This window comes from Deinococcus radiopugnans ATCC 19172, from assembly GCF_006335125.1.
Taxonomy (GTDB): Bacteria; Deinococcota; Deinococci; order Deinococcales; family Deinococcaceae; genus Deinococcus; species Deinococcus radiopugnans.
Map to the genome: position 1 here is coordinate 57,672 of NZ_VDMO01000013.1, position 54,936 is coordinate 112,607.

Sequence of the window (54,936 nt, forward strand, 5' to 3'; positions counted from 1 at the left end):
CTGGCCTTGCTCGCCAGCATCGCGCTGCGGGTGGGGCTGATCTGTCCTGCCATTTTGTTCACCTCCTTTGTCGGTGAAGTGCGCGGTGTGCGGTACGCAGGGCGCGGGTTTAATCTTACCCCGCGTACTGCGCACCGCCTCCCGCATCCCTCATCTACATGCTCATGCTGCGGCCGCCGCGCCACATCTCGTCCATCTTCTCGCCATAGAACTTGTCGATGGAGTCCTTGGACAGACGGGTCAGCTGGCTCTGCGGCAACTTGGACAGGATGCCCCAGGCGACGGTCAGGCTGTCGTCAATGCTGCGGTCCTGATCGCCCTGGCCGATGAAGTACTGCTCGAAGTCGTCGGCGAAGCGCAGGTACAGCTTGTCGGTGTCGGTCAGCGCGTCTTCACCGGTAATGGCAACGAGCTTGCGCAAATCCAGGCCGTTGGCGTAGGCCGCGAACAGCTGATCCGAGACGTTCTTGTGGTCGGCGCGGGTCTTGCCCTTGCCGATGCCGTTGCCCTGCAGGCGGCTCAGGCTGGGCAGCGGGTTGATGGGGGGGAACACGCCCTTGGAGTTCAGGGTGCGGTCCACCACGATCTGCCCTTCCGTGATGTAGCCGGTCAGGTCGGGGATGGGGTGGGTGATGTCGTCGTCGGGCATGGACAGAATCGGAATCTGCGTGACCGAGCCGGGCTTGCCCTGCACCACGCCGGCGCGTTCGTAGAGCGAGGCAAGGTCGGTGTACATGTAGCCGGGGAAGCCACGGCGTCCGGGGATTTCCTCGCGCGCCCCGCCGATTTCACGCAGCGCCTCGCAGTAGTTGGTCAAATCGGTCAGGATCACCAGGACGTGGTAGCCGTGCTCGAAGGCCAGGTATTCGGCGGTGGTCAGCGCCATGCGCGGGGTCAGCAGACGTTCCACGGCGGGGTCGTCGGCGCGGTTCAGGAACAGCACCGAACGGGCCAGCGCCCCGGTGCGCTCGAACTCCTGCGTGAAGAAGGAGACCTCGCGCTGGGTCAGGCCCATCGCCGCGAAGACCACCGCGAAGTCGCCCTCGTGGCCCGGCACCTTGGCCTGACGCGCGATCTGGGCGGCCAGCTCGTTGTGCGGCAGACCGCTGCCCGAGAAGATCGGGAGCTTCTGCCCACGAATCAGGCTGGTGTTCACGTCGATGGTGGAAATCCCGGTCTGGATGAACTCCTCGGGCTTGGCGCGGGCGGTGGGGTTCATCGCCTGACCGTTGATCGAGAGCCGCTTCTCGGCCACCACGGCGGGCAGCCCGTCGATGGGGCGGCCCAGGCCGTCGAAACGGCGGCCGATCATTTCCTTGCTGACGCCCAATCTAGCCACGTCTTCCACCAGGCTCACCGAGGCGGTGGCGAGGTCGAGGCCGCGCGTTTCCTCGAACACCTGAATCACGGCGTTCTGGTCGGTCACCGAGATGACCTGACCGCCGCGCAGCTTGCCGGTGCCGTCCTTGATGTTCACGATGGCGCCGTAGGCCAGATCGCTGGCGGCGTTCACGAACAGCAGCGGCCCGGAGATGTAGGCGACGTCGTTGTATTCCTTCTGGAGAAGGGTCATGCGGTCACTCCCTTGAAGGTCTGGTCGAGTTCGTCCATGACGCCCTCGCCGTAGGCCATGAATTCGTTCTCGGCCACGTAGCGGGCGCGGGCCAGCTTCTCGATGACCGGGTTCTGGATGATGTCGTCGATGGTGGCGCCGCTCTTGAGAGCGCTGTCGGCTTCCTCGTAGAACTTCAGGAACATCTTCATCAGGCCGTAGTTCTTGGGCATGGAGCTGGAGGCGTCCACGGCGTCGAAGCCGTTCTGCTGCAAGAAGTCCTGACGCAGCATGCGCCCGGCCTCAATAATCAGCCGCTCGTTGTCCTGGAGGGCGTCGGGGCCGACGAGCTGCACCACTTCCTGGAGGGCCGCTTCCTCCTGCAAGATGTTGCTGATGCGCTGGCGCAGTTCGGGGAAGTCGGGGCCGACGTTCTCGCGGTACCACCGGTCCAGGATCGGCGTGAACAGGCTGTAGCTGCCGTTCCAGTTGATGGCGGGGAAGTGGCGGCGGCGGGCCAGACCCGCGTCCAGACGCCAGAACGCGCCGGTGATGCGCAGCGTGGCCTGGGTGACGGGTTCGGACATGTCGCCGCCGGCGGGGGAAACCGCCCCGATCACGCTGACCGCGCCGTCCTCGCCGCCCAGGGTCTTGACCGCCCCGGCGCGCTCGTAGAACGCCGCGAGCTTGGCGCCCAGGTACGGGGGGTACCCTTCTTCGGCGGGCATTTCTTCCAGGCGGGAGCTGATCTCGCGCAGCGCCTCGGCCCAGCGGCTGGTGCTGTCGGCCATCAGGGACACGCTGTAGCCCTGATCGCGGAAGTACTCGGCCAGGGTGATGCCGGTGTACACGCTGGCTTCACGCGCCGCCACCGGCATGTTGGAGGTGTTGGCAATCAGGATGGTGCGCTGCATCAGCGGGTTACCGGTCTTGGGGTCTTCCAGTTCGGGGAATTCCACCAGCACGTCGGTCATCTCGTTGCCGCGCTCGCCGCAGCCCACGTACACCACGATGTCGGCGTTGCCGTACTTGGCCACCGACTGCTGGGTCACGGTCTTGCCCGAGCCGAAGGGGCCGGGAATCGCCGCCGCGCCGCCCATCACCAGCGGGAACAGCACGTCCAGAATGCGCATCCCGGTCAGGAAGGGCAGGCTGGGATCGAGTTTCTTGGCGACGGGACGCGGCGCGCGCACCGGCCAGTAATGCGCCAGACGCAGCTCGGTGCCGTCTTCCAGCGTGGCAATGGTGTCGTCGATGGTGTACTCGCCCGCCTCCACGATGCTGCGGATCTTGCCGCTCTTGTCGGGCGGGGTCAGGATCTTGTGGGTGAAGGCGAACTCCGGCACGGTGCCCAGGATCGAGCTGCCGATCACCTCGTCGCCGGCCCCCACGCTGGGGGTGAAGTTCCACTTGCGGGTGCGGTCGAGCGAAGACACCTCGATGCCGCGCGCGATAAAGTCGCCCGAGGCCTCGCGGATCTTGTCCAGCGGACGCTGAATGCCGTCGTAGATGCCGTTGAGCATCCCCGGCCCCAGTTCCACCGAGAGGGGCAGGCCGGTGGTTTCCACAGGCTCGCCCACGGTCAGGCCGGAGGTGTCCTCGTACACCTGCACGAAGGCGGTGTTGCCGTCCAGGCGGATGATCTCGCCCACCAGACGCTCGGTGCCCACGCGCACGATGTCGTACATCTTCGCGCCGTACATGCCGTCCGCGATCACTGCGGGTCCGGCAATACTCTGCACGACGCCGCTCTTGTTCTGAGTCATGTTTCTCCTTCGGAGAGGTCTAAGGGTCTTTCTATAAGGTCTAAGGTCAAACAGTCTAAAGCAGGCGCAGAACGGCGTTTGTGCTTTGTGCCGTCTGGCCGTTAGACGGTTTGACCTGTAGACCGGTTACAGCTTGATATCGAAGCCGATGGTCTCGCGCACCAGCTTGCCCATGTACGCCTTGGCGTCCACGGTGTCGGGCGAGAAGGCATCTTTGAGGCTGGGAATGGGCAGCAGGATGGGCAGGTCACGGCCCCGCATGACGCGGGTGGTGGAGGCCAGCGGATCGGCGATGAGTCCAGTGTCCACGGCCACCAGGCCGTAGTTCCCCTCGGTGATCAGTCGTTCCAGTTCCGCCTGGGCGGTTTCGGGCGTGGCTTCCACCACGTGAACCCCGGCCAGCCGGTAGCCCGTGGCGGTTTCCGAATCGCTCAGGACGGCGACGTGGCGGGTGTTGCCCGTTTTGGCGCTTGAACCGGTCACGCCTGCACCTCCTTGCGAATCTGCTCGCTGCTCAGGTCATAGAACTTGCCGCGGGCGATCAGGCGCAGTTTGGCAATCTCGATTTCCTTGCGGCGCAGGAAGTCCAGGATGATCCCCACGCCCTCCGGGTCACCAGCCGCGCTGTTGCGGGCGGCGCGGTCGAGCGTGCCCCGCGCAGCCACCTCCGCCTCTTCCAGCGACGGGGCTTCGAGAATGGCGGCGATCTCGCCCACGCCGCCCGCGTCCCCGCCGGCCAGTCGGCTGTAGCCGGCGGCGTCCAGGCTGCCTCCGGCGACGAACAGGCTGGGATCGGGGGTCTGACCCTGCTGCGTCCGCGCGATCAGGGCGTTGGTCACGTCGATCTCGCGGGTCAGGTAGCGGCGCAGGCTGGTGTTGCGGGCCACGCCCAGGGCGTAACGGTAGTAGCCCTGATCCAGCGCCACTTCCAGATCCAGCAGGCGGCCACTGCCCGCGTAGGCGGCGGCCCCGTCACGCATGGCTTTCGCCAGCGGGTGACCGCTGACCGCGATGGCGGCGGCGGCGCTGGGCAGGTCACTGCTGGCGGCGGCGGCCTGCAGGGCGGCGGGCTTGAGGGTGCCGCCCTCGATCAGGCCGCTCTGGATGGCCTCAACCCCCCGGTTGCCGGCAATGCCGCGCGCCACGGTCTTGAGGTTGACCAGATCCCACTTCATCAGCAGGGTCTGGATCTCGCGTTTGGCGTCGCCGTCCGCAAAGCCCAGCACCCGCTGGGAGGTGTCGAAGAAGTTGCGGCTCAGGGCGCGGTCCAGCTCGGACAGGCCCGCACCCTCGGTGGTGGTTTCACGCAGGTTGGGGGCCAGGTCGGTCTCGGTCAGCACCCGCAGGAATTCGGCGTAGCTGCCCGACGCGAGCGCCGAGTCCAGGGCGCGCCCGTCCAGCAGCTTGGTGCGCATGACGCGCACGCGCGTATTGATGTACGAGTAATCGTCGGGCATCGCGTCTCCTACTCGGCCAGCAGCCGGGTGATCTGCGGCGCCAGTTCCTCACGCACGCGCTCCAGGCGGCCCACCAGCGTGTTCTGAATGCTGGTCTTGCCGTCCGGGCCGATCAGGCGCACGCCGGTCTGCACGCTGTCGTTGACGCGCACCTCCAGCGTGGCCGCCTCGCCGCCCAGGAACTCCAGGGCGCGGCGCGCGGCGTCCTGCTCGCTGCTCTGGGTTTCCACCGCCACCGCGCCGGGCAGCGCCTGAAGGCCCTCGCTGATCAGTTTGATCATGATCTGCGGGTACTCGGGGGCGCTGACCGAGCTGCGGATGTACTGCTCGGCGGTCTGGAAGGCCTGGGTCTGCAGGGAGTCGGTGGCCGCCAGACGCTGGGCATTGCTGTCCAGGTCCGCGGCGCTGCGGGCGCGCACCAGACCGGCCTGACGGGCGGTGTCCAGCGCGCGGGTGCGGCCCGAGACCAGCGCCTCGGCGCGCTCGTTGGCCGCCGCCACAATTGCGTCGGCACGTTCCCTGGCCTCGGCGCGGATGCGCTCGATCTCGGTCTGGGCTTCGTTTTGCAGCAGCTTGTCCAGGGCCATATCAGTTCAGGATGAACAGCGCGAGGAAGCCGAAGATGACCAGCGTTTCGGGAATCAGGAAGTACAGCAGCAGGCTGCCGGCCTTGCTGGGGTCCTCGGCGACGGCGCCGACCAGGCTCGAACCGATGCGCGCCTGCGCGATGCCGGTGCCGACGGCGCCCAGGCCCAGGGCCAGACCCGCGCCCAGGGCGCGCAGACCGCGGTACATGTCGTCGTTGACGGCCACTTCGGTCTGGGCCAGACCGCTGGTGGCGAGGGCGAGCACGAGGGAAGCGAGGACGATCTTGTTGTATTTGGTCATGGTGAACACTCCTGGAGTTATTTGACCTGCCCGGCGCTGGATTCAGTGCTGGGGCTCAGGCGGCGAAGGGGGTTGTAGGCGGGGCTGGTGTCGTTGTTGAAACCGGTGGGGTTCAGGAACTCCACCATCTGAAGACGGATGGGCTGCACGATGTGGCCGATCAGGGTCAGCGCCAGCACGAAGAAGTGCAGGATGACGCCGACCAGCAGGCCCAGCAGAATGCCCAGCACGCCGATGTTCTCGTACAGGCTCCAGCCCAGATCGGTGCACAGCCGGGCCAGGATGGCGCTGACCAGCCCCACGGCGAAGATACGGGCGTAGCTGAGGACCGCCGCACCCTGCGACATCAGTTCGATGGGCAGCAGCGGGAACTGCTTGATCACGATGATCCAGCCCACCACAAACAGGGCGAAACCGGCGTACATCAGCAGCACGAGGGGACTGGAGAAGTTGGTGAACTGGCCGAAGTCCTTGCCCGCGCGGGTGGCGAAGGCCATGCAGATCAGCGCGACGGTGCTGCCGAAGAGGGCCAGGCCCTCCCAGACGTGGGCGCTGTCGTGGTGCTTGAGCCCCTGCTGAACGCGGATGCCCCAGGCCCACAGCACCTGAAGGATGCCGAACAGCAGCGAGAACACCAGCGCCACGTTGCTGAAATACGCAGTTTCCAGACGGGGGAACAGGATCGGCACCAGGCCGCGGTGGGTGATGCCCGCCTCTTCCACGTAGGTGATGCCGGTCCAGCCCCACAGGTTGTTGAGCAGTTCCGGGTTGATGTAGAAGAAATGCAGGTGCTCAAGCAGCGTGCCGAACATCTCGCCGGTCAGGAAGCCCCAGCCGATGCACCACGCGGCCATGACGTTAACCACGTAGCCCAGATTGCTCAGGGTGGCGGGCGGCACAAACGCACCGAAGAAGCTCAGGTCCCAGCCCTCATTGCGGCGGGCCTTGCCCAGCAGCCACATGCCGAACCACAAGAACAGCAGGCCGTAGCCGATGTCGGCGATGATGATGCCGAAGAACAGCGGGAAGAACACCGCAATCACCCAGGTGGGGTCGAAGGTGCCGTACTTGGGCAGGCTGAGCAGCCCCATGACCACGCTGAAGCGGCTGACGTAGTCACTGTTCTTGAGCTGCACCGGCACGGTGTCGTCGTGCAGCTCGTCGACGGGGTGCAGTTCGTAGCTGACCGCGTCGCCGAAGCTGCCCAGCGCCGCATTCAGCGCGGGTACCCGGTCCACCGGCACGAAGCCCTGCATGACCAGGCTGTACTTGCCGCGGGCGGACACGGCGCGGACGTCGTGCACCGCCACGCGGTCTTTCAGGGCGTCGCGCACCGCGTACAGCGCCGGGCCGTGCTGCTTGGCCAGCGCGTCACGCTCCGCGTTCAGTTGCCCCTGCCGCGCCGCGCCGTCGCGCTTGATGCGGTCCATCTCGGCGGAGGCGTCGCCCAGCGGCAGGCCGTCGAACCGGCCCGGCAGACGCAACTCGCCCAGACGAACCTTGCCCAGCGCCGCACGCGCCACGTCACGCTCGCGCGCCAGCGTCACTACCAGGCCCACGCGGTTTTGCCCCACCGTTTCGGTGGCCAGGGCGTACCGTTCGGGCAGGGTCTCGCGCAGCGCGGCGTCCAGTTCCGCGACGTCGTCGCTGGGCTGCAGCAGGAAGGGCAGCAGGCTCAGGCGGCGGCTGCGGTCTAACGGGCCGGCCATGCGGGCCAGCGCCCGCACGGCGTCGCCGTAGGCCCGCTCGACGTCGGCGTCGGCCTGCAGTTCCTGACGGTTGCGCGCCAGCACCGAGACCGGCTGCGCCGCACCCTCGACGATGGCGGCCCACTGCCCGGAATCCGGCAGCGGGGTGGGCGCCGGGCGGTAACTGCCCAGCTCGGCGATGGTGCTGTCGGCGCGGGCCAGCAGCCGCTCGTCTTCACGGCGGGACTGGGCGTCCCCCTCGGTCAGCGAGCCGGTGTTGAGGGGGCCGCCAGTGATGGGTTTGAGATGCAACACCCCCGCGTCTTGCAGGGCCGTGATGACCGCGTCGCTGCTGCGGCTGCGAGTCGCGATCACGACTTGCTGCATCGGGTTGATCACGGCAGCACCGCCCGCATGATGGTTTCGACGGCGTGCCCCAGCTTGGCGTTGGCCTGCTCACGCGTGGCCTGCGCCTGCGTGCGGGCCTGCGCTCCGGCTTCCTCGCGGATGCGGGCCACTTCCGCCGCCAGCTGCTCGTCGTGCTGGGCCTGCATGGCCGTCGCCCGTGCCTCGGCGTCCCGCATGATCCCAGCGGCCCGCGCCTCGGCAGCCGCTACGGTTTGCCGGGCTTCCTCGCGCGCCGCTTCGATCTGCGCGTCCAGCGCCGCTTCCCGCTGCGCCAGTTCACTTAAGACCTTACTTGAGACGTCCAAAACTTCACTCCTCCTTTTCCTGCTGTTCCGGCAAATCCCACGAGTTTCAGCCGCTTCAAAAGCCCCATCCTTGGGGGGATGAGGTATTTGGGGTGAACTCCAGAAATTGCGGCGGCCCGACCCTCTTTGTCACAGTTGCGTCAGACTCACCCGGTATCGTAACACAGCCTTTACAAATGCCTGGGGGGGCAAGCGTCCCTGGCGCGGCCTTATCCCAAAATGCGGTGAGTCGAAGACGAACCCGAGCGAAGCGAGTGGCAACACTCCCGTCTTGTGGCGATGGACGAACATCTGGTGGGGTTCCCGGATGCTCTGGAATCAGAGCAAGACGGTGTTATTCACCTCTTCCGGACAGGCCAGGGATCACGCCAGGAAACGCCCCGCTGACCGCACTGCAGCCAGCCGCCGGAGATGCGGGCGGGGCTGGCTGCAGGGCGGCGGGCGCTGAACAGGTGGAGGGCTGAAGGTGAGGCTCAGTCGCCCCCCACGAAGACCGGCGCCCCCAGCCCGGTTTCGCTGTCGGCGTAGCCCTGCTCGCTGTGCGCGCTGATGTCGATGCCGCCCACTTCCTGGCTGGCCGGAATCCGCAGCGGCATGACCACGCTGACCAGTTTCAGCAGAATAAACGACCCCGCGCCGGCCCAGACCAGCGAGGCCGCCACGCTGAGCAACTGGATCGCCATCTGCTCACCCACCGGTCTGCCCTGGCCCGTCGTCCACGCCAGCGCCCCGGTCAGCAGCGCGCCCACGATGCCGGCGACGCCGTGACACGCGAACACGTCCAGCGTGTCATCTGCGCCCAGACGGTGCTTGAGCTGCACCGCGCCGTAACTGGCGGCGGCCCCCGCTGCGCCCACGATGACGGCGGCCCAGGGGCTGACGAAGGCGCAGGCGGGGGTGATGGCCACCAGTCCCACCACCAGGCCGGTGGCGGCCCCCACGGCGGTGGGCTTGCCCCGGCTGCTTTCCAGCCCCAGCCACGTCAGCATGGCGGCGGCCGGAGCGATCAGCGTGGTCAGAAAGGCCAGCCCGGCGGTCTGGTTGGCCGCCAGCGCGCTGCCCGCGTTGAAGCCCATCCAGCCGAACCACAGCAGCCCCGCACCCAGCAACACCAGCGGCACATTGTGCGGCACGTGGGCACTGCGCGGAAAGCCGATGCGCGGCCCCAGCACGAAGGCCGCCACCAGGGCGCTGATGCCCGCCGAGAGATGAATCACTGTGCCGCCCGCGAAGTCCAGCGCCCCGGCCTTGAACAGCCAGCCGTCGGCGCTCCAGACCCAGTGGGCCAGCGGCGAGTAGATCAATAGCGTCCACAGCCCCCCGAACAACACAAAGGCCCCGAAGCGCATGCGCTCCACCACCGCGCCCGAGATCAGGGCCAGGGCGATGATGGCGAACATGGCCTGAAACGCCGCGAAGACGGAGGTGGGAATGGTGCCGGTCAACCCGTCGGTCAGGCCGTTCAGGCCAACATTCGCCAGCGAGCCCACGAAGGCGTTGCCCCCCTCCCCGAAAGCGATGCTGTAGCCCGCCAGCATCCACAGCACGCCCACCAGGCCTATCGAGACCACGCTCATCATCATGGTGTTCAGCACGCTCTGGGCGCGGGTCAGGCCGCCGTAAAACAGGGCCAGGCCCGGCGTCATCAGCAGCACCAGCGCCGCCGAGACCAGCATCCAGGCGGTGTCGCCAGTGTTGAGCGTCGGTGCCGCGTCCTGCGCCAGGGCCACGCCGCCCAGGGCCACGATCAGGGGAAGGGGTGTCCGGAGAAAAGGCGTCAGGCTCATGGACTTCACACTCCTTGAGGATGTTGCGGTCATACCGGGGCCAGCTTTTTCTCGGTGACGGGCGTCAGGGCCGAGTTGCCTTCCTCACCAGTGCGGATGCGGATGACGCGCTCCAGCGGCTGCACGAAGATTTTGCCGTCGCCCACTTCCCCGGTGCGGGCGCCCCGGCAGATGGCGTCGATGGCCGCCTGCTCGAACGGTTCGCTGACCGCCATGCGGATTTCCACCTTGTCGCGGAACTCGATCATCACGCGCGTGCCCCGGTAGTGCTCCACGATTTCCTGCTCGCCGCCGTGGCCGCTGACCCGCGAGAGCGTGATGCCGCTGATCCCCGCCTGAAACAACGCCTCTTTAACGTGTTGAACCCGTTCGGGCCTGACGACTGCCGTGATCAGTTTCATGGCGTTCCTCCCTGCACGCGCGACCTGCACCGTTCGCGCTCCGCATGTTCAGAGCCTAGAGAGGGAATTGCTTTTTGTCAAAATATTTTTTGACATTTGGCTAGATTCTGAGATACGGATTGCAGAAGATGCGGAAAAGGAGCCCGAATGTCGCGCTTGGGGTGAAGTTTAAGCCGTTTTCGGCGTGACATGGCGCCTGATGTGGGCTGGCACACCGCCGCAAGACGGCGGGAGAGGTGATCGGGCCTCTCCCGCCGTCCGATCGGTTGTCGGTCTGAAACGGCTACAGCGCCCGGCGCCCCCGTCGCCGCGTCCATAACCTGTAGCCCACGAAGACCACGGCAGCCAGCAGGAGCACGGCCAGAAGGGGCACGAACACGGCCAGCAACGAGAGCAGCAGACTGGTGCCGTCCTCCAGGGTGCTGACCAGCGGATTGCCCAGCCCGCCCGTGGTGACTGTGGCGACCGGGCGCACCGCCGTGCGGGTGGCATGCACTCCGCCCGCCACGATCACGCCCAGCGCCAGACTCAGGGCCGGGGGCACGTCGGCCACGCCGGTCTGCGCGGCAAACAGCACCGCGCCCGCCACCGTGTTGATCAGGCCGCCCACCAGATGCAGCGCGGTGTCGATGCCGGGAATCTTGTCGCCCACGAAATCCAGCAGTCCGATCACGCCCACGGCCAGCAAGACCCAGGGGTTGCCCAGCAGGCCAAACGGCTCATTCAGGTGCAGCACGCCCAGGCGCGACAGCAGGCCCACCACCAGCAGCGGTACGTAGGCGTTCAGCCCCGCAGCGCCCGACAGGCCCAGCGAGGACAGCAGACCGGACAGCAGTTCCATACCGCATTGTGACGTGCGTTGGCGCACAGGCGGGCAGGGGACAGCTTGAGCCAACCGCCTCCCTCTTGCCGTGCCCTCCCCGGTTCGTGTAGAGTCTTCTCTTGGTCAAGTGGGGCAGGGCAGACCAACGGCGCAGATGCAGGACTGAAATCTGAGCGGCCCGAACCCCAGACGTGAGCCCGGCCCAGGCCGGCGCGAGCGGACTACACAGGAGGGCCTACCATGCCCAAGATGAAGACACTCAAGAGCGCCACGCGCCGGATCAAGATCACCGGAACGGGCAAAGTGATGGCGTTCAAGAGCGGCAAGCGCCACCAGAACACCGGCAAGAGCGGCGACGAGATTCGCGGCAAGGGCAAGGGCTTCGTGCTGGCCCAGAGCGAGTGGGCGCGCATGAAGAAGATGCTGCCCTATAAGGGAGGCAAGTAATGCCCCGCGCCAAGACCGGCATCGTCCGCCGCCGCCGCCACAAGAAGGTGCTGAAGCGCGCCAAGGGCTTCTGGGGCTCGCGCAGCAAGCAGTACCGCAACGCCTTCCAGACCCTGCTGAACGCGGCCACCTACGAGTACCGCGACCGCCGCAACAAGAAGCGCGACTTCCGCCGCCTGTGGATTCAGCGCATCAACGCGGGCGCCCGCCTGCACGGCATGAACTACTCCACCTTCATCGGTGGCCTGCGTCTGGCCGGCATCGACCTGAACCGCAAGGTGCTGGCCGACATCGCTGCCCGTGAACCCGAAGCCTTCAAGGCCCTCGTGGACGCGGCCCAGGGCGCGCACCAGAACAAGGCCGCTTAAGACCGTCCGTCCTGAAGAAAGCGCCGCCCCCATCAGGAGGCGGCGCTTTTGTTGTTTCGTCTTGCAGAAGGAAGGGCAGGAAGAGGCTGCCGCCCCCGCGCGGATTCACGGCTCGAAGGTGTCCTGGAAGGCGTAGCGGTCTCCGCGCACCCAGTAGTTGACGTAGCTGGCGCGTTTGCTGCCGCTGTAGGTGGTGCGCCGGAGCAGGAAGGCGGCGGTGCCCAGCGGCACGCGCAGCAGGTCGGCCTCCTCCTGGCGCAGGTTGACCGCTTCCAGATTCTGCTCGACGCGGGCCATCGGTACGCCCATGCTGACCATCGTTTCGTGGATGCTCTCGGCGCTCAGGTTCTGCTCCAGCAGGCCCGGCGCCAGCGCGGCGTTGACGTAGCGCTTCTCGATCACCAGCGCCTCGTCCCCGGCGTTGCGCAGGCGGTGGACGAAGATCACCGGATCACCGCTCTGAATCTGCAGCACGATGGCGATTTCCGGGGTGGCCTCGATCTGCATGGCGCGCAGCACGGTGGTGCGGTGATCGGGGTGCCGCGCCCACTCCTTGAAGGGCCGCACCCGGAAGGTGCCCTGCCGGAAGCGTTTGCCGGTGGGAAAGGTGCCCGCGCCCTGCACGCGGTACACGTAGCCTTCACGCTCCAGTTCGTCGATGGCGCGGCGGGCGGTCATGCGCGAGACCTCGAATTCGCGGGCCAGTTGCGGTTCGCTGGGCAGCGGCAGCCCCTCGGCGTAATGGCCCCCCAGCAGCCGGTCTTTCAGGGTCGATTTGATCAGCGGGTATTTCGCCATGCATCCCTCCAGGGCACTTCCCGCGTGCGTTCCCACCAACGGGCCAGAGCTGAAGCCTATCTTAAGATTAGTGTCCGAGGTACACAAGGTTGTCTGGACAGTCACTCATCTGGGAACCCCTCTGAAACAGGTCAGCGCCCCCAGTTCGGATGGTGAATGGCTCTCAGATGCAAAGATCCAGATGCCAAGATTGGGGCGGCCAGAACCGCAGGTGGCCTGCAGCGCGGTCAGCCGCCGATGTGCGACATCTCGACTTTCTGCCGCTCTTTCTGGCCGCGCGTGATTTCGCCGCGTTCCTCGCTGTAGCGGTCGCGGCGTGCGCGCCAGACGCCTGCAATCAGGTCGTGCATCGCCGCGTCGTCGGCCCCGGCGCGCAGGGGGGCGCGCAGATCGGTGCCGCTGCCGGCGAACAGGCAGGTGTACAGCACGCCCACCGCCGAGATGCGCGCCCGCGAGCAGTCGCCACAGAACGGCGCGCTGACCGAGGAAATCAGGCCCACCTCGTGGCCGTCCGCGCTGATGTGACGGGCGGCCACCTCACCCGTGTAGTTGGGGCGCACGGGCTGAAATTCCGCCCCGGTCCCGTCGGCGCTCAGGCGGGCCAGCACCTCGCGCGAGGGCACCACGCTGTCCAGGTTCCAGCCGTTGTGGTTGCCCACGTCCATAAACTCGATAAAGCGCAGCACCGCCTTGTCGCGCAGGGCCAGCCACAGATTTCGCAGCCCGTCCTCATTGACGCCGCGCTGCACCACCGTGTTGATCTTGACGCCCAGGCCCGCCGTCAGGGCGGCCTCGATGCCGTCCAGCACTTTCTGTGGGTGGGTACCCAGCCCATTCATGCGCCCGAAGACCTCGGGATCGAGGCTGTCGATGCTGACCGTCACGCGGTCCAGGCCCGCCGCCCTTAAGTCCGCCGACAGGCGCGGCAGCAGCAGCCCGTTGGTGGTCAGGGCGATGTCCTGCACGCCGTCGATCTGCCTGAGGCGCGAGATCAGTTCTGGCAGGTCGCGGCGCAGGGTGGGTTCGCCGCCGGTGATGCGCAGCTTCTGCACGCCCAGACCGACGAAGGTGCGGGCCAGCCGCTCGATTTCCTCGAAGCTCAGCAGTTCGGTGCGCGGCAGGAAGGCGTAGTCGGGGCCGAAGACCTCGGCGGGCATGCAATAGGTGCAGCGCAGATTGCAGCGGTCCGTCACGCTGATCCGCAGGTCTCGCAGGGGCCTTCCGAGCTGATCGAGCAACATTGCCCCCACCATACGCCGCCCCTGCCGGGACAAAGGCGAGTTCGGCCACCCCCGCATCAGTCCACCTTCCGGCCACACCGCCCCGGCTAGAATGCAGTCACTATGGATATGAAGAAGCTGATGAAGCAGATGCAGCAGGCCCAGAGCGCCGCCGCCAAGATTCAGGAGAATCTGGCCGCCCAGTCGGTGGAAGGCACGGCCAGCGGTCTGGTCACGGTGACCATGAACGGCCACGGCAAGGTCACGGCCCTGAAGATCAAGCCCGAGGCCGTGGATCCGGACGACGTGGAAGCGCTGGAAGACCTGCTGCTCGTCGCCCTGCAGGACGCCAGCGCCCAGGCCGACGCCCTGCAGCAGGACGCCACGCGCGGGCTGGGGATTCCCGGATTTTGAAGACGTGCGCGGTGCGCGGCGCGTGGTATGCGGGAGGTGGAAGGCGGGAAGGGGTTGTTGACCGCGCGCCGCGTCCTGCGTCCCGCCCCCCGTTGCGGAGCAGCCACCCATGAAGTACCCCCCTTCCCTCGTCTCCCTGATCCGTGAGCTGTCGCGTTTGCCGGGCATCGGCCCCAAGAGCGCGCAGCGGCTGGCCTTTTACCTGTTCGAGCAACCGCGCGAGGACATCGAGCGGCTGGCGGGTTCGCTGCTGTCGGCCAAGCGCGATCTGCACAGCTGCCCGGTGTGCTTCAACATCACCGATGCCGAGGTCTGCGACGTGTGCAGCGATCCGGCCCGCGATCAGGCGCTGATCTGCGTGGTGGAGGAACCCGGCGACGTGATTGCCATCGAGCGCAGCGGCGAGTATCGCGGCCTGTACCACGTGCTGCACGGCGTGCTGAGTCCCATGAACGGCGTCGGCCCCGAGCAATTGCACATCAAGCCCCTACTGCCGCGCGTGACCGAGGGGCAGGAGGTCATTCTGGCTACCGGCACCACCGTGGAGGGTGACGCCACCGCGCTGTACCTGCAGCGTCTGCTGGAGCCGCTGGGCGCCACCGTCAGCCGCATCGCCTACGGGTTGCCGGTGGGCGGCGCGCTGGAATACGCCGACGAGGTCACGCTGGGCCGCGCCATGGCCGGACGCCAGCAGGTCAGCAAGCCCCGGCCCCCCAGGGTCAAGAACGACGGCGAGGATGACGAGGGGGCGGTGGGCGTTCCGGCGCGGTGAGGAGGTAACCCCTCTCCTGCGGAGCTTTGCAAGTCGAGGGGAGCCAGGACTCCCAGCTCATCGCGCCACGCAGCAAACCCCTTGCCTCCCTGGATGGGGGGGTGCCCCGTAGGGGCGGACTTGCAGAGCCGCAAAATAGCGGGGTTAACCGCAAGCAGCGATCCCAGAAACCACGCGCCTCCCCTCACCCTCTTTCGGATGACCCGCCCCTCACCCGGATCGTATAGCCTGTCGCCTTAGATGCACGATCTGACCCAAGCCATCCTGTCCGCCTCCTACCTGGGGATCTTTCTGATCGTCTTCGCGGAAACCGGGCTGCTGGTGGGCTTTTTTCTGCCGGGTGACAGCCTGCTGATCGCGGCGGGCCTGCTGGCCGCAGCGCCCGACAGCGGCCTGAACCTGTGGGCCGTGATGGCGGCGGTGGTGGCGGGCGGCATCATCGGGTGCTCGGCGGGGTACTGGATCGGTCAGCGCTTCGGCCCCGCCGTGTTCAGCAACCAGAACTCGCGCTTTTTCAAGCCCGAATACGTGGCGCAGGCCGAGAAGTTCTTCGTGCAGTACGGGGCGCTGGCCGTTATCCTGGCCCGCTTCGTGCCCATCGTGCGGACGCTGGTGCCGACGCTGGCGGGCGTGAGCCGCATGCCGTTCGCGCTGTTCACGCTGTACAACGTGATCGGCGCGGTGCTGTGGGGCGTGGGCGTGACCGGGCTGGCATATTACCTGGGCGGCCTGATTCCCAACCTGGATCAGTACATCCTGCTGATCGTGGGCGTGGTGCTGGTGGTCAGCGTGATTCCGATCGTCGTCAAGTTCATGCAGGCACGGCGCGGCGGGGTCAAGGGTTAGGGTGTTGCGAACCTGGAGAAGACTGACTGATGTGGTTCAAAAAACCATGCGAAAAGGAAATCCAGAAAAGTTGGCGGCTGCATACCAGTATCAGGGGAAGATTCTCCTTCATGCTTATTCACAGACGACAGCTGGTGTCTGGATCAGTGAGAATAACGTGACGGAGTATACGGACGAGGAACTTTCGACAGCAGCTATTGCGTCTATCCTGTCTACTTCTACAGCAGGAATAGGACATCCAGAAAACTGGGATGGGCTCTTTGATTCCGTCATTCAAATGGCGGATGTCAGATCCTGGGAGTCGTTTGTACTGGGGCGCAAGTATGTGGGGATCAGCCAGATTGGCGAGGTGATTGAATTCACACCTTCGAGGAATATGGGCTCCGAAGAAGGTTTCTTGCCGCGATTGGAATGCGCTACACGTGCTGATTGCAATTCCCCTCTTTTGCACCTGAAACTGCTCAAGGCATTTGAACTGTCTGAATGAACTTGTTTATGCTCCTCTTGGCTACGGTTTCCCGCTCTCCATCCCCCTAGCCTGTCCGGGTGACTGCGCCTGCGCCCTCCTCAAAAAAACGCCCGCTGAGCGAGCAACAGCCGCCTCCCGCCCACTTGCCCGAAATCGTGCGCCGGCTGGCCGAGGAATATCTACCCGATCCGCCGCAGCCCAGACGCGCCGCCGAGCCTCTGGACGGCCTGATTCAGACCATCCTGTCGCAGCAGAACACAGCCCCGATCACGCGGCGGCAGTTCCAGGGCCTGAAAGCCGCGTACCCGCGCTGGGAGGGGGCGCTGATGGACGGCCCGGACGGTATCGAGGCCGTGCTGAAGGCGGCGGGCGGCGGCCTCTCGCGCGTCAAGGCCGGGTACATCTATTCGCTCCTCTCGGAGCTGGATGAAACGCGCCCCACCCTCTCGCTGCGGGAAACCCGTGATCTGGACGACACGGCGGCGCGGCAACTGCTGGAAAGCCTGCCCGGCGTGGGCATGAAGACGGCGAGTTGCGTGCTGCTGTTCGATCTGGCGCGGCCCGCCATGCCGGTGGACACGCACATTCACTGCATTGCGCGGCGGCTGGAACTGGTGCCCGAAGCCTGGAACGCGGTCAAGGTGGAACGCTGGTTCGACGAGGTGCTGCCGCGTGAGTGGACGGCCCGCTACACCTTTCACGTCGCGGCCATTCGCCACGGCCGCCAGACCTGCCGTGCCCGCAACCCGGCCTGCGGCGTGTGCGTGCTGCGTGACCTGTGCCCGTCGGCGGCTATCCTGGGCGGATGACCGTCCCCGACTTGACCCGTGAATTAGAGGTGGCCTCCCGGCTGGCGCGCGAGGCTGGAGCGCTGCTGCTCCACCACCGCGCCGTGGGCTTCGACGTGCAGCACAAGACCAGCCTGGAAGACCCGGTGACGGTGGCTGACCGCGAGGCGTCCGCGCTGATCGTGGCGGGGCTGGCGGGGGCGTTTCCCAACGACGGCCTGCTGAGCGAGGAAGAAACCGACAGCGCGGCGCGGCTGTCGCAGGAACGGGTCTGGATCATCGATCCCATCGACGGCACCAGCGAATTCATCAAGGGCACGGCGGACTACTGCGTCAGCATCGGCCTGGCGATGGGGGACGCCGCCGTGCTGGGCGTGGTCTACGCGCCGACGACAGACGAACTGTTCGCGGGCGTGGTGGGTCAGGGGGTCTGGAAAAACGGGCAGAAAGTGAACCGTGGGCCGCGTTCGGAAGGCTGGCGCGTTGCCGTCTCGGACACGGAATTCGGGCGCGAGTTAAACCGCCATGACCTGCCGGGGATGGTGCCCAGCGGCAGCATCGCGCTGAAGCTGGCCCGCCTGAGCGCCGACGAGGCCGACGCCACCTTCACCATGTCGCCGCGCAGCGAGTGGGACATCGCCGCCGGGGACGCGCTGGTGCAGGCGGCGGGCGGGACACTGCGCCGCCGCGACGGGCAGCCTGTCCTCTACAACCAGCCCTCGCCGCATCTGGAGCAGGGATTGATCGCCGGCCTGCCGGACGCGCTGGAGTGGCTGGAAGGCGAACTGTCGCGCCGCCGCCTGCCCACCGCGCACCTGGGCATGAAAGCGTCGGCGCCGGCCTGGAGCTATCTGGAAACGGCTGATCAGGCGGCGCTGGGCGGCCATTCCGGCGTCAGCATCCGGCACGCGGGGCCAGAGGTGCTGGCGCTGCTGGTGATCGATCCCGACACCCGCACGGTGGAACGCGCCGAGGGCGACGCCTTTCACCTGGAACGCCTGACGCGGGATGTGGTGCGGGCGGCGGGGCCACTCTCTACTCCGGGCGCTAAACTCAATCCATGATGAACGGCGCGGCCTCCCCGGATCTCCCGGCGGCGGGCGGGGAGTGGGGGCGCGTGCGCCTCAAGCCGATGCTGGAACTGGACGGCGGCGAGTGGCACATCCTGCACGGCTTTTTCAAAGACCGTGAGCTGGCCGACTGGAACGACGCCAAGCCGATCCGGCTGCCCGAGTGGCTGTTCCGCAAGGTCATGCAGGACGAGGAACGCGGCGGCGAGCGCGTGGGCTTCGGCATTCTGGACGAGCGCGGCGCCATGATCGGCAGCGCCGAGCTGTATGACCTGCGGCCCTCGCCGCCGCTGACCCCCACCACCGGCACGCTGGGCGTGATGATCGGCTTTCCCGCGCTGTGGGGCCAGGGCTACGGGCGCGAGGCGGTTTCAGCGCTGCTGGCGTGGGCCTTCGCGGGCCGACAGGTGCCGCTGCGGCGGGTGCGCCTGACCACCTTCGCCCACAACCGCCGTGCCCAGCGGGCTTTCGCCGCCTGCGGCTTCCGCGAGGTGGGGCGCACGCCGCAGGTGGGGCGCACCGACGTGCATATGGAAATGACCCGTGAAGAATGGCAGGCCCAGCACCCGCCGGAGGGTGCGCCACAATAGACCCCATGCGCGTTCTCCTGCCTGATCTGCCCGAATTCCACGCCCTCTCCGGCCACGACGAATACAGCGTTCCTGGCGTGGACTTCGGGTTCTACTCGCACGAGCAGGTGCCCAGCGAGGCTGCCGACGGCGTGGTGCTGTGGCTGGCGCGCGGCGAGACCCGCGAGAAGTTGCTGAAAACGCCGGGCCTAAAATGGGTGCTGACCCTGACCGCGGGGATTGACCACGTGCAGCCGCATCTGCCGGACGGCGTGGCGCTGTACAACGCCAACCGCCTGCATGACCGCGCCGTGGCCGTGCATGTGGCGGCGCTGATGCTCGCGGCCATGCGTGGCCTGCACCGCTTCCGCGACGCGCAGCACGAGGGGCGGTGGAGTTCCACCAGCACCCCGAACGATTCCGGGTTGCACACGCTGGACGGGCAGAAGGTCGTGATCTGGGGCTACGGTCACATCGGACACCTCCTGGAAGGGCTGCTGACGCCGTTCGGGGCCGAGGTGGACGGCATTCGCAGCGGCACCTCGGCGTTGCAGCGCGACGGGCTGCTGTCGCGCGCCGACTGGGTGGTGTTGCTGCTGCCCAGCACGAGTGAGACGCGCGGCATCGTGAACGCCGACGTGCTGGGCAAGCTCAAGCCCGGCGCGTGGCTGGCGAATGCCGGACGCGGCAACCTGATCGTCACCGCTGACCTGCTGGCCGCGCTGGATTCCGGTCAGCTGGGCGGCGCCGCGCTGGACGTGACCGATCCCGAACCTTTGCCCCAGGGCCACCCGCTGTGGCAACGGGAAAACGTGATCATCACGCCGCACATCGCCAGCACCACCACCGATCTGGTGGCGCGCGGGGCCAGCCTCACCCGCGACTTCCTGCTGACCCTACAGCAGGGTCAGGAACCGGAAGGCCGGGTGCTGGACGGGCAGACCTACTGATACGGATTCCGATTGAATCGTTTGCAAAAACGATGAAATCCGAGCAGACGCGAGTAGGAAAGAAGACGGGTTCCGCGTATGGATTAACCCAGCGGTGCTTTCCCGCTGGGTTAAGGAATTAAGCGGAATCCGTATGAGGCGTGTGGGGAGTGGGGAAAGATGGTGACGGTGCGCCATCTCTGCTCCCAGCCTTTAGACGGTTAGACCTTTAGACGGGCGCAGCCCTCACACCCCCACCACGCTCAGCACCCAACCCTGCACGGTCTGGATGACCCTGAAGATGGGTTCGCGGGCCAGGAAGATGAAGCCCATCACGATCAGAAAGCTGAACGGCTGGGCCTCGAACTGCGACAGACTGCGGCCCAGCGACGGCACCAGCGCGCCCAGAATGCGGCTGCCGTCCAGCAGCGGAATGGGAATCAGGTTGAAGATGGCCAGCACCACGTTGATGCTCATGACCGTCAGCAGGATGGTCAGGGTGATGGTGGTGGGGGGCAGCACCTTGAGCAGAATGGCGCACAGAAAAGCGATGATGATGTTGCTGATCGGCCCGGCGGCGGCCACCCACAGCGTGCCCCAGCGGCCCAGATTGTTGGGGTTGATCGGCACCGGCTTGGCGAACCCGAAGCCCGCCACCAGCAGCAGCAGCGTGCCCACCGGATCCAGATGGGCGATGGGATTGAGGGTCACGCGCCCGTAACGGCGCGGCGTGGGATCGCCCAGCCGGTCTGCCGTGTAGGCGTGGGCGAATTCGTGGACGGCCAGGGACAGCACCAGCGCCAGCGCAATGATGATGAAGGCCGTGGGATTGGAGGTCAGCAGGCTGAGGAGCATATCGCTCCATTCTAGGGGCGCGGCCTAGTGCCCGTCGGCCTCCAGGTACTTTTGCAGCGCCGCGCGCTCTTCCTCCTGGCTGCGGATCTGCCCGCCCTCGCGCAGCCGCGCCAGGTGGGCCAGCGCCTTGCCCACCGCGCGGCCCGGCGGCACGCCCAGCGCCAGCACGTCGCGCCCGGTCAGCGGCACCGGGGCGTCCGGGCGCAGCAGGCCGCGCAGCACCCGTTCCGGCGTGCCGTCTGAGAAGTAGGCGTCCGACAGGGCGCGGGCCAGCAGCGCGCCGGGACGGTCTCCCAGCCCCATCCGTTCGGCCAGTGCCTCCGGTTCGGCAGAGGCGTGCAGCGCGGCGGCAGCGTACAGCTGGGGCGAGATCGGCTGTCCGGCGTCCTGCAACGCATCCAGCGCCTCCAGCCCTTCCACGCCGGGCAGCAGTTCCCCCGCGCCCCAGTCTGCCAGCGTGCGGGCCGCCGCACCGGGCCGCGCCTCCGACAGCAGCAGGCGCAGTTCGGCCCACAGCCGGGGCGTCTGCGCGGCCATCGCCAGCGCGTCCGGCACCTGCCGCAGCAGTTCGGCGTCTGGCGTGAAGCCCAGCCGCGCGGCCAGCCGCGCCCCGCGCACCAGCCGGCTGGCATCCTCGTGGAACGAGCGGGCGTGCAGGGGCCGCAGCACCCGCGCCTCCAGCTCGCCCAGGCCGTCCACCTCGTCCAGCAGCGCCAGTTCGCCGTCCGGGCCGACGAGCAGCGCCAGGGCGTTGACCGCGAAGTCGCGCCGCCGCAGGTCATCCTCCAGCGTGCCCGGCTGGGGCAGCGGGTTCCGGCCGGGCACCGGGTACGTCTCGCGGCGCGCACGCACCAGATCGGCATTGCGGCCATCCGGGAAGGTGACGGTGGCGTTCTGGAAGGCCGGGTGGTACAGCGCCGGAAACCCGCCCGCGCGGGCCAGCACCTGCACGTTCGTGCCCTCGGCCACCACGTCCAGATCCAGCGGGGCGTGCCCCAGAAAGGCGTCGCGCACCGCCCCGCCCACCAGCGCCATGCGGGCGTGCGGCCCCGCCTGCCGCGCCAGCGCCCGCAGCCACTCGCGGTCTTCGCGCCGCAGCTGTTCCCAGAGGTGGGTGGCCAGGGGGGTCATGGGTTCGGGGGTCTCACAGGGGGCAGTCTCACCGTGGGTCATCTTGCAGGGCTACCGGGGAGGGCTTTACTCGAAGGCCGCCGCGTCCAGCGTGACCTTGACCTCACGCTCTTTGCCGCCGCGCGTCACGGTCAGGGTCACGCTGTCGCCCTCTTTCTTGTTGATCAGCGCGGCCTGCAGGTCTTCCAGGGCGTCCACCGGCTGGCCGTCGGCGGCCACGATCACGTCGCCGCCCAGACTGACCGCGCCGCCCCGGAACCGCTCGACGCGGGTACCGCCCTTCAGTCCGGCCTCGGCGGCGGGCGTGCCGGGCTGCACCTGGCCCACCACCAGACCGGTGTCGGGCAGTCCCAGTTGCTGCTTGCCCTGACTGGTCAGCAGGCTCAGGCCCACCGCCACCCCGCCCTGCGGCCCCTGCGCCACCAGCCCCACTGTGACGCCGATCTTGGGCAGGCTGACCTCGCCGCCCTTCGCCGCCTGTAAGCGCGGCAGCAGGTTCCTGGCCGCGTTGATGGGAATGGCGAAGCCCACGCCCGCGCTCTGGCCCACGCCGCTGGCCTGCCCGGCGGGCGAGAGAATCTGCGTGTTGATGCCGATCACCTCGCCCGCGCTGTTCAGTAGCGGCCCGCCGGAATTGCCGGGATTGATGGCCGCGTCGGTCTGGATGGCCTTTTGCGTGATGCCCTCGCCGCCCGCCGAGAACCCGATGGGAATCTGGCGCGCGGTGCTGCTGATGATGCCCTCCGAGACGCTGAAATCCAGGCCGAAGGGGGCGCCCATGGCAATGGCTTTCTGGCCCACTTTCAGGGCGTCGCTGTCGCCCAGCGGAATGGGCCGGATCAGCGAAGGGTCCAGTCCCTCGGCGCGGATCAGCGCCAGATCGTACTGCGGCGCGTAGCCGATCACGCGGGCTTCGACCGCCTTGTCCTGGTTCATCACCCGGATGGTGATCCGGCTGGCCCCACCGCCGCCCCCACCCTCGCCCGCCACGACGTGGAAGTTGGTCAGGATGTCTCCGGCGTCGTTCACGAAAAAGCCGCTGCCCACGCCGCGCTGCACCTGCGTGCCGCCGCCCATCATCCCGAAGGGATCCTGCGCCGCCACCTGCAACTCGGTGCTGATGTACACCAGCCCCGGCTCGAAGCGCTGCACCACGTCAATCGTGTTCTGCTCGCTCGCCAGCCGCGCGCCCGCCTCCAGGCCCAGCGCGTCGGGCGCGGCGTCGCTGCCCTCGGCGGTGGAGGCCGGGGCGGCTGGCGTGGAGGTGGCCGTCTGCCCCGTCGCGGTCTGGGTGGGGGTGACCGGCGCTGGCGTGGTCTGCGAGGTGGGCGGCGTGCCCGCGTTCTGCTGCGGCCCCATGTCGCACCCGGCCAGCGCCGCCGTCAGCCCGAGCAGCACAAAGGCACTTTCCTTGACGTTCATGCGGTCAGTATCGCCAGTCCCGGCCTCCCGCGCATAAGAGCGGCTGTGGGCTGGGCTTCACCCATGCTTTCTTGGGGGCATGGCTGACCTGCACGCGGCGATCCACGAGCTGAAAACGGCGCTGGGCGATTACCTGGCCGGAGACCGGCAGGAGGGCGTGTTTCATGTGGGGATCGGCGGGCCGGGCAGCGTCCCCGCGCTGGCGGGTCTGGACGTGCCCGAACTGCATCTGGACGTGATGCCCGATCCGCCCAACGAGGCCCAGCGCCGCACCCTGGAGGCCCTGGGTTACCGCCCAGCCGGTGAGACATATCGGCACCCCGCCGGCTGGCGGCTGGCGCTGCCCGATCACGGCAGCGGCTGGCGGGCCGAACAACAGGCCTTGCGGGCGCTGCTGCTGGCCGATGGTGAGGCGGCGGGGCGTTACCGGCAGGCGTTTCTTGCCCACGGACGGCTGGCGGCGGACGAGGCGTTCAGGCCAGAGGCCGCCGCCCATTACGCCCGCACCGTCGGCCTAGCTCCCGCCCAGTTCGCGGCGGGGGTGCTGGCCCGGCTGGACGCCCCATGGATGTTTGCCGGGGGCGTGGCGCTGGAGCTGCACCTGGGCGTGGTGGCGCGGCCCCACGACGATCTGGACGTGGCGGTGGATCGGGCAGCCCAATCTCAGCTGCGGTCACTGCTTGCGGACTGGAAGCTGGACGCGCCGCAAAACGGGCTGTACCGGCCCTGGACGGCCCCGCTACAGCCGCCCCTGCACCAGATTCACGCCCGCCACCCCGATCTGCCGGACGTGCTGATGCTCGACCTGCTGCTCACCGATCTGGGCGGCGGCCTGTGGCACTACCGCCGCGATCCGCGCGTGACGCTGCCGCTGAGCGAGGCCCGGTTGTGGTCAGCCTCCGGCCTGCCGTATCTGGCCCCGCAGGCGGCGCTGCTGTTCAAGGCCGCCACCGGAGGGCGCGAACCGCGTGGCAAGGACGCGCAGGATTTTGGGCGCGTGCGGCCCACCCTGACCTCTGAAGCGGCGGACTGGCTGCGCGCGGCGCTGGCGCTGGTGCATCCGGGACACGTCTGGCAGGCACAGCTGTAACAAGCCCCTCCGCTGGGGAGGGGTCCCGACGGGTCCTTACGCCCGTGCCCGTTCTGGCGGGGCGTCCAGCGCGGCGATCTCGGCGGGGCTGATGTGGTACTTCTCGCCGCACCAGTGGCACACGACTTCCTGGCCGCCCGTGTCCATCATGTCCTGGCGTTCTTCCTCATTGAAGAATTTCAGGCTGTCCTCGGCCTTCTGGCGCGAGCAGCGGCACTCGAAACGGGCCGCTTGCGCGCCGGGGGCCAGGGTCAGTCCCAGGCCCTCGGTCACGCGGTTCATCACGTCCAGAATGCCTCCCCGGCGCAGGCCGTCGGTGATCTGGCCCAGCGCGCGGATGTTGGCCTCCAGGTGGGCCAGGGTCTCGTCCGAGACGCCGGGCATGGCCTGAATCAGCAGGCCGCCCGCGTGGGCCACCCGCCCGCCTTCCTCGTAGACGCCCAGCAGCACGGCGTTGGGAATCTGCTCGGAAACGCCCAGGTAGCTGCTGATGTCCTCGGCGATCTCGCCGCTGACCAGTTCGATGCTCCCGGTGTACGGCTCGCCGTTGTCTAGCAGCCGCGTCACGGCCAGTTCGCCGGTGTTCCCCACAATGCCGCTCACGTCCAGCTTGCCGTCCGATTCACGCAGCGGCAGGTCCGCGCCGGGTTCGCGCACGTAGCCGCGCACCTGACCGCTGGCGCTGCCCTCCGCGACGATCCAGCCCACCGGGCCGCCGCCCTCGACGCGCACGGTCACGCGGCTGTCGACTTTCTTGCCCAGCACCACGGCCAGCAGGGCGGAAGCAGTGAGCGTGCGTCCCAGCGCGGCGGTGGCGGTCTTGCTCAGATGGTGGCGCAGGCGGGCGTCTTCCACGACCCGCGTGGCTTCCATGCCCACCAGCCGTAGCGTGTTGCCCGCCGCCGTGCCGCGCAGCAGAAAGGAGTCAGGAATAGAGGAAGCAGTCATTAGGAAATCTTACACGAAGGCGCTCAAGATCGGCTGTGGGAGGTCTTTCATTGTCGGTGCTCTGGAGGCTGCGAAAGCCAGTGTGGAGCGCTGATTTGTCGCCACACGCCGCGTCCTCGCTTCCCGACAAGGTCCCTTGAAGCTGATCCAGCCAGGGGTATGTAGAGCAAACCTTAGCCGTCCTGCCAATTCTTTCTCATGGGCGCTGTTTAGGCTGATCTGCTGGAGAAAGTTCCCTCCGGGGCAATTTTTTCGATCCTCTTTCTGACTCGCCGGCAGCCCAAAGCCCAATCGGAGCCTGCCCCGTCCGCCTCCCCCTCTCTAACCCTTTCCAAGGAGTGACCCCATGACCACCCCCCACCAGCCGCTGGTCGGCAAGAAACTGCTGAGCGCCATCGCCCTGACCACCCTCACCCTGAGTCTGGCGGCGTGCAAGTCCAACAACACGACCACAACCACGACTGACACCACGACGACGACAGAGACCACCGATACGGGCACTGGCGCGGAACCCACCGGCGTACTGGTCATTCAGGAATCTGCCGACGTTCCCACGCTGGACCCCGGCACCACCTACGACACCGCCAGCGGCCAGGTCGTCGAAAACCTGTACGAGACGCTGGTCACCTACCAGGGCAACAGCCTGTCCGAACTCAAGCCGCTGCTGGCCACCGAGTGGGAAGAGGAGGACGGCGGCCTGGGCTACCGCTTCACCCTGCGCGACGGCGTGAAGTTCCACACCGGCAACCCCTTCGAGTGCAAGGACGCCGAGTACACCTTCCGCCGCAACCTGGTCACCAACACCAGCGACAGCGGCAACTGGTTCCTCTCGGAGAGCCTGCTGGGCACCGGCAGCAACGCCAACGACGACACCAGCATCACCTGGCAGCGCATCACCGACGCGGTGAAGTGCGACGGCCAGACCCTGGTCTTCAAGCTGCCCAAGGCCGATCCGGCCTTCCTGGCCAAGCTGGCGTACGTCGGTCAGGCGATTGTGGACAGCGAGCACGCCAAGAAAATCGGCGAATGGGACGGCACCGAGGCCACCTGGAAGGACGCGGTGGGCAAGGACCTGACCGGCAGCCCGCTGGCCCAGGACCCCAGCGGCACCGGCGCGTACAAGCTGCTGGACAAGACGGCCACCGCCATCACCGCCACCGCGTTCATGGACTACTGGGGCGACAAGGCCAAGATCAAGAACGTGATTCTGCAGAAGATTCCTGAACAGGCCGCGCGCCTGCAGGCCTTCGAGAAGGGCGACGCCGACATCGTGGAAACCGGCGGACGCTCGATCATCGAGGCGCAGCTGGCGGGCAAGCCGGGCATCGCCATTCTGGACGACCTGCCCAACACCAGCGCCTTCGGCATCAGCATGAACCAGAAGATCAGCGGCCAGGGCGCCATCGGCAGCGGCAAGCTGGACGGCCAGGGCATCCCCGCCAACTTCTTCAGCGACGTGGACGTGCGCCGGGGCTTCGTGGCGGCCTTCAACACCCCGCAGTACATCCAGGACGTGCAGAAGGGCAAGGGCGAGCCGCTGAACTTCCTGCTGCCGCTGGGCTTCCCCGGCTACGACGAGTCCATTGAGCCGCCGCAGTACGACATCGACGCGGCCACCGAGCACTTCAAGAAGGCCTGGGACGGTCAGGTGTGGAACAAGGGCTTCACGGTCAATGTGTCCTACCGCGCGGGCAGCGCCGCCGCCCAGACCAGCATGGAGATCCTCAAGAAGAACATCGAATCCATCAACCCCAAGTTCCGCGTGAACATCGTGGCCAAGGAATGGAGCGACATCATCAAGGGCAGCAACCAGGGCACCGAGGCGATGGTCAGCACCGGCTGGGCGCCCGACTACGCCGACCCGGACAACTTCGTGTACACCTTCTACAGCTCCAAGGGGTACTACAACCCGCGCATCAACGCCCAGGATGACCAGATCGACGCCTGGATCGACGAGGCGCGCAGCATCACCGACACCGACAAGCGCAATGAGCTGTACTCCAACATCGCCAAGCGGGCCATCGATCAGGCGTGGTACATCTACATGCCCAACCAGCCGGGCATCCTGGCCTACCGCGACAACCTGCAGGGCGTGGGCCTGGACACCTTCAACCCCATGTTGAGCTTCGCCAACGCCGGCACCGGCACTCTCTGGAAGGACCTGAACAAGAGCTGAGCGTTTCCGAATTTCGTGCGGGCCATCTTCCTTCGTGGGGATGGCCCCATTGTTATGGCCCCATTGTTGTGGCCGCCCTGTGGGCCGGGCCGCGTATTCTGCGCCCATGCCCGATTCTGCCCACGCTTCCGACCCGGCTTCCGACCCAGCCTCCGAAACGGGCCTGCCCCGCCGCATTGCGCTGCTGCTGGTGGACGATCACCCGGTGGTGCGCAAGGGCACCCGCGAACTGCTGGAGGGTGAGGCCGACCTGTACGTGGCCGGCGAGGCCGCCAGCGGCGAGGAGGCGATTGCCCAGGCCCGCGCCCTGAAACCGGACGTGATCCTCATGGACGTGTCGATGCCCGGCATGAACGGCATCGAGGCCACCCGCGCCATCAAGGCCGAGCAGCCGCGCGTGGGCGTCCTCGTGCTGACCAGCTACGACGACGACGCCTACGTGTTTGCGCTGCTGGAGGCCGGAGCAGCGGGCTACCTGCTGAAAAACACCAGCGAGGACGACCTGCTGGGCGCGGTGCGGGCGGTGGCCGCCGGGGAGAGTGCGCTGCACCCCAGCGTGGCCCGCAAGGTGCTGGAGCGCTTCAGCGCCGCCGCCCAGCCCACCCCACCCGAGGACGATCTCAGCCCGCGCGAGCTGGAAGTGCTGCGCGTGGCCGCCACCGGGCGCACCAACAAGGAAATTGCCCGCGATCTGGACATCAGCCCGCGCACGGTGCAGGTGCATCTGGCGAACATCTTTTCCAAACTGGGCGTCGGCAGCCGCACCGAGGCCGTGCTGTACGGCATCAAGCGCGGCTGGATTGATCCGAAGATGCTGTGAGGGGTTGTGGGGTGTGGGAAAAGATGAGGGCGCGGTACGCAGGGCGCGGTCTTTTCAGCATTCAGACCTTTAGACTCTTAGACCTTTAGAACCTTAGACGGCGGAGCCTCCCCATGACCCCCCTGCCCCCCACCCTCGCCGCCGCCCAGACCGCCCGCGCCTTCGCGGCGGCGCTGGCCGAGTACGCCTGTCAGGTTACGGCGGCCCACGGCGTGCAGGTGTGGGTGGCCGAGGGGGCGGGCGGGCGTCTGGAGACGCTGGCCCAGGAGGGGCGCGGCCTGGGCCTCAGTGACGGCACGCTGGCCCGCCGGGCGCTGGACGGGGGCCAGCTGCTGGAAGAGGGCATGCTGGCCTGTCTGCCGTTTGGCTGCGGGGTGCTGGAATGTGTGGGGGCCAGCCCCGCAGGTCTGACGGGACTCTCGGCCCTGGCGCCGCTGCTGACGCTGGCCCTGGAGGGCGTGCAGGCCCGTGAGGCCCGGCGCGGACGTGGGCGCGTGGCCGAAACGGTGGAAGCGCTGGTGCGCCGGCTGGGCGGCAGCCTGGACTTGGCCGAGGTGCTGACCGGCACGGCCCAGAGCGCGGCGCAGGCGCTGGGCTTCTCGCGCGCCTTCGTGGCGCTGTTCAACGAATTTGGCGAGGATGGGGCCAGAACCGGGGACGTGTTCTCGCACGGCTTCGACGAGGCGTTCACCGGCGGCGTGGGCGTCGGCCCGACCAGCATGGAAACCCTGATCCGGCGCGGCGAGGCGATCCGCTTCGAGCGGGCCAGGGACGCCGACTCGCCGATGGCCCAGGGGCTGCTGGAACTGAGCCCGGAAGCCGCCGTGATCGCGGCCCTCAGCGCGCGGGGGCAGGCGCTGGGGGTGCTGTACGTGGACAGCCGCACGCCGGGCGCCACCGCCAGCGAGGACGACGCCCGGCTGGTGCTGGCGCTGGCCGAGCAGGCGTCGCTGGCGATTGACAATGCCCGCCTGTACGGCATCGAGACCCGCAAACGCGCCGCCGCCGAGGCGCTGCGCGAGGCCGGGGCGGCGCTGGCGGGCAGCCTGCACCTGGGTGACACCCTGTCGCGGGTGCTGGAGAGGGCCATGACCCTGTTCCGCGCCGACGCGGCGGCGGTGTACGAGGCCCAGCCGGACGGACGCACCCTGAGCATCCGCAGCGCCGTGGGCCTGCCCAGCGAGTACGTGCTGCGGGTGCGCGCCAAGATGGGGGCGGGCGTGACCGGACGGGCCGCTCAGGGGCGTGGGGCCGTGGCCGCGCATGACCTGGCCACCGCCCACTACGGCGGAGGCAGCCGCTACACCCGGCAGCTGCTGGCCCAGAACCGCTACCCCTACAAGGGCGTGCTGGGGCTGCCGCTGGTGACCCGCAGCGGGGTCTTCGGCACCCTGACGCTGTACTGGGAGGCGCCGCTGCCGCTGGACGACGACGATCTGGCGCTGGCCGACGTGTTTGCCGCACAGGCGTCGCTGGCGGTGGAAAACGCCCGACTGTACGAGGAGGAGCTGCGCCGCGAGCGCGAGGCCGCCGTGCTGCTGAACGTGGGCCGCGTGCTGGGCGACAGCCAGGACGACGCGGCGCTGGCCGGGGCGGTGCGCCTGACCACCCTGGCCCTGAACGCCGGGCGCGGGCTGATCGCCCTGACCGACGATCTGGGTGAGGTGGCCCGCTGCGCGACGTTCAACCTCTACCCGCCCACCCCGGAGGAACTGACCGCGCTGAAAGCCCAGCTGGGGCGCGGCCCTCGCCCCCTGCCCCGGCGGGCCTGCCTCCCGGTGGCCGGCAGCGGGCTGATCGTGCCGCTGGGCGACGAGGGCCGCCCCCTGGGCTTCCTGTACGCCGACGATCCCGGCCCGGAGGCCCCCGGCGATCACGCGCTGCAACTGGCCCGCAGCGTGGCCGATCAGGTGACCCAGACCCTGACCCGCGTGCGGCTGCTCTCGGCGCTGGAGCGCGAGGAAGCCCGCTACCGCCAGCTGGCCGAGGGCGCCCATGACCTGATTCTCAGCGCGGACGCGGGCGGCACCGTGACCTACGCCAACCCCGCCGCCACCCGCCTGCTGGAGCCGCTGACCGGGCCGCTGGTGGGGGGCCGCCTGCTGGCCCTGCCCACCCCCGCCACCCGTGACGCCCTGCACGCCGCCCTGGACGCGGCCCGCACCCGCAACGCCGGGGGCCGCGCCGAGATCCAGATCGGCCCGTACCGCCTGGAAGTGCGCCTGAGCGCGGTGGAGGCCGGCCCCGGTGAAACCGATTCCGGCGTGCTGCTCGTCGCCCGTGACCTCTCGGAACTCCAGACGCTGGCCGACGAGATCACCCGGCGCGGGCAGGCGCTGGAGGCCGCCACCTCGCGCCAGAGCGAACTGCGCACCTACCTCGCGCTGTTCACCCAGGCGCAGGAGGAGGAGCGGCGGCGCATCAGCCGCGAGCTGCACGACGATACCGCGCAGGTGCTGACTGCCTCGGGCCGCCGGGTGGCGCGGCTGGCGCGCGAGCTGAGCGGCGAGCAGAAGGAGCGCGCCGACGACATCCTGGCCGATCTGAACGCCGCGCTGGACAGCGTGCGCCGCTTTGCCCGCAACCTGCGCCCCAGCGTGCTGGACGATCTGGGGCTGCTGCCCGCGCTGGAATGGCTGGCCGGACAGGCGCAGACCCCCACCCGGCTGGAGGTGGGCGGCCAGGAACGCCGCCTGGACGCGGCCACCGAGCTGACCGTCTTCCGGCTGGCGCAGGAGGCGCTGAACAACGTGGACAAGCATGCGGGGGCACTCAGCGCCGCCATCCGCGTGATCTTCGGGGAGGGCGGCGTGGAGGTGGTGATCAGCGACGACGGCCAGGGCTTCACGCCCCAGCAGGCCGAGGCCCGCGCCCAGCAGGGCCACCTGGGCCTGACCGGCCTGCGCGAACGCGTCGCCCTGGCCGGGGGAGAACTGGACGTGGACAGCACGCCGGGGCAGGGTACGGCGCTGCGGTTCAGCCTGCCGGGGTAGGGACAGCCTCGTCCGTCGGCGGCTCAGGCAGAAACCCCCGCCCCCTCAGCGCGTCCAGCACCTGCCGTGAGGTGGCGGCGTAGGCCTCCGGGTCATACTTGTAGGGACTGGTGTACATCTGCGCCAGCGAGGTGATGCCGCCTTCCTCGCACATGGCCCGCAGGCGCGGCATGGACATGTAGCGCTGCCAGCCGCTCTCCTCGCGCGCCCGGTACAGGTCTTCCAGCTCGGCTGTGCTGGCCTCCCGGTACGTTTCGTCGTGAACATAGGCGCGCAGCGGCAGGCGCTCGCGCCGCTCGGGTTGCTCGTCGGGCACGCCCACCGCGATGGTGGTGATCGGCAGGCAGGTTTGGGGCAGCTGAAGGTAGTCGGCAATCTTCCCCATGGCCTGCAAGGTGGTGCCCATGTAGCAGAGGCCGTAGCCCCGCGCCTCGAAGCCCAGCGTCACGCTCTGGGAGATCAGCATCGCCTCGTTGGCGGCCACCTGATAGCCCAGGAAGTTGTTGAAGTTGTCGCACGCCCCGCGCAGCCGCAGCCACTGCCGCGTGCGGTGCCAGTCGGCGCAGAAGGTGATGACCAGCGGCGCCTGCAGCACGAACTCCTGCTCGCCGTGCAGTTCGTACAGCCGCCGCTTGCGTGCCGGATCACGGGTCACGATCATGGAGAAGCTGTTGAGGTTCCCCGACGAGGACGTGCCCACGACGGCCTCGTGCAGCACCTCATCAAGGGTGGCCTGCGGAATTTCATCGGGTTTGAATTGCCGGATGGAACGGTGGTTGAGGAGCGTCTGGGCCACAGTCTGCATGTCCGGAACTATAGGGGGCGGTCTCCCCGCCCGCTCAGCCGTACTTTGCCAGAAACGCCTCGCGGGTCATCCACGCCAGCTTGGGCTGCGGTTCGCTGGGCGGGCGGGCCGTGCCGTACACCAGCCGCAGCACGCGGAAACCCAGGCCGTACACGCGGGCGCGCAGGGGCGGCAGCGGCAGCAGCGCAAAGCCGCCCTGCTCCAGCTGGGCGTGAAAGAGGGTCACGGCGAACACGGCCTGGGCCTCCTGCAATTCGGGCCGGGCCTTCATGGCGGCGGCCACGTCTTTCAGGCTGCGCAGGTAGGCGCGGTAGGCGGTCAGCGCGCTGCGGCCCGACAGACCCACGATGCGCGGCGAGTGCAGATGCAGCTCGGCGGTGGGAGTGTCGCGCGGCAGGGGCAGCGGCGCGGGCGCGTGATCCAGCGCGGCCACCCGCATCACGGCGTCGGCGCGCACGGCCAGATCGATCACGCCGTGCTCGCGGGCAAAGTTGGCCTCCACGGTGTGGGTGTACACGTGCAGCAGCAGGTCGCGCGGCCCGGCCGGCCGCCAGCCGGGCACGTCGCGCACCGGCACCGGCCGGTAGCCCAGCGCCCGCAGGTGCCCCAGCCCCTCTGCGAGCTGTTCCGGCAGCACGCGCACGGTCTGGCCCGGCTGCGGCGTGTCCAGCGGCGCCGGCAGCGGACGGATGCCCTGCGCGGCCAGACGGCGCAGGCTGGCGCGGCCCAGACCGTCGGCGGCCCAGCTTTGAACCAGCTGGGCCGAGGCCGCCTCCAGCGCGCTGGGCGAGTCCGGCAGGCCCGCCCCGGCGATCTCGTGCCCGGCCTGGGCGGCGGCGTACAGGGCGTCCGGCTCCAGGCCGGCCAGGACGGGGGAGACCAGCACGGTGACCTTGGCACCCGCCTCCTGCGCCGCGCCCAGCACGCGCTCAAGCTGCGGCGCGTCCTGAACCGGCACGGTCACGCCAACCTCGGGGGCGCCGGGGTGGCCGCCGGCCCACGCGCCGTAGGCCCCGGCGCGAAGCTGGGCGGCCAGCAGACGGGACGGCAGGGCAGACATGCCGCAACTGTAACGGGTTCGCACGGCGCGAATGCGGCGGCGCCCCACCAAAGGTGGACGACACTCTCATTCCCGGCGTCGTATGCTCCTGTCTAGCGATGCTTCAGACCTCTCCTTTTCCCGCAGGATGGCCCCTCCCGGAACGCACGTCTCCTGGCGGGAACCGATGAGACCGCTCCGCATCGGCCTGTTCACCGATACCTTCTTGCCCGATCAGAACGGCATCGTGACCAGTGTGGGCCTGCTGAGCGACGAGTTGAGGGCGCTGGGCCATCACGTGGAAGTGGTGGCCCCCGATTTTCCGGACAACGTGGACACCCGGCCCGACGTGCGGCGCGTGCCCAGCCTGAGCTACCTGTTCCTGCCCACCTACCGGCTGGCGTGGCCCACCCGCAAGGATTTTGAACAGAAGTACGACGTCGTGCACACCCACACCCCGCTGACGCTGGGGCTGGCGGGGGCGCGGCTGGCCCGCAAATGGAACGTGCCGCACGTGGCGACGTACCACACCCACATCGAGGCGTACACCCACTACGTGCCGGGGGTCACGGCCCTGCAGCGTCACACTGGGGCAGTCACCCGCATCATGGGCCTGCTGTACGGCCGGGCCGACGCCGTAATCACGCCCACCGCCGGGGTGTTGGACGTCCTGCACGCCATGCGGGTGCGCAACCCGGTGGTGATTCCCACCAGCATTGACCCCCGAGTGCTGCACGCCGCTCCGGCCATCGAGAATCCCTGGCCGGCCGGCAAACGCCGCCTGCTGAGCGTGGGGCGGCTGGCCCGCGAGAAACGCTTCGATCACGTGCTGGACACCGTGGCCGAGCTGCCCGACACGCATCTGGTGGTGCTGGGCGAGGGGCCGGAACGGGTGCATCTGGAGGCGCACGCCCGCCGTCTGGGCATCGAGGGCCGCGTGAGCTTTCTGGGGGTCAAGCCCTGGACCGAGATCGGCGCGTATTACCGTCTGGCCGAACTGTTCCTGTTCGCCAGCGACACCGAGACGCAGGGGCTGGTGCTGCAGGAGGCCGAGCTGATGGGCGTGCCGGTGGTGGCGGTGGGCGCCCGCGGCACCCTGAGCAGCGTGGCGCATGGGCGCAGCGGCTATCTGGTGGCCCCGGCGGACGTGAACGCGATGGTCCACCACTCCCGGGCCATTCTGGGCGACGCGGCGCTGTGGGGCCGGCTGTCGGCCGGGGCGCGCGACTTTGCGTCCGGGACCACGCCTGCCGGGGTGGCGGCGCGGGTGCTGGACGTGTACGCCGCGGCGCTGGGCATGCCGCGTGACGTGCCCTTTCCTTCAGAGGCTGGGCTGGCCGCCGCTGGTCTCAGCGCGGCGGGTCTGGGTGCGGCGCCTCAAAGTACCCTCGCGTATGACCAGTGATGTTGCGCAGGTGCTGCCACGCGAAGGGCAGCGCGCCCCGCTCCAGTCGGCGGGCACTGGTCTGCACCAGCGCGCCCGGCACGTAGGCCACCGGGCCCAGCCGCGCGAGGGCCTGTCCCAGCATCACGTCCTCGTAGGCTTCTACCTCCGGGTAGCCGCCGGCCAGCAGCGCCGCCTGACGCGAGAAGGCCATGTTGGCCCCGGCCAGATTGGGTTTGCCCACCACCCGGCAGCCGTGCAGAAAGCCGCTGTAGGCCTGCTGCGAAAGCCAGCGCCAGTGGGGGGCCACTCCGCAGAAGCCCATCGGGCCGTACAGGGCCGCCCGTCCGGGGGTGGCGGCGTCCAGCCGCTGCAGCCACTGTGGGCTGGGCAACGAGTCCGCGTCGGTGGTGGCGATCCAGGGGCTGCGGGCGGCCTCCAGGCCCCACTGCCGGGCGCGGGCCACGCCGGGCCGCGTGCAGTGCAGCACCCGCGCGCCCCAGGCCTGCGCCACCGCCACGGTGCTGTCGGTGCTGCCGTTGTCCACCACGATCACCTCGGCGGGGGCCTTGCGCTGCGCCTCCAGCGCCCGCAGGGTCAGGGGCAGGTACGCCGCCTCGTTGCGGGCCGGAATGATCACCGAGAAATCGGACACGGCCATAGGCTAGCAGGCACGGCCCCGTTTGCCGCCGGGGGTTGTGGGGGCGTGGGACCGTGAGCGTGGTGGCCGCGTGGCAGGACCGTCTGCCCGTCAAACCCGGCACGCTGCCCGGCGTGCTGGTGGCCGCGCTGGTGCTGGCCTGCTCGGAGTTTGTCCGCAGCGGGTTGTACGGAGCGTATCTGCCGCAGGCCACTGGCACGCTGCTGGGGCTGCCCAAGGCGGACGCGGTGGCGGTGGCGGCCACAGCCTTTACCATCCACTTCATCAGCGACACCGTCATGCGCGGGCCGGCCGGGGCGCTGATCAGCCGCTTCGGCGTGCGGGCGGTGATGCTCGCGGGCGCAGCGCTGTCGTTGCTGGCGCTGGGAATCATGGCAGAGACGCACACCGCCTGGGTGCTGCTGCTGGCGGCGGCGCTGCACGGCGTGGGCTTCAGCGCCATGTGGCCGGGGGCCATGAACCTGACCGCCGACGCCACCCGGGACAGCCACAAGGGCCGCGCGGTCACGGCCATCAGCCTGGGCGTGATGCCGCTGATCGGCGCGGGCTTTCTGCTCCTGGGCGCGCTGGCCGAACGCCCCCGCGCGCTGGTATTCACCATCGTCCTGGCGGTGCTGGCGGTGGCCCTGCTGGCGGCCCTGTTCGTGCCGGACCGCCTGCGCCGCGCCGCCACCGCCGAGAGCCAGCCGAACCGCCGCGCCCGCCTGAAAACAGCGGTGGGCGCGCTGGCCCCGCTGTTCCCGGCCGCCTTTATGCAGACCCTGACCATGACCCTGCTGGGGCCGCTGCTGTTCACGCTGTACCGCGATCTGGGCCTGACGTACTGGGGCATGGTGGCGCTGCTGGGCACCGGGGGCGCGGTGGCGTTCGGCAGCTTGCCCCTGACCGGGAAGGTGGCCGACGGAGGCCACGCCCGGCTGGCCGTCACCCTGGGCTTCGCGCTGCTGGCGCTGGGCCTGGGCGGCATCGCCACCACGCCGCCGATGTGGGCGCTGTTCGTGCTGGCCGCGCTGGTGGGCGTGGGCTACGCCTTCATCATGCCCGGCTGGGCCGCGCTGGTCACGGGCCGCCTGCCCGAGGCCGAACGCCCCGCCGCCTGGGGCGCGCTGATGACCGTGGAGAACGTGGGCACCTCGCTGGGGCCGCTGGTGGGGGCCTTCGCCTACCGCACGCTGGGGCCGACGGGGCCGTTCATCACGGGGGCGTCGCTGGCCCTGCTGACCGCGCTGGGATACGTGGTCTTCCGCCACCTGCTGACCACCCGGCACGAGACAGGGCTGGAGGGTGGAGCGTAGGCCGTATGCGTGACGCCTGTGCCCTTCGAAAATCTTCTGACCGTTTCCTCCTGATCCTCCCCGCACTCGGGCTCCTCGCCGCCGTGCTGGCCGATGTGCTGGGCCGCGCCGCTGGCTGGGGCGCACTGGGCAGTGGGCCGCGAGACTCAGACCGGGTGGCCCTGACTTTCGACGACGGCCCCTCGCCGCGCACGCCCGAACTGCTGGCCATCCTGGCCCAGCACGATGCCCGTGCCACCTTCTTCGTCACCGCGCCCGCCGGCAAGGCGCATCCTGACCTTCTGCACACGCTGCTGGACAGCCCCCACCAGACCGAGGCTCACGGGCGCTGGCACCGCCACGCGCTGCTGCTGACGCCGGGGCAGGAATGGAGGCAGATTCGCTGGCATCCCCGCGCCGGGGCCGCCGGGCCGCTGCTCTACCGCCCGCCCTACGGGGGCCACAGCCCGCTGACCCGCGTGCTGGCGCGGCTGGCCGGACGGCAGATTGTCCTGTGGGACGTGGAGGGCCGGGACTGGACCGCTGCCGACGCGGCCACCCTGGCCCGGCAGACCCTGGCCCGCGTCCGGCCTGGCAGCGTGGTGCTGCTGCACGACGGCCCGGAGGTGACCCCCGAACTGCTTCGACTGTTGCTCGGCGGGTTGGCGGCGCGTGGGCTGCAGGCCGTTACCCTGAACGAGCTGCCCGCCCAGCACATCGGGCTGCGGCAGGGGTGGCGGCGCGTCCGCGCAAGCTACGGGGGATAAGCCTGCCGTCTACAGCGCCGCCACCCGCACGTTCTTGGCCCGGCGGTACAGCTGCGCGGGGCGGCCCACGCCGCTGCGCCGCTCGCCGCTGGGGGTCAGGATGCCCTGGGCCAGCAGGCGTTTGCGGAAGTTGCGCTTGTCCAGCTGGCGGTTCAAGATCGCCTCGTAGACCGTCTGCAATTCGGGCAGGGTAAACGTGTCGGGCAGGAACTCCAGCGCCAGATTGGCGTATTCCAGCCGCAGTTGCAGCCGCAGCAGCGCCCGCGTCAGGATCGTCTGGTGATCGAAGGCCAGCCGGGGCGGGTGATGCGCGCTGAGCCATTCGGCGCCCAGGGTGTGCCCGCCGCCGCTGACGCTGACGGTGCCGTGCGGCAATACCGCCAGATGCGCCACGCTGACGATGCGGCCGCGCGGATCGCGGCCCACCTCGCCAAACGTGTAGAACTGCTCCAGGTGGCGTGGTTCGAGCTGCACGGTGGTCTCGGTCCTCAGCTCGCGCAGAGCGGCCTCGTGCAGTTCCTCGCCGGGCTGCACGAAGCCGCCGGGCAGCGCCCAGTCCCGCGCGTGCGGCAATTCGCCGCGCTGCACCAGCAGCACGCGCAACTCGCCGCCGTGCATGGCAAAGGCCGCAATATCCACCGCCAGGCCCACCTGGGTGGCCTGGGGCGGAAGGGCGAGGCCAAGCATAGGCGTGATGCTAGGGTTAGTGTCTGGTGGACGTCAAGTTGGCGTGTCTAGCCATAAGTGTGTTGGTGCTCCGGAATGAATCCGTTCTGGGACACGTTTTCATCTTAGTTTTGGGCAGCTGCCTGCTGCGCTTCAGCCTGCCTGACCAGCACATGGCCGCGCAGCAACTCGGCCACGCTCCACGCCTGGAAGGGGCAGCCCCCCGGCGTCAGCGTGTCCCCGCTGAACACCTCCGAGACGTGGCCGACGCCCGCTTCCCAGACGTGGCCGCTCAGGCCGGTCAGCGCGGCACGGGCCTGCGCCACCTCGCCGCGGGAGAGCAGCAGTTCCAGGTACGCGGTCAGCGGCCAGGGCCACACGGTGCCCTGGTGGTAGGCGGCGTCGCGCAGCACCTGCGGGCCGCCGTAGTTGCCCCGGTAGCGCGGATCACGCGGCGACAGGGTGTGCAGCCCCAGCGGCGTCAGCAGCTCGGTTTCGGTCTGGCGGACGGCGGCTTCCACCTGCTCAGGTGTGGCGGGCGTGTCGGGCAGGGCCAGCGCGATGGCGGCGTTGGGGCGCACGCTGAGGTCCAGGGGGCCGTCCGCGTCCAGCACGTCGGCCCAGGCCTGGCCGTCCCAGAGCTGACCGAAACTGCCACGTGCCTGCGCCCACGCCTCCGTCAGTTCCGGCTGTTCTCCCACCGCCTCCGAGAGCCGCTTTTCCGCGCCCAGCGCCGCGATCCACAACCCCTGAATCTCCACGGGCTTGCCGTGACGCGGCGTGACCACCCAGTCCTCAATCTTCACGTCCATCCAGGTCAGTTGTACGCCCGCTTCTCCGGCCAGCAGCAGGCCGTCTGACGCGTCGCTGCGGACGCCGTGATCGGTGCCGCGCAGGTGCCAGATCAGCAACTCGCGGAGCTGGGGCAGGGCTTTCCGCGCAAAGTCCAGATCGCCGCTGGCCGCCACGTAGCGTTCCAGCGCCACCGCCAGCCACAGCGCCCCGTCCACCGTGTTGTAGCCCGCCCCCTGGCCGTCCTCGTGGAAGTGGTTGGGAATCAGGCCGCGCCGCACCGAGCGCAAGAAGGTGTCCAGCAGGTCACGGGCCTCGGCAAACCGTCCGGTCAGCAGGGTCAGGCCGGTCAGCGAGATCATGGCGTCGCGGCCCCAGTCGGCAAACCACGGGTAGCCCGCGATGACGCTGGTGCCGGCTGGATTGGTGCGCCGCACCAGATACGCGTCCGCCGCCACCGCCAGCGTGGCCACCAGTTCGTCCGACACCCCGCAGGTCTGCTGGGCCAGTTCGACCAGTTCGCGGCGGCGGGCAGCCTCCTGCCCATAGGCCAGCCAGGGATCGGGAATCTCGGGGGTGGTGTCGGTCAGCCCCTGGACCACCAGCGCCACCTCACCGCCGCCTGCCGGAAACTGAACCTCCCACAGCGCCGCGCCCAGCGCGTAGTCGTGATCGGGTTCGCCGCGAGCCGCGTCGTGGCGGTAATACACGCGCTGGGGAAACGGCTGGGGGGCCAGGGGGGTGAGCTGTGGGTCCGGGGCATGAATCTGGACCCGCGTGCCGCGCTCGCCGCGCACGGTGACCTCTGGCCCGTTCGCCTCAAACGTCAGGCGGGGCGCCTCGGTGTGGACGTGGTGCATGTCGCGGTCCACGAAGTAGCCGCCCAGCGTCAGCGTGACCGCCTCGCGCGAGTCCACCGTGTACAGGTAGACCGCCGCGCCCGCGTGGGCCGGGCTGACCACGCGCCGCGTCACGCGCACGCCGCCCACCGCCTGCACCCGTTCGGGCAGCAGATCGCGCAGGGTCACGCCGCTCAGCACCTCCAGGCCACGCCCCTCGAACACGCCCGGAGCGAGTTCCAGGGCGTGCAGGGTGTGGCGCACGCCGCCCACGGTCAGCACCTCCAGCGGCGAGACCAGGTGGGTGAAGCGCTGTACGGGCGGCAACTGGCTGACCACCAGCCCCGAGTAGCAGCGCGTCGGTACCCCAGCCATGCTGGAGAGTGCGAACCCGCCCAGCCCGTCGGTCAGCAGCACTTCCAGATCGGCGTTGCGCGCGCTTTGCGGGCCGTACCGGTGGGTGTGGGCGGGGGGCGGGGCGGGGGGGAAGAAGCCACTCATACCCGCAAGCATGGCAGAAACGTGTCTGCGTCAGCGTAGGGGTCCCCATTTGACAGAAGGTTCATGCCCACAGAAAGACCGGGGGCGTGCGTGGTAAACTGACATGTTTATCCGCAACATCTCTTGTGAGCGTGAATGCGGATGCAGCCGTCCTAATCCGCCACTGTGTGGCGCTGCCAGCGTGCAGGGGGCGTGCGGAGGTGATGAATATAGCGAAAGATCATAAGGTCAACGAGCAGATTCGCGTCCGGCAGATTCGTCTGATCGGCGGCGAGGGTGAGCAGGTGGGCATTATCGACACGCGCGAGGCCATGAACATGGCGCGTGAGGCGGGACTGGACCTGGTAATGGTCAGTCCACAGGCCGTGCCGCCCGTCTGTCGCCTGCTCGATTATGGCCGCTTCCGCTACGAGCAGCAGCAGAACGAACGAGAAAACCGCAAGCGGGCGCGCGGCCAGGAAGTCAAGGCCATCAAGTTCCGGGTCAAGATTGACGCGCACGACTTCAAGACCAAGACCGGGCACGTGCGCCGTTTTCTGGAAGAGGGCCACAAGGTCAAGGTCACCATCATGTTCCGTGGCCGCGAACGCACCCACCCGGAGCTGGGCGAGCGCATTCTGGTGCGCGTGGCCGAGACCCTGGCCGATATCGGCGTGCCGGAAAGCAACCCCAGCATGATGGGCATGGACATGAACATGATCATGACCCCACGCGCCGCGCCCGCGCCCAAGAAGGAGCGTGAGGACGGCGTGGCCGCCGCTCCCCAGTCGGAGGCCCAGGCCCCCGCGGCCCAGAGCGCTGCCGAGCCCACCACCCCGGCCCAGTCCACCCCCCAGGCGGACGCGCCTGCCGAAGCCCCCGCCTCGGCGTAAGCCCCCAGGGCAACGAACGGCCTGCCCGCGTGGTGGGCCGTTCGCCTTTGATGAACCCGGCGGCTTGCCATCCCTGCTTTATTTTGTAAACTGATGGGGCGGCAAGACCGAACGGACAAACCGCATCCCGACCACCACCCAGGAGGACTTCCATGATCAAGATGTACACCACCAGCTGGTGCCCCGACTGCACCGCCGCCAAACGCGCCCTGACGGGCAAGGGCCTGGACTTCCAGGAAATCAACATCGAGCAGGACGCCCAGGCCGCCGAGTACGTCATGAGCGTCAACGGGGGCCGCCGCAGCGTGCCCACGCTGGTCAGCGGCGACGTGGCCCACAGCCTGAGCGGCTTCCGCCCGCAGAAGCTGGACGCCTTCCTGGCCGAGGCCGGGCTGTAACCCCAGATTTCAGCGTTCTACGGTGCAACGGTGCGGTGACTGGCGACAGTCCGCACCGTTTTTCATCGGACAGATGGTGAGCGCGGGCCTTTGAAGGGCGTTATTTCTGGAGGGCCAGCAGTTCAGTGGTGCTGTAGCTGCTCTGCGATTTCACCAGCCCCACGCCCTCGGCGTACCATTCCTCGAAGTCGTTCATGTCGCGGTTCAGCGGGATCGGCCCCACGCGGCCCACCACCCGGTAGCCCACCCGGACCTTCCAGGCGTCGAAGGTGCCGGCGGGCACGCTGACCTTTTCGCGGCCCAGCACCTGCCGCTTTGCCGTCAGGGTGGCCTTGCCGCTCAGCAGACCCTGCCGGCCTTCCAGCTCCCACACCAGGGACCACGCCGCGCCCGCTTTCCAGGCCGGGGCGGCGGCCACCTGCGTCCCGCTGACCGCCGCACGGGTCAGGGTGATGCTGCCCAGTCGGGGCGGCTGCAGGCCAAGCTGCGCGCCGCCGACGCAGGTGTACCGGGCCGTTTCCAGCGGCTTTCCGGCGCTGGTGGACTGTTCCTGAAAGCCCGTTCCCGTCGCCGCCCGGCTGAGCGCGTAGCTGGAGGCGGGTTTCTTGCCGTCGCTGGAACTCACGCGGTAGGTCCAGACCCAGCCCGCCTGTACCGGACTCATCGGGTTGTCGCAGGCCGCCGGGGCGGCCCCCGCCACGCCGCCGCTCCAGAGCAGGAGTCCACATGCCTTCACGCCCACTGTCCTCCAGCCTATTGCCCGCCAACGATCCATGCCCCCAGGGTAGCGGGTTCGGCGCTGGCCCTGACGCGCAGGGAAGGACGCTACTCCACTCCCGCCAGGAACGCCGCCAGCGGCCAGGAGCGCCCACCGCCCTGACGCACCCACTGGATTTCACCATCCTCTGAACGCTCGAAGTGGTACGCCTCGCCCACCGAGCCGAAGCCGCCTTCTGGTTCCGGGCAGAGGGTCTCGGCGTCCTGCACAGTCAGTTTCACTGCAGTGGCCGACGGGTCACCCAGCGGGGTCAGGGCCACCAGCCGCCCGCCCAGATTCACGATGTCGAACAGGCCCCAGGCGTTGGCGAAGCGTCCGGTGAAGGACTCCAGATCGTGCGCGGTGTCCGCCGGCTTCTCTGTGTTCTCGTGCGCCAGATCGATCAGACGGATCAGGTTGCCCGCCCATTCGGTGGCTGGGCCGCCCAGCGTGTTGGTCAGCACCGAGATCGACAGCCCGGTGTTGGGATCGAGCCACGACTGCGTGATGTGGCCGGGAAAGCCCCCGGAGTGGCCCACCAGCGTGCGCCCGCCGATCTCGTCCAGAATCAGGCCCAGGCCGTAGCCGCGCCGGGTGGGTTTGGTGATTTCCGACTCGCGCCGCGCCATCAGGCGTTTGGAGGCGTCCGAGAGCAGGCCGTCATGACCCAGGGTGTGCCGCGCCCAGTACGCGGTCAGCGCCTCGGCGGTGCCGTAGAAGCCGGTGGCCGCCGCCAGCGCGCGGGTGTCGGAGGACGGCAGCGTGCGGCGGGCATCGTTGCCGAACAGGCGGGCGCCGTGGCCGGTTGCCAACTCGCCCTCGCGCTCCGGGGGCAACTCCGCGCCCAGGTCACCCAGGCCCAGCGGGCCGGTGATGTGCGCCTCCACGTAATCGCCGTACTCCTCGCCCCCCGCCGCCTCCACGATCAGGCCCAGCAGGCCGTAGCCGATGTTGGAGTATTTGAAGTGCTGGTTCTGCGGATAGACCGCCTCGGCGCGGGCGAAGTCCAGCAGGGTCTGCCGATCCGGGAAGGCGTGCCGTTGCTGCCAGTAGTCACTGTCGGCCCCGTCGCGGTTGATGCCGGACTGGTGGCCCAGCAGCGCCCGCACGGTCATGTCGGCGGCGGGCGAACCCGCCAGCTCCGGCAGCCAGTGGCCCGCCGTGTCGTCCAGGCGCAGCTTCCCCGCCTCCACGAGTTGAAAGACGGCGGTGGCCGTGAAGGTCTTGGAATGCGAGGCGATGCGGAACAGGTGCCGGGTGGTCAGCGCCTCGCTGGTGTCCTCGTTGGCGGTGCCCAGCGCGAACGACGCCGCGAGTTCGTCGCCCACGCGCACGGCCACCTGCACGCCGGGAATCCGCTGGTAATCTCGCCCGTACTCCAGCCAGCGTTCCAGGTAGGGGGCGAGGTGCCGGACGGTCTCCAGAAGGCTCATGCCCCAGACTTTAGAGCGGGGTGTGGCCGCCTGTCCCGAATGGCGGGCGGCACCTCCACCACGGTTCGCCGCCGCCCGGCCCGCTACGCTGCCCCCATGACCGCCCCGCCCACGCTGCTGACCATCGGCTACGAAGGTGCCGAGATGCACGCCTTTCTGGACACGCTGGCCGCGCACGGCGTCACCGTGCTGGTGGACACCCGCGAACGCGCCCAGAGCCGCCGCCCCGGCTACAGCAAGACCGCGCTGGGGCTGGCGCTGGCGGAACGGGGCATTGGCTACCGCCACATGCGCTCATTGGGCACGCCGCCCACGCTTCGCAAGATGTACCGGCTGGACAAGGACTTTGCCGCCATGAAGGCCGGGTACACCCTGCACCTCGCCACGCAGACGGACGCGCTGGAGGAGTTGGGGGCGCTGGCCGCCTGCGAGCGCGTGTGCCTGCTGTGCTACGAGGCGAACGCGCAGGAGTGCCACCGTTCGCTGATTACGGAGCGGTTGCAGAAGATGGGATGGGTGGGCGCGGTGGAGGACTTGACGGTCAGGGCGGGCTGAGCGTCACGCCTTGCTCAGATGCTGCCGAAGCCCACGGCCTGAGCATCCTGACGGCAGAGAAGAACTGGGCGAAGCTGCCGGATTTGAGAATGGGTGTGGAATTGATTCGGTAAGCCAGCTCCAGCCGTCTCATGCCTCCGCCGGGGCATGGACTGGTTGCCAATTTAATGGCGACGCTGAGAGGCGGTCAGAAAATCACCCACGCTTCACGCAGATCTTCTGGCAAGTTTTCCAATATATCTTGAACGTTACGGGCATATCTAACCGATTTTTTTACAGTTGGATAATTCGCATCGTTTCTCCGCTGCATATAGTCTAGAAGTTCGACGCAGCGAACTTCATCATCATCTAAATGTAGCTGTACAATATCCTCATTAACTATTCGTATCTCATACTTTTTTAAATCGCCATTACAATTAGCTAAATCGTATACGCTAAATGGCTCGCCACCATTTATATCAGCAGAAGAAAACCTATCCCCAAGAATCGGCCATAGATAGGCGGCTTTACCTAAAGGGCTATTTTCTGGTATACGCACTTTCATCTGAGTTTTAATCTTATCAAACGTGCTTTCATATGGCAGTTCGTCGCCCGCTTTAGAATCTATTACACCTTCGCTTATTGATGCTACTATAACGCCTTTAAGAGCAATACTTTTCGGGTCAAATATGGCTCCACCACTCATCCCGCCGAGAATATCAGTTTCCACTATAAATCCTGGGAATGGATTATTACTTCCCATGAATTCTGGGTACACATTAGTAATAATTCCGGGCGAAACTATAGCCTTTATATCTTGTATTATATCATTGCCTGTCTTTCCAGAAACATCTTCGTGATCCGTATATCCAAAGGCAACCACCTCCTTCTCAAGAAAAGGTGGCAAAAAATCTAGGATAGTGGATTTGACTGGCTTCCCCCAGACTTCACCCTCTCTGGCGCTAACCGCTTTCAGAAGGACTATCACAATATCATTCGAGAAGGCTGATCTAAAAATATGGGTGGCCTTAAAATTAATCTCGTCTTCCGCCGATACTTGCCTCTTGACATAAATCTGCAATTCCTCTAAATCCATTAGTCCATATCTATACTCTTTATCTTCTTTTAGCTCAAATCCATGTTGTATAGCCAATCCTGCAATAACATGCCAAGCCGTCATCATAACGCGCTCACCTATAAAAGTGCCACTTCCATCTGACTTTACAGACCCGTTTATCACACCATAAATAGGACTGGAAAGCTGGGACAGTATCTCCACGGGTTCACACTCTACAAACCTCCTCAATGATCGCGTTTCGCTCACGCCCGCATTCCTCCGCCCCCGTTCTGCTTGTTCATCCATGCGGGTGGCTTGGGCGCGAAGCGGCCCAGGATAGTCTGCTGATCGTAGGCCAGATACGCGTCCATCCACGGGAAGGTCTGGTTCAGCACTTTAATCGCGTCGGGGCTGCCCATGCCGTGATCGAGCTGGTAGACCACGAACTGCTCCGGCGTTTGCAGCCGCAGGTAGGTGGGCATACTGCCCGCGTGTTCGTCCAGCACGCTCTGAAACTCGCCCACGGCGTCCGGGCTGGCGGTTTCCAGATCGATGTTCACGTACATGACCTTGGGCACCTCGGCCAGTTGCTCGATGCTCACCAGTTCCTCGGCAATGGCGCGCAGGCCGCCGTCCTCGGACTCCAGCTCCACGATCACCAGCGCGGGCGTGTCGTTGACCAGCTTTTCCTGAATGCGGTCATAGGCGCGCGAGAAGGCCACCAGCTCGGTCTGCCCGGACTCGTCGGCCAGGATGAAGCGGGCCATCATGCCGCCGGATTTGGTGGGCTTGCGAACCACGCTCTCCACCATGCCCGCCAGCACCGCCTTGATGCGCTTGCCGGGGGCGACGTTCTGGGTGGTAAACCAGGTGTCCAGGTCACTGATGCGGCAACTGGCCGCCTCGCGCAGCCCCTCGTGCTGCTCCAGCGGGTGGCCGGAGATGTACAGGCCCAGCGCGTCCTTCTCGATGCTCAGGCGTTCCAGATCGGTCAGTGGGGTAAACGTAGCCTTGAGCGGCGGCTCCGGCGCGGTTTCCTCCAGCCCGAACAGCGCGTCCATGCCGCTGCTGATCATGGAGGCGGCCCCCTGCGCCCAGGCCAGCGTCTCTTCCAGGCTGTCCAGCAGTTGCCGCCGCTCCCCGAAGGCGTCGAAGGCCCCGCTCTTGATCAGGTTTTCCAGCGCCTTGCGGTTGCAGGTCTTGTTGTCCACCCGCGAGCAGAAGTCGGCGAAGGACTTGAAGCGCCCGCCACGCTCGCGCTCCTCCAGGATGCGCTGCACGGCGGCCTCGCCCAGCCCCTTGATGGCGTACATCCCGAACAGGATTTCCTCGCCCGCCACCGCGAAATCCGGCGCCGAGCGGTTGATGTCCGGCGGCAGCACCTTCACGTCCATCTTGCGCGCGTCGCTGATGTACTCCGCCACCTTGTCGGAATCGCGCCTTTCTACAGTTAGCAGGGCGGCCATGAATTCGACGGGGTAGTTGGCTTTCAGCCACGCGGTTTGATAGGTGATGACGCCGTATGCGGCACTATGACTCTTGTTGAACCCGTAATTCGCAAACGCATCCAGCAGATCAAAGAGTTTATTAGCCTCATCCTTCGGCACTTCATTGGTTTTCGCGCCCGCAACAAACAGGTCGCGCTGCTTCGCCATCTCCGCCACGTCTTTCTTGCCCATCGCGCGGCGCAGCAAATCGGCCCCGCCCAGGCTGAAGCCCGCGACTTCCGAGGCAATCTGCATGATCTGTTCCTGATACACCGGAATGCCGTACGTTTCGGCCAGAATCTTTTCTAGAAACTGCGCGGAAGTGGGGAAGCCATCGCGCACGTAATCGACTTCCTCCAGCCCGTGGTGACGGCGCACGTAGGTGGGAATGTTCTCCATCGGGCCGGGGCGGTACAGCGCCGAGAGGGCGATGATGTCGGCCAGACGGCGCGGTTTCAGGCGGCGCGAGGCGTCGGCAATGCCCGCGCCTTCGAGCTGAAAGACGCCCTTGGTGTCGCCCCGGCTCATCAGCTCGTAGGTTTTGGCGTCGTCGAAGGGAATCGCGTCGAAGTCGATCTCGATCTTCTGCGACTCGCGCATGATGCGCTTGGCCTCGTCCAGAAAGCTCAGCGTCCGCAGACCCAGGAAGTCCATCTTGATCAGGCCGATGTCCTCGACGGCCTTCATGTCGTACTGGCAGACCATGCCCATGCCGGAGGTGTCGCGCATCACCGGCACCAGATCAGTCAGCTTGTCGCGCCCGATCACCACCCCGGCGGCGTGGACGGAGGCGTGGCGCGTCAGCCCCTCCAGCTTCTGCGCGAACTCGTAGGCTTCCAGCAGTTGCGCGTCGCTCTCCAGCAGTTGCGCGATGTCCGGCACCGCCTCGCGGGCCTGCTCCAGCGAGTAGCTCTTGCCGAACTTGATCGGAATCAACTTGGACACCTTGTCCACCTTGGCGTATTCCAGGCCCATCACGCGCGCCACGTCCTTGAGGCACGCCTTGGACGCCATCGTTCCAAAGGTGGCAATCTGCGCCACCTTGTCCTCGCCGTACTTGTCCTGCACGTACTGGATGACCTCCACGCGGCGGGCATCGTTGAAGTCGATGTCGAAGTCGGGCATGGAAATGCGGTCTGGATTCAGGAAGCGCTCGAACAGCAGCTCGAATTCCAGCGGATCGAGGTTGGTGATTCGCATGGCGTAGGCCACCAGCGATCCCGCCCCCGAACCGCGCCCCGGCCCCACGCTGATGCCCTGATCCTTGGCCCAGTTGATGTAATCGGCCACGATCAGGAAGTAGTCGGGGAAGCCCATGTTGTTGATAACGCTCAGCTCGTACTCGGCGCGGCGCAGCAGCACCAGGGCGTGCGTGTGGTGCGCGCGGCAGGAGGTTTCTTCCTCGCTGCCGGGGTCAAGCTGAATGGCCGTGTCGCTGGCCTCGCCCTTGCTGCGCTGCCAGTCGGTGCAGGCGTAGTCGGGCAGGGGGCCTTCTTCCGCCGCTTTCTCCATCACTTCCAGCGCCGGGTAGAGGGTGTACTTCTCGCCCGCCGCCTTGCCGCGCGCCTCCCACTCGCTGCCCAGGAAGGCGATCAGCGTCAGCAGTGTTTCCTCGTCGCAGGTGCGGGCGTCGCAGCCGTTCGTGCGAGACAGCACTCGCTCCCGCTCCTCCGGCTCCAGCGCCGCCAGACTGCGCACGGCGTACTCGCGCAGCAGCGCCTCGGTGACGTGGTGCGGGTAGCGCTTGAGGCTCCCGGCATATGTCTGCACGCGCAATTCCTCGGCCATCGTGCGGCCCTCGGGGATGGGCAGCGCGGGCATCTGATACACGCGCTTCTTGCCCACGGGGAGGTCTACATTGCATAAGTCAGCAATGCGGGCGGTGTTATCGAAGACTTCCTCGCCCCACTCGGCTGGGGGCAGGGCGCGGCGCATCTCATCTAAGTCCTTGACATAGAACTCGTCGCAGGGAAACTTGAAGCGGTTCTCGTCGGCCAGCGTGGCTTTCGTCTGAATCGCCAGCAGCGTCTCGTGGGCGGTGGCGTCGGACTTCTTGACATAGTGGCCGTCGTTCGTCGCCACCATGCCGATGCCCAGCTCCTGCGCCCAGGCTTTCAGGATCGGATTGTTCTTCGCCTGTTCCGGCAGTCCGTGATCCTGAATCTCGATGAAGTAGTTCTCGCCAAAGAGGTCGCGGTACCACAGCAGGCGCTGCCTGGCCTCGTCCTCGCGCCCCTGCATCAGCAGCTGCTGCACTTCACTGCCCAGGCAGCCGGAGAAGGCGATGATCCCCTTGTGGTGTTCGGTCAGCAGTTCGTGGTCAATTCGGGGCTTGTAGTAGTAGCCCTCGGTGTAGCCCCGGCTGCTCAGGCGGCACAGGTTCTGGTAGCCCTCGAAGTCGCGGGCCAGCAGGGTCAGGTGGAAGATGCCCTTCTCGCCGCTGACGCCGGGCTTCTTGTCGCGGCGCGTGCCCATGCCCGGCACCACGTAGGCCTCGTAGCCCAGGATCGGCTTGACCTGCGCGGCTTGGGCGTAGTTGTAGAAATGCACCGCGCCGTGCATGTTGCCGTGATCGGTCATGGCGCAGGCGGCGTCCTGGCCCTCGGGCGTGACCTGCTTGACCCACTTCAGCAAGTCCTTGAGCTTGGCCGCGCCGTCCAGCAGCGAGTACTGCGTGTGCTGGTGCAGGTGGGCGAAGCGTCCGCTGTAACTGGCTTCGGGAGCGCAGCACGAGCCGTCCGGCAGGTGAATGTGGGGGGCAGAATCGGCGGGCGCGGTCATGGGTCAAGGATAGGCCGGGACGGGGAGCGGTGTCCGTGACCCTGGGGGTTGACGGCCCAACACACGCCGGGCCTGGAATGCTTACACTCCACCATGACTGATCCACCCACCGTCATCCGCCCGCCACCCCCGCCGACGCCCCGGCCATCGCCCGCGTCCACATCACCAGCTGGCGTGAAACCTACGCGGGCCTGATGCCGGATGACTTTCTGGAGCGCATGACGAACGAGGACATGCGGGGACGGCGCGAGACGAGTTGGAGGCGCACCATTTCGCAGGGGCTGGAAACCGTGCTGGTGGCCGAGCAGGATGAAACGGTGGTGGCCTTCGCCTCGGCTGGCCCGGCCCGCGATCATCCTGGCTACGGCGCCGAACTGATGACGCTGTACGCGCTGAAATCGGTGCAAGGTCAGGGGCTGGGGCGGGCGCTGTTCGGGGAAATGCTGCGAGCGCTCAGCGCGGCGGGGTTCGAGAATCTGGCCCTGTGGGTGCTGGAGGCCAACCCCACCCGGCAGTGGTATCTGCGCCAGGGCGGACGCGAGGCGGGCGAGAAGCTGGACGGGGAACTGCGCGAGGTGCGGGTGGTCTGGGACGAGCTACCCGGCTAACGCCGCAGCTTCCTTGCGGCCTCGTCCGGGGTGATCTCGCCGCGCTCCAGGCTGCTCAGGATCTCGGCCTGGGGATCGGCCAGCTCGGGCTCGTAACCGATGGCGCGCAGCAGGGTGTCGAAACGGGCGCGCACAGTGGGGTAGCTGACGCCCAGCACGCGCTCCACCTCCTTCAGGTTGCCGCGCACGCGGATATACAGGCGCAGAAATTCCAGGTTGTCGGGGGTCAGGGTGGCGAACTCGTTCAGCTCGAAAGCCCCGCGCACGGTCACGCCGCTGCCCGCGAACCGCAGTTCGGTGACGTGCGGCGCTTCGGTTTCGTCGGGAAAGGGCAGGGGCAGGGGGCGCATAACGTTAGTTTACGCGTCGCTCAGTTCTCCGCCGCCAGCACGGCCACCGTCTCGTCCAGCAGGGCGCGCAGGGTCAGGATCGGGGTGTCGTCGGGACCGTTCATCATTAAAGCGAAGGCCAGGGTGTGCCCGCTTTTCGCGGTGACGTACCCGGCCAGGCTGCTGACGCCGGGTAGCGTGCCGGTCTTGGCGCGCACGTCCAGCCCCGCGCCCAGGAAACGCCGGGCCAGCGTGCCGCCGCGCCCATCGTGGGCCGGAACATTTTCTCCGGTGCCCCCCTGGGGCAGCGCCTCGACAAAGGCGTTCTGGCGCTGGCGGTAAACCCGGTCCGGGAAGCCTGACCCCTCGACAGGGGTGCCGGACAGTCCGTATGGCAGGTCATACATGACCCGCAGCAACGCTACCAGGGCGCGGGGGGTCAGGCGGTCCTCGCGGCTCAGGCCGCTGCCGTCGGCCAGCACCACGCCGCTAAGGTCCACGCCGATGCGGCCCAGAAAGGCCCGTTCTCGGGCCAGCCCGCCGGCCAGCGTGCCGTTTCCGGCGGGGCGCCGGGCCAGCGTGGCGAGGAGTTCCTCGGCCCACAGGTTGTCGCTGGGCCGCAGGGTGGCGGCCAGGAATTTTGCCACCGGGGCACTCCGTACGCTGGCCACCGCCTGCTCGGGTCGGCGATTCACGGGCACCACCGGATCGGGGGGCAGCGGCCGGCCCCGCTCATCGGTGCGGGCGGGCGCGAGGTAGGGCTTGAGGGGGGCGGCCGGTCCCACCTGCCCGGAGGTCACGCTGATGCCGGCGCGTCGCAATTCCGCGATCAGGGCCGAACCCAGCCGCTGCCGTGCGGTTGCCTGGCTCAGCGGCGGCGCGTCATGCCACTCGGCGAGGCGCAGGGCGGTCATGGGCACCCCGATGGGCGCGTCTTTCCAGGTGTCCGGGTCCAGCCGGGCGTCGTCCAGCCGGACCTCACCCACCATGCGCAGGCCACGCGCGTACGCCTGTTTTGCCAGGGCACGCAGGCTGTACGGGCCGCCCGACACGCTCAGGGTGGGATCGCCGCTGCCGCGCAGGGTCACGGCCTTGACCCGTGCCCGCCCCACCTGCGCGGCGGGCACGGTCAGTTCGCTGCTCCACCAGCCGTCCGCGCCGCCACGCTCGTTCAGCACGGCCGCTCCCATCACCAATTTGTTGGCGCTGGCGGGAATGAACGGGGTGTCGGGCAGCCGCGCCTGGAGCACCTGCCCCGTCTGTAGATCCTGCACCAGCACGCCCGCACGCACGCCGGAGGGCAGGCCGCGCAGCACCCTCTGCACGCCCGCGCCCAGGCCGGGTTCGCGCTGCAGGGTCAGGTCTGCCTGCTGCGCTGCTGGAACCTGTGCTGCCGGAGAGGGTGCGCCGCCGACGCACAGCAGCAGGCACAGCAGGGGCAGGGATCGGCGCATCGGGGCAGGATAGCGGAGGGCGTGGCGCTCTGACCGGGGCGGGCCTGCTCTACCCTGACCCATGACCCGTCCCACGCCCCAGCCCCGCGCCGCCTACCCCTACCACCACCCGATCCAGACCCGCTGGGCCGACAATGACGTGTACGGGCACGTCAACAACGTGACCTACTACGCCTACTTCGACACGGCCGTCAACGCCTATCTGGCCGCCCAGGGCGCGCTGGACATCGAAAGGGGAGAGGTGATCGGGCTGGTGGTGGACACCGGCTGCGCCTTCTTCGCGCCCGTCGCCTTTCCCGAGACCCTGAGCGTGGGCGTGCGGGTGGCCAGGGCGGGCCGCAGCAGCGTGCGCTACGAGCTGGCGGTGTTTCAGGACGGGGCGGTGGGGGCCGCCGCCCAGGGCCATTTCGTGCATGTGTACGTGGACCGCGCCTCGCGGCGGCCCGTGGACCTGCCCGCCCCGCTGCGGGCCGCGCTGGAGCTGTTGCAGACCCGCCCAGGCCGCGGCCCGGTGTGATGTGAAGCTCCGGTCAAGTTTGCCCGCTATACTGCCCCATCTTCAAAACAAGAGGCCGCTCTGCACCATCAGTTCAGGGGCGCCGACAGGAGGGCTATTCATGGGAATTGATCGCCGCAAGTTCTTGAAGGGAGCCGCCGCCACCGCTGCGGCCAGCACCGTGTTCTCGCCGCACAGCTTTGCCCAGACCGGCAACGTGCGCTGGAAGTGCGCCACCAGCTGGCCCAAGAGCCTGGACGTGCTGTTCGGCGGCGCGCAGATGATCGCCGACCGCGTCAGTGCCATGACCGACGGCAAATTCACCATCCGGGCCTATGAGGCGGGCGAACTGGTGCCGGGATTGCAGGTGCTGGACGCCGTGCAGCAGGGCACCGTGGAGTGCGGGCACAGCGCCGGGTACTACTACGTGGGCAAGAACCCCACGCTGGGCTTCGCCACTGGCGTGCCCTTCGGCCTGACCGCCGCCGAGCAGAACGCCTGGCTGTACAGCGCGGGCGGCCTGGAACTGATTCGCGCGGTCTACGACGACTTCGGCATCATCAACTTCCCGGCGGGCAACACCACCGCGCAGATGGGCGGCTGGTTCAAGAAGGAGGTCAAGAAGGCCTCGGACTTCAAGGGCCTCAAGATGCGCATTCCCGGCATCGGCGGGCAGGTCATGGCGAAACTGGGCGTCAACGTGCAGGTGCTGCCCGGCGGCGAGATCTACCTGGCGCTGGACCGTGGCGCGATTGACGCCGCCGAGTGGGTCGGGCCGTACGACGACGAGAAGCTGGGGCTGCAAAAGGCCGCCAAGTACTACTACTACCCCGGCTGGTGGGAACCCGGCGCCACCTTTGACCTGATGGTGGGCAAGAAAGCCTACGCCGCGCTGCCCAAGGCGTACAAGGAAATCCTGGCGAGTGCCTGCGCCGAGGCCAACCTGGCGGTGGCCGCCGACTACGATGCCAAGAACCAGGCCGCGCTGCAGCGCCTGCAAAAGGGCGGCACCCAGCTGCGCCGTTACTCGGCCGACATCCTCAAGGCGGGCAACAAGGCCACCCAGGAACTGCACGCCGAGAACTCGGCCAAGAACGCGGATTACAAGAAGGTCTACACGCCCTGGAACGCCTTCCGCCGCACCATTCACGCGTGGCACCAGATCAACGAGAAGCCGCTGATGGACTTCAACGACTGAGGCTCACTGCAGACAAGAGGGAGGCCCGCAGATTCCAGTGCGGGCCTCCCTCTTGCCTGGCTAGGACGACAGGTTTGCTTATGGCCCCGCTGCCCGCAGGCCGGTCAGGCCGGGGAAGGCGACGCACAGCACCAGCACGAACAGCTGGATGAAGATGAACGGCACCACGCCCCGGTAAATATCACTCGTCGCCAGATACTTGCCCGCGATGCCGCGCAGGTAGAACAGCGAGAACCCGAACGGCGGCGTCAGGAAGCTGGTCTGGAGGTTGACGCCCAGCAGGATGCCGTACCAGATCATGTCCACGCCCAGGTCACGGGCCACGGGCGCGAAGATGGGCAACAGGATAAAAGCGATCTCGAAGAAATCCAGGAAGAAGCCCAGGATGAAAATCGCCAGATTGGTCAGGATCAGGAAGCCCAGCACGCCGCCCGGCAGATTGGCCAGGATGTTCTGCATGTACAGGTCGCCGTCCAGCGCCCGGAACACCAGTGAGAACGAGGTGGAGCCGATCAGGATGAAAATGACGAAGGTGGTCAGGCGGGCGGTGGAGAGCGTGACCTCCCACAGCCCCGCACGCGTCAGCTTGCGGTTGGCCAGCGCCAGCAGCACCGCGCCCAGCGCGCCCACCGAACCGGCCTCGGTGGCGGTGGCGAGGCCGAAGAAGATCGAACCCAGCACCGCGAAGATCAGCAGCAGCGGCGGGATCATGGCGCGCAGCACCTGCAGGGCCATGGCGCTGGGCTTGATGTTCAGCTCGGCGGCAGGCATGGCCGGGGCCAGGGTGGGACTCAGGGCCGAGCGCACGATCACGTACACGATGTACAGTGCCGCCAGCATCAGCCCCGGCACCAGCGAACCCAGGAACAGGTCGCCCACCGACACGCCCAGCTCGCTGCCCAGCACCACCAGCACCACGCTGGGCGGAATCACCTGCCCCAGCGTGCCGGACGCCGCGATCACGCCGCTGGCCAGCCCCTTGTCGTAGCCGTAGCGCAGCATGATCGGTAGGCTGATCAGGCCCATCGTGACCACCGTGGCGGCCACCACCCCCGTCGTGGCGGCCAGCAGCAGGCCCACCAGCACCACGGCCACCGCGATGCCGCCGCGCAGCCGCCCGAACAGCAACCCCGCCGTGCGCAGCAGGTCTTCGGCCAGCCCGCTCTTGCCCAGGATGCCGCCCATGAACACGAAGTACGGAATCGCCAGCAGGGTGAAGTTGCTCATGGTGCCGAAGATGCGGTCGGGCATGGCCCGCAGCAGCAGGGCGTCGAAGTGCCCGGTGCCCAGCCCGATCAGCCCGAAGATGATGGCCGTTCCGGCCAGCGCGAAGGCCACCGGAAAACCGCTGAAAATGAGGATGAACGCGCCGAAGAACATCCACAGGCCGATGGCGTCCACTAGTTGTTCCTCTGATTGTTCTTCATCTGCTCTTCCGCCTCGTCGGGCAGGCCCACCAGCAACCCGTCCAGCCCGGCGCGGTCCAGCTGCACGTCGGCGGCCAGCGCTTCCACCTCGTCCAGCTCGTCCTGGGTGCGGTACTCGTAATGACCGGTCAGCGCGCCTGCCGCCTTGATCGCCTCGCTGACGCCCTGGATCAACAG

At 67.8% G+C, this 54,936-nt stretch carries 54 protein-coding genes (2 of these 54 running past the window's edge); 23 read left to right on the plus strand and 31 right to left on the minus strand.

Annotation, left to right across the window (positions count from 1 at the left end; genetic code table 11):
- The 12 genes from FHR04_RS12800 to FHR04_RS12855 all read right to left on the minus strand — a co-directional run.
- Positions 1–53, minus strand: the start of a protein-coding gene (locus FHR04_RS12800; protein ID WP_039681591.1) for a V-type ATP synthase subunit D. 622 nt of this gene lie to the left of the window's left edge; only the first 53 of its 675 coding nucleotides appear in the window; its start codon is at positions 51–53; the stop codon falls past the left edge of the window.
- A 101-nt stretch (positions 54–154) separates the two neighbouring features.
- Positions 155–1,573, minus strand: coding sequence for a V-type ATP synthase subunit B (locus FHR04_RS12805; RefSeq protein ID WP_039681592.1), 1,419 nt, complete (start codon positions 1,571–1,573; stop codon positions 155–157).
- On the minus strand, positions 1,570–3,318 hold the full coding sequence (locus FHR04_RS12810; protein ID WP_039681593.1) for a V-type ATP synthase subunit A: 1,749 nt from the start codon (positions 3,316–3,318) through the stop codon (positions 1,570–1,572). Before FHR04_RS12810 ends, FHR04_RS12805 begins: the two co-directional genes overlap by 4 nt.
- Before the next feature lie 126 nt (positions 3,319–3,444).
- The gene (locus FHR04_RS12815) at positions 3,445–3,801 is read right to left on the minus strand and encodes a V-type ATP synthase subunit F (RefSeq protein WP_039681594.1); all 357 of its coding nucleotides are present in this window, start codon (positions 3,799–3,801) and stop codon (positions 3,445–3,447) included.
- Positions 3,798–4,775, minus strand: coding sequence for a V0D/AC39 family V-type ATPase subunit (locus FHR04_RS12820; protein WP_039681595.1), 978 nt, complete (start codon positions 4,773–4,775; stop codon positions 3,798–3,800). Before FHR04_RS12820 ends, FHR04_RS12815 begins: the two co-directional genes overlap by 4 nt.
- An 8-nt stretch (positions 4,776–4,783) precedes the next feature.
- Positions 4,784–5,362, minus strand: coding sequence for a V-type ATP synthase subunit E (locus tag FHR04_RS12825; RefSeq protein ID WP_039681596.1), 579 nt, complete (start codon positions 5,360–5,362; stop codon positions 4,784–4,786).
- Position 5,363: 1 nt separating this feature from the next.
- Positions 5,364–5,663, minus strand: coding sequence for an ATP synthase subunit K (locus tag FHR04_RS12830; protein ID WP_039681597.1), 300 nt, complete (start codon positions 5,661–5,663; stop codon positions 5,364–5,366).
- 17 nt (positions 5,664–5,680) lie between these two features.
- On the minus strand, positions 5,681–7,750 hold the full coding sequence (locus FHR04_RS12835; protein WP_139403794.1) for a V-type ATP synthase subunit I: 2,070 nt from the start codon (positions 7,748–7,750) through the stop codon (positions 5,681–5,683).
- The gene (locus FHR04_RS12840; RefSeq protein WP_039681598.1) at positions 7,747–8,064 is read right to left on the minus strand and encodes a V-type ATPase subunit subunit G family protein; all 318 of its coding nucleotides are present in this window, start codon (positions 8,062–8,064) and stop codon (positions 7,747–7,749) included. Before FHR04_RS12840 ends, FHR04_RS12835 begins: the two co-directional genes overlap by 4 nt.
- A gap of 473 nt (positions 8,065–8,537) precedes the next feature.
- Positions 8,538–9,851, minus strand: a complete 1,314-nt coding sequence (locus FHR04_RS12845) for an ammonium transporter (RefSeq protein WP_139403795.1) — start codon at positions 9,849–9,851, stop codon at positions 8,538–8,540.
- 29 nt (positions 9,852–9,880) lie between these two features.
- Complete coding sequence (locus FHR04_RS12850) at positions 9,881–10,252, minus strand: P-II family nitrogen regulator (protein ID WP_039681600.1); 372 nt, start codon at positions 10,250–10,252, stop codon at positions 9,881–9,883.
- 283 nt (positions 10,253–10,535) lie between these two features.
- Positions 10,536–11,093, minus strand: a complete 558-nt coding sequence (locus FHR04_RS12855; RefSeq protein WP_139403797.1) for a DUF4126 domain-containing protein — start codon at positions 11,091–11,093, stop codon at positions 10,536–10,538.
- Positions 11,094–11,315: 222 nt separating this feature from the next.
- On the opposite strand from FHR04_RS12855, the gene rpmI reads away from it, so the two are divergent.
- Positions 11,316–11,522 carry a 50S ribosomal protein L35 gene (rpmI, locus tag FHR04_RS12860; RefSeq protein ID WP_039681602.1) on the plus strand — a complete coding sequence of 69 codons (207 nt, stop codon included), beginning with the start codon at positions 11,316–11,318 and terminating at the stop codon, positions 11,520–11,522.
- Positions 11,522–11,890 carry a 50S ribosomal protein L20 gene (rplT, locus tag FHR04_RS12865; protein ID WP_039681603.1) on the plus strand — a complete coding sequence of 123 codons (369 nt, stop codon included), beginning with the start codon at positions 11,522–11,524 and terminating at the stop codon, positions 11,888–11,890. Before rpmI ends, rplT begins: the two co-directional genes overlap by 1 nt.
- Before the next feature lie 105 nt (positions 11,891–11,995).
- On the opposite strand, the gene FHR04_RS12870 is transcribed toward rplT, so the two are convergent.
- Positions 11,996–12,688, minus strand: a complete 693-nt coding sequence (locus FHR04_RS12870; RefSeq protein ID WP_039681604.1) for a GntR family transcriptional regulator — start codon at positions 12,686–12,688, stop codon at positions 11,996–11,998.
- Between the two features lie 227 nt (positions 12,689–12,915).
- Complete coding sequence (gene moaA / locus FHR04_RS12875; protein ID WP_081994758.1) at positions 12,916–13,929, minus strand: GTP 3',8-cyclase MoaA; 1,014 nt, start codon at positions 13,927–13,929, stop codon at positions 12,916–12,918.
- A gap of 102 nt (positions 13,930–14,031) precedes the next feature.
- Here moaA and FHR04_RS12880 point away from each other — a divergent pair, with 102 nt between their 5' ends.
- The 8 genes from FHR04_RS12880 (at position 14,032) to FHR04_RS12915 (ending at position 19,786) form a co-directional block, all read left to right on the plus strand.
- Positions 14,032–14,322, plus strand: a complete 291-nt coding sequence (locus tag FHR04_RS12880; protein ID WP_039681606.1) for a YbaB/EbfC family nucleoid-associated protein — start codon at positions 14,032–14,034, stop codon at positions 14,320–14,322.
- A gap of 109 nt (positions 14,323–14,431) precedes the next feature.
- Complete coding sequence (gene recR, locus FHR04_RS12885) at positions 14,432–15,094, plus strand: recombination mediator RecR (RefSeq protein WP_139403798.1); 663 nt, start codon at positions 14,432–14,434, stop codon at positions 15,092–15,094.
- A 240-nt stretch (positions 15,095–15,334) separates the two neighbouring features.
- A complete protein-coding gene (locus FHR04_RS12890; protein ID WP_139403799.1) occupies positions 15,335–15,940 on the plus strand; it encodes a DedA family protein in 606 nt (201 codons plus the stop codon).
- Positions 15,941–15,971: 31 nt separating this feature from the next.
- Positions 15,972–16,427, plus strand: coding sequence for a hypothetical protein (locus FHR04_RS12895; RefSeq protein ID WP_139403800.1), 456 nt, complete (start codon positions 15,972–15,974; stop codon positions 16,425–16,427).
- A 59-nt stretch (positions 16,428–16,486) separates the two neighbouring features.
- Positions 16,487–17,218 carry an endonuclease III domain-containing protein gene (locus FHR04_RS12900; RefSeq protein ID WP_249039113.1) on the plus strand — a complete coding sequence of 244 codons (732 nt, stop codon included), beginning with the start codon at positions 16,487–16,489 and terminating at the stop codon, positions 17,216–17,218.
- Entirely contained in the window at positions 17,215–18,261 is a 1,047-nt protein-coding gene (locus FHR04_RS12905; protein WP_139403801.1) for a 3'(2'),5'-bisphosphate nucleotidase CysQ, read from the plus strand. The genes FHR04_RS12900 and FHR04_RS12905 overlap by 4 nt, the downstream gene beginning before the upstream one ends.
- Positions 18,261–18,857 (plus strand): GNAT family N-acetyltransferase, encoded by a 597-nt coding sequence (locus FHR04_RS12910; RefSeq protein WP_139403834.1) that lies wholly within the window; start codon positions 18,261–18,263, stop codon positions 18,855–18,857. The genes FHR04_RS12905 and FHR04_RS12910 overlap by 1 nt, the downstream gene beginning before the upstream one ends.
- 5 nt (positions 18,858–18,862) lie before the next feature.
- Positions 18,863–19,786: an NAD(P)-dependent oxidoreductase gene (locus FHR04_RS12915; RefSeq protein ID WP_139403802.1), complete on the plus strand. Its 924-nt coding sequence runs from the start codon at positions 18,863–18,865 to the stop codon at positions 19,784–19,786.
- A gap of 225 nt (positions 19,787–20,011) precedes the next feature.
- On the opposite strand, the gene FHR04_RS12920 is transcribed toward FHR04_RS12915, so the two are convergent.
- From FHR04_RS12920 to FHR04_RS12930, 3 genes are all read right to left on the minus strand, one after another.
- Entirely contained in the window at positions 20,012–20,620 is a 609-nt protein-coding gene (locus tag FHR04_RS12920; RefSeq protein WP_139403803.1) for a site-2 protease family protein, read from the minus strand.
- Between the two features lie 24 nt (positions 20,621–20,644).
- Positions 20,645–21,751: a tRNA nucleotidyltransferase/poly(A) polymerase family protein gene (locus FHR04_RS12925; protein ID WP_249039115.1), complete on the minus strand. Its 1,107-nt coding sequence runs from the start codon at positions 21,749–21,751 to the stop codon at positions 20,645–20,647.
- Positions 21,752–21,817: 66 nt separating this feature from the next.
- On the minus strand, positions 21,818–23,173 hold the full coding sequence (locus FHR04_RS12930) for a S1C family serine protease (protein ID WP_249039116.1): 1,356 nt from the start codon (positions 23,171–23,173) through the stop codon (positions 21,818–21,820).
- A gap of 79 nt (positions 23,174–23,252) precedes the next feature.
- Here FHR04_RS12930 and FHR04_RS12935 point away from each other — a divergent pair, with 79 nt between their 5' ends.
- Positions 23,253–24,263, plus strand: a complete 1,011-nt coding sequence (locus FHR04_RS12935; protein ID WP_139403804.1) for a nucleotidyltransferase domain-containing protein — start codon at positions 23,253–23,255, stop codon at positions 24,261–24,263.
- Positions 24,264–24,299: 36 nt separating this feature from the next.
- Here the strand turns inward: FHR04_RS12935 and hslO are convergent, their stop codons facing one another.
- Positions 24,300–25,211: an Hsp33 family molecular chaperone HslO gene (gene hslO / locus FHR04_RS12940; protein ID WP_139403805.1), complete on the minus strand. Its 912-nt coding sequence runs from the start codon at positions 25,209–25,211 to the stop codon at positions 24,300–24,302.
- A 346-nt stretch (positions 25,212–25,557) separates the two neighbouring features.
- Here hslO and FHR04_RS12945 point away from each other — a divergent pair, with 346 nt between their 5' ends.
- From FHR04_RS12945 to FHR04_RS12955, 3 genes are all read left to right on the plus strand, one after another.
- The gene (locus FHR04_RS12945; protein WP_139403806.1) at positions 25,558–27,387 is read left to right on the plus strand and encodes an ABC transporter substrate-binding protein; all 1,830 of its coding nucleotides are present in this window, start codon (positions 25,558–25,560) and stop codon (positions 27,385–27,387) included.
- Between the two features lie 106 nt (positions 27,388–27,493).
- Positions 27,494–28,207 carry a response regulator gene (locus FHR04_RS12950; protein WP_245616376.1) on the plus strand — a complete coding sequence of 238 codons (714 nt, stop codon included), beginning with the start codon at positions 27,494–27,496 and terminating at the stop codon, positions 28,205–28,207.
- A gap of 113 nt (positions 28,208–28,320) precedes the next feature.
- Positions 28,321–31,200, plus strand: coding sequence for a GAF domain-containing protein (locus FHR04_RS12955; RefSeq protein WP_139403807.1), 2,880 nt, complete (start codon positions 28,321–28,323; stop codon positions 31,198–31,200).
- On the opposite strand, the gene FHR04_RS12960 is transcribed toward FHR04_RS12955, so the two are convergent.
- Both FHR04_RS12960 and FHR04_RS12965 read right to left on the minus strand, forming a co-directional pair.
- Complete coding sequence (locus FHR04_RS12960) at positions 31,184–32,005, minus strand: nitroreductase family protein (protein WP_139403808.1); 822 nt, start codon at positions 32,003–32,005, stop codon at positions 31,184–31,186. The genes FHR04_RS12955 and FHR04_RS12960 overlap by 17 nt on opposite strands.
- A gap of 34 nt (positions 32,006–32,039) precedes the next feature.
- Positions 32,040–33,065 carry a YkoP family protein gene (locus FHR04_RS12965; protein ID WP_139403809.1) on the minus strand — a complete coding sequence of 342 codons (1,026 nt, stop codon included), beginning with the start codon at positions 33,063–33,065 and terminating at the stop codon, positions 32,040–32,042.
- Between the two features lie 166 nt (positions 33,066–33,231).
- On the opposite strand from FHR04_RS12965, the gene FHR04_RS12970 reads away from it, so the two are divergent.
- Positions 33,232–34,449 carry a glycosyltransferase gene (locus tag FHR04_RS12970; RefSeq protein ID WP_139403810.1) on the plus strand — a complete coding sequence of 406 codons (1,218 nt, stop codon included), beginning with the start codon at positions 33,232–33,234 and terminating at the stop codon, positions 34,447–34,449.
- On the opposite strand, the gene FHR04_RS12975 is transcribed toward FHR04_RS12970, so the two are convergent.
- Positions 34,394–35,089 (minus strand): glycosyltransferase family 2 protein, encoded by a 696-nt coding sequence (locus FHR04_RS12975; RefSeq protein ID WP_139403811.1) that lies wholly within the window; start codon positions 35,087–35,089, stop codon positions 34,394–34,396. The two genes, FHR04_RS12970 and FHR04_RS12975, sit on opposite strands and share 56 nt — an antisense overlap.
- 53 nt (positions 35,090–35,142) lie before the next feature.
- On the opposite strand from FHR04_RS12975, the gene FHR04_RS12980 reads away from it, so the two are divergent.
- Both FHR04_RS12980 and FHR04_RS12985 read left to right on the plus strand, forming a co-directional pair.
- Positions 35,143–36,384 (plus strand): MFS transporter, encoded by a 1,242-nt coding sequence (locus FHR04_RS12980; protein ID WP_039681620.1) that lies wholly within the window; start codon positions 35,143–35,145, stop codon positions 36,382–36,384.
- Positions 36,385–36,467: 83 nt separating this feature from the next.
- Positions 36,468–37,130: a polysaccharide deacetylase family protein gene (locus tag FHR04_RS12985; protein WP_249039117.1), complete on the plus strand. Its 663-nt coding sequence runs from the start codon at positions 36,468–36,470 to the stop codon at positions 37,128–37,130.
- Positions 37,131–37,139: 9 nt separating this feature from the next.
- On the opposite strand, the gene FHR04_RS12990 is transcribed toward FHR04_RS12985, so the two are convergent.
- Complete coding sequence (locus FHR04_RS12990; RefSeq protein ID WP_139403813.1) at positions 37,140–37,817, minus strand: NUDIX hydrolase; 678 nt, start codon at positions 37,815–37,817, stop codon at positions 37,140–37,142.
- Between the two features lie 104 nt (positions 37,818–37,921).
- A complete protein-coding gene (locus tag FHR04_RS12995) occupies positions 37,922–39,928 on the minus strand; it encodes an amylo-alpha-1,6-glucosidase (RefSeq protein WP_249039118.1) in 2,007 nt (668 codons plus the stop codon).
- A 200-nt stretch (positions 39,929–40,128) separates the two neighbouring features.
- Between FHR04_RS12995 and infC the strand changes: the two genes are divergently transcribed.
- Both infC and FHR04_RS13005 read left to right on the plus strand, forming a co-directional pair.
- Positions 40,129–40,800 carry a translation initiation factor IF-3 gene (gene infC / locus FHR04_RS13000; RefSeq protein WP_139403815.1) on the plus strand — a complete coding sequence of 224 codons (672 nt, stop codon included), beginning with the start codon at positions 40,129–40,131 and terminating at the stop codon, positions 40,798–40,800.
- A 152-nt stretch (positions 40,801–40,952) separates the two neighbouring features.
- Positions 40,953–41,198, plus strand: coding sequence for a glutaredoxin domain-containing protein (locus FHR04_RS13005; RefSeq protein WP_139403816.1), 246 nt, complete (start codon positions 40,953–40,955; stop codon positions 41,196–41,198).
- 100 nt (positions 41,199–41,298) lie between these two features.
- On the opposite strand, the gene FHR04_RS13010 is transcribed toward FHR04_RS13005, so the two are convergent.
- Positions 41,299–41,934 (minus strand): TapB family protein, encoded by a 636-nt coding sequence (locus FHR04_RS13010; protein WP_170213950.1) that lies wholly within the window; start codon positions 41,932–41,934, stop codon positions 41,299–41,301.
- Positions 41,935–42,023: 89 nt separating this feature from the next.
- Positions 42,024–43,388, minus strand: a complete 1,365-nt coding sequence (locus FHR04_RS13015) for a serine hydrolase domain-containing protein (protein ID WP_139403818.1) — start codon at positions 43,386–43,388, stop codon at positions 42,024–42,026.
- A gap of 96 nt (positions 43,389–43,484) precedes the next feature.
- On the opposite strand from FHR04_RS13015, the gene FHR04_RS13020 reads away from it, so the two are divergent.
- Complete coding sequence (locus FHR04_RS13020; RefSeq protein WP_139403819.1) at positions 43,485–43,943, plus strand: DUF488 domain-containing protein; 459 nt, start codon at positions 43,485–43,487, stop codon at positions 43,941–43,943.
- Positions 43,944–44,130: 187 nt separating this feature from the next.
- Here the strand turns inward: FHR04_RS13020 and FHR04_RS13025 are convergent, their stop codons facing one another.
- Both FHR04_RS13025 and dnaE read right to left on the minus strand, forming a co-directional pair.
- Entirely contained in the window at positions 44,131–45,201 is a 1,071-nt protein-coding gene (locus tag FHR04_RS13025) for a trypsin-like peptidase domain-containing protein (RefSeq protein WP_170213951.1), read from the minus strand.
- 41 nt (positions 45,202–45,242) lie between these two features.
- Positions 45,243–49,247: a DNA polymerase III subunit alpha gene (gene dnaE, locus FHR04_RS13030; protein WP_139403821.1), complete on the minus strand. Its 4,005-nt coding sequence runs from the start codon at positions 49,245–49,247 to the stop codon at positions 45,243–45,245.
- 194 nt (positions 49,248–49,441) lie between these two features.
- Here dnaE and FHR04_RS13035 point away from each other — a divergent pair, with 194 nt between their 5' ends.
- Positions 49,442–49,855, plus strand: coding sequence for a GNAT family N-acetyltransferase (locus tag FHR04_RS13035; RefSeq protein ID WP_139403822.1), 414 nt, complete (start codon positions 49,442–49,444; stop codon positions 49,853–49,855).
- On the opposite strand, the gene FHR04_RS13040 is transcribed toward FHR04_RS13035, so the two are convergent.
- Together FHR04_RS13040 and FHR04_RS13045 are read right to left on the minus strand one after the other, a co-directional pair.
- Positions 49,852–50,205, minus strand: coding sequence for a DUF2089 domain-containing protein (locus FHR04_RS13040; protein WP_029477771.1), 354 nt, complete (start codon positions 50,203–50,205; stop codon positions 49,852–49,854). The genes FHR04_RS13035 and FHR04_RS13040 overlap by 4 nt on opposite strands.
- A 20-nt stretch (positions 50,206–50,225) precedes the next feature.
- Entirely contained in the window at positions 50,226–51,638 is a 1,413-nt protein-coding gene (locus tag FHR04_RS13045) for a D-alanyl-D-alanine carboxypeptidase/D-alanyl-D-alanine-endopeptidase (RefSeq protein ID WP_139403823.1), read from the minus strand.
- A gap of 61 nt (positions 51,639–51,699) precedes the next feature.
- Between FHR04_RS13045 and FHR04_RS13050 the strand changes: the two genes are divergently transcribed.
- Positions 51,700–52,155, plus strand: coding sequence for an acyl-CoA thioesterase (locus FHR04_RS13050; RefSeq protein WP_139403824.1), 456 nt, complete (start codon positions 51,700–51,702; stop codon positions 52,153–52,155).
- A 100-nt stretch (positions 52,156–52,255) separates the two neighbouring features.
- Positions 52,256–53,332: a TRAP transporter substrate-binding protein gene (locus FHR04_RS13055; RefSeq protein WP_179162047.1), complete on the plus strand. Its 1,077-nt coding sequence runs from the start codon at positions 52,256–52,258 to the stop codon at positions 53,330–53,332.
- A 78-nt stretch (positions 53,333–53,410) separates the two neighbouring features.
- On the opposite strand, the gene FHR04_RS13060 is transcribed toward FHR04_RS13055, so the two are convergent.
- Both FHR04_RS13060 and FHR04_RS13065 read right to left on the minus strand, forming a co-directional pair.
- Positions 53,411–54,733: a TRAP transporter large permease gene (locus tag FHR04_RS13060; protein ID WP_211344198.1), complete on the minus strand. Its 1,323-nt coding sequence runs from the start codon at positions 54,731–54,733 to the stop codon at positions 53,411–53,413.
- Positions 54,733–54,936, minus strand: the end of a protein-coding gene (locus tag FHR04_RS13065; protein ID WP_139403825.1) for a TRAP transporter small permease subunit. It continues 459 nt past the right edge of the window; 204 of the gene's 663 nt are visible here — the last part of the coding sequence; its start codon lies beyond the right edge, outside the window — the gene reads right to left on this strand; the stop codon is at positions 54,733–54,735. The genes FHR04_RS13060 and FHR04_RS13065 overlap by 1 nt, the downstream gene beginning before the upstream one ends.

Bases quoted from the DNA above. Each gene is read 5' to 3' on its own strand.
- FHR04_RS12805 (WP_039681592.1), bottom strand. From the start codon at position 1,573: ATGACCCTTCTCCAGAAGGAATACAACGACGTCGCCTACATCTCCGGG.
- FHR04_RS12810 (WP_039681593.1), bottom strand. From the start codon at position 3,318: ATGACTCAGAACAAGAGCGGCGTCGTGCAGAGTATTGCCGGACCCGCA.
- FHR04_RS12820 (WP_039681595.1), bottom strand. From the start codon at position 4,775: ATGCCCGACGATTACTCGTACATCAATACGCGCGTGCGCGTCATGCGC.
- FHR04_RS12825 (WP_039681596.1), bottom strand. From the start codon at position 5,362: ATGGCCCTGGACAAGCTGCTGCAAAACGAAGCCCAGACCGAGATCGAG.
- FHR04_RS12830 (WP_039681597.1), bottom strand. From the start codon at position 5,663: ATGACCAAATACAACAAGATCGTCCTCGCTTCCCTCGTGCTCGCCCTC.
- FHR04_RS12845 (WP_139403795.1), bottom strand. From the start codon at position 9,851: ATGAGCCTGACGCCTTTTCTCCGGACACCCCTTCCCCTGATCGTGGCC.
- FHR04_RS12850 (WP_039681600.1), bottom strand. From the start codon at position 10,252: ATGAAACTGATCACGGCAGTCGTCAGGCCCGAACGGGTTCAACACGTT.
- FHR04_RS12855 (WP_139403797.1), bottom strand. From the start codon at position 11,093: ATGGAACTGCTGTCCGGTCTGCTGTCCTCGCTGGGCCTGTCGGGCGCT.
- rpmI (WP_039681602.1), top strand. From the start codon at position 11,316: ATGCCCAAGATGAAGACACTCAAGAGCGCCACGCGCCGGATCAAGATC.
- rplT (WP_039681603.1), top strand. From the start codon at position 11,522: ATGCCCCGCGCCAAGACCGGCATCGTCCGCCGCCGCCGCCACAAGAAG.
- FHR04_RS12870 (WP_039681604.1), bottom strand. From the start codon at position 12,688: ATGGCGAAATACCCGCTGATCAAATCGACCCTGAAAGACCGGCTGCTG.
- moaA (WP_081994758.1), bottom strand. From the start codon at position 13,929: ATGTTGCTCGATCAGCTCGGAAGGCCCCTGCGAGACCTGCGGATCAGC.
- FHR04_RS12880 (WP_039681606.1), top strand. From the start codon at position 14,032: ATGGATATGAAGAAGCTGATGAAGCAGATGCAGCAGGCCCAGAGCGCC.
- recR (WP_139403798.1), top strand. From the start codon at position 14,432: ATGAAGTACCCCCCTTCCCTCGTCTCCCTGATCCGTGAGCTGTCGCGT.
- FHR04_RS12890 (WP_139403799.1), top strand. From the start codon at position 15,335: ATGCACGATCTGACCCAAGCCATCCTGTCCGCCTCCTACCTGGGGATC.
- FHR04_RS12905 (WP_139403801.1), top strand. From the start codon at position 17,215: ATGACCGTCCCCGACTTGACCCGTGAATTAGAGGTGGCCTCCCGGCTG.
- FHR04_RS12910 (WP_139403834.1), top strand. From the start codon at position 18,261: ATGAACGGCGCGGCCTCCCCGGATCTCCCGGCGGCGGGCGGGGAGTGG.
- FHR04_RS12915 (WP_139403802.1), top strand. From the start codon at position 18,863: ATGCGCGTTCTCCTGCCTGATCTGCCCGAATTCCACGCCCTCTCCGGC.
- FHR04_RS12920 (WP_139403803.1), bottom strand. From the start codon at position 20,620: ATGCTCCTCAGCCTGCTGACCTCCAATCCCACGGCCTTCATCATCATT.
- FHR04_RS12925 (WP_249039115.1), bottom strand. From the start codon at position 21,751: ATGACCCCCCTGGCCACCCACCTCTGGGAACAGCTGCGGCGCGAAGAC.
- FHR04_RS12930 (WP_249039116.1), bottom strand. From the start codon at position 23,173: ATGAACGTCAAGGAAAGTGCCTTTGTGCTGCTCGGGCTGACGGCGGCG.
- FHR04_RS12935 (WP_139403804.1), top strand. From the start codon at position 23,253: ATGGCTGACCTGCACGCGGCGATCCACGAGCTGAAAACGGCGCTGGGC.
- hslO (WP_139403805.1), bottom strand. From the start codon at position 25,211: ATGACTGCTTCCTCTATTCCTGACTCCTTTCTGCTGCGCGGCACGGCG.
- FHR04_RS12945 (WP_139403806.1), top strand. From the start codon at position 25,558: ATGACCACCCCCCACCAGCCGCTGGTCGGCAAGAAACTGCTGAGCGCC.
- FHR04_RS12950 (WP_245616376.1), top strand. From the start codon at position 27,494: ATGCCCGATTCTGCCCACGCTTCCGACCCGGCTTCCGACCCAGCCTCC.
- FHR04_RS12955 (WP_139403807.1), top strand. From the start codon at position 28,321: ATGACCCCCCTGCCCCCCACCCTCGCCGCCGCCCAGACCGCCCGCGCC.
- FHR04_RS12960 (WP_139403808.1), bottom strand. From the start codon at position 32,005: ATGCAGACTGTGGCCCAGACGCTCCTCAACCACCGTTCCATCCGGCAA.
- FHR04_RS12965 (WP_139403809.1), bottom strand. From the start codon at position 33,065: ATGTCTGCCCTGCCGTCCCGTCTGCTGGCCGCCCAGCTTCGCGCCGGG.
- FHR04_RS12970 (WP_139403810.1), top strand. From the start codon at position 33,232: ATGAGACCGCTCCGCATCGGCCTGTTCACCGATACCTTCTTGCCCGAT.
- FHR04_RS12975 (WP_139403811.1), bottom strand. From the start codon at position 35,089: ATGGCCGTGTCCGATTTCTCGGTGATCATTCCGGCCCGCAACGAGGCG.
- FHR04_RS12990 (WP_139403813.1), bottom strand. From the start codon at position 37,817: ATGCTTGGCCTCGCCCTTCCGCCCCAGGCCACCCAGGTGGGCCTGGCG.
- FHR04_RS12995 (WP_249039118.1), bottom strand. From the start codon at position 39,928: ATGAGTGGCTTCTTCCCCCCCGCCCCGCCCCCCGCCCACACCCACCGG.
- FHR04_RS13005 (WP_139403816.1), top strand. From the start codon at position 40,953: ATGATCAAGATGTACACCACCAGCTGGTGCCCCGACTGCACCGCCGCC.
- FHR04_RS13015 (WP_139403818.1), bottom strand. From the start codon at position 43,388: ATGAGCCTTCTGGAGACCGTCCGGCACCTCGCCCCCTACCTGGAACGC.
- FHR04_RS13020 (WP_139403819.1), top strand. From the start codon at position 43,485: ATGACCGCCCCGCCCACGCTGCTGACCATCGGCTACGAAGGTGCCGAG.
- dnaE (WP_139403821.1), bottom strand. From the start codon at position 49,247: ATGACCGCGCCCGCCGATTCTGCCCCCCACATTCACCTGCCGGACGGC.
- FHR04_RS13035 (WP_139403822.1), top strand. From the start codon at position 49,442: ATGCCGGATGACTTTCTGGAGCGCATGACGAACGAGGACATGCGGGGA.
- FHR04_RS13040 (WP_029477771.1), bottom strand. From the start codon at position 50,205: ATGCGCCCCCTGCCCCTGCCCTTTCCCGACGAAACCGAAGCGCCGCAC.
- FHR04_RS13045 (WP_139403823.1), bottom strand. From the start codon at position 51,638: ATGCGCCGATCCCTGCCCCTGCTGTGCCTGCTGCTGTGCGTCGGCGGC.
- FHR04_RS13050 (WP_139403824.1), top strand. From the start codon at position 51,700: ATGACCCGTCCCACGCCCCAGCCCCGCGCCGCCTACCCCTACCACCAC.
- FHR04_RS13055 (WP_179162047.1), top strand. From the start codon at position 52,256: ATGGGAATTGATCGCCGCAAGTTCTTGAAGGGAGCCGCCGCCACCGCT.